The 55,810-nt window shown below is 69.8% G+C and carries 54 protein-coding genes, 4 tRNA genes and 2 pseudogenes (1 of these 60 cut by a window edge); 11 read left to right on the top strand and 49 right to left on the bottom strand.

What is annotated here, in order from left to right; all coding sequences use genetic code 11:
- From rplE to rpsJ, 14 genes are all read right to left on the bottom strand, one after another.
- Positions 1-485, bottom strand: partial view of a 50S ribosomal protein L5 gene (rplE, locus tag NQU55_RS26235; RefSeq protein WP_030368404.1) — the 5' portion only. Its footprint begins 76 nt before the window's first position; the window shows 485 of its 561 coding nt (coding positions 1-485); the start codon lies at positions 483-485; its stop codon lies beyond the left edge, outside the window.
- Entirely contained in the window at positions 485-808 is a 324-nt protein-coding gene (gene rplX, locus NQU55_RS26230; RefSeq protein ID WP_058046823.1) for a 50S ribosomal protein L24, read from the bottom strand. The genes rplE and rplX overlap by 1 nt, the downstream gene beginning before the upstream one ends.
- Positions 809-811: 3 nt before the next feature.
- Positions 812-1,180, bottom strand: a complete 369-nt coding sequence (rplN, locus tag NQU55_RS26225; protein ID WP_099199421.1) for a 50S ribosomal protein L14 — start codon at positions 1,178-1,180, stop codon at positions 812-814.
- A 95-nt stretch (positions 1,181-1,275) separates the two neighbouring features.
- Positions 1,276-1,557, bottom strand: a complete 282-nt coding sequence (gene rpsQ, locus NQU55_RS26220) for a 30S ribosomal protein S17 (protein ID WP_058046824.1) — start codon at positions 1,555-1,557, stop codon at positions 1,276-1,278.
- Entirely contained in the window at positions 1,557-1,781 is a 225-nt protein-coding gene (rpmC, locus tag NQU55_RS26215) for a 50S ribosomal protein L29 (protein WP_030368408.1), read from the bottom strand. The genes rpsQ and rpmC overlap by 1 nt, the downstream gene beginning before the upstream one ends.
- Entirely contained in the window at positions 1,781-2,200 is a 420-nt protein-coding gene (gene rplP, locus NQU55_RS26210) for a 50S ribosomal protein L16 (protein ID WP_106677952.1), read from the bottom strand. The genes rpmC and rplP overlap by 1 nt, the downstream gene beginning before the upstream one ends.
- A 5-nt stretch (positions 2,201-2,205) precedes the next feature.
- A complete protein-coding gene (gene rpsC / locus NQU55_RS26205; protein WP_058046825.1) occupies positions 2,206-3,033 on the bottom strand; it encodes a 30S ribosomal protein S3 in 828 nt (275 codons plus the stop codon).
- Positions 3,033-3,380, bottom strand: a complete 348-nt coding sequence (gene rplV, locus NQU55_RS26200) for a 50S ribosomal protein L22 (protein ID WP_031012097.1) — start codon at positions 3,378-3,380, stop codon at positions 3,033-3,035. Before rplV ends, rpsC begins: the two co-directional genes overlap by 1 nt.
- 41 nt (positions 3,381-3,421) lie before the next feature.
- Positions 3,422-3,703 carry a 30S ribosomal protein S19 gene (rpsS, locus tag NQU55_RS26195; protein WP_004950443.1) on the bottom strand — a complete coding sequence of 94 codons (282 nt, stop codon included), beginning with the start codon at positions 3,701-3,703 and terminating at the stop codon, positions 3,422-3,424.
- A gap of 12 nt (positions 3,704-3,715) precedes the next feature.
- On the bottom strand, positions 3,716-4,552 hold the full coding sequence (gene rplB / locus NQU55_RS26190) for a 50S ribosomal protein L2 (RefSeq protein WP_168092750.1): 837 nt from the start codon (positions 4,550-4,552) through the stop codon (positions 3,716-3,718).
- 40 nt (positions 4,553-4,592) lie between these two features.
- The gene (gene rplW, locus NQU55_RS26185) at positions 4,593-4,916 is read right to left on the bottom strand and encodes a 50S ribosomal protein L23 (RefSeq protein WP_030368414.1); all 324 of its coding nucleotides are present in this window, start codon (positions 4,914-4,916) and stop codon (positions 4,593-4,595) included.
- Positions 4,916-5,566 (bottom strand): 50S ribosomal protein L4, encoded by a 651-nt coding sequence (rplD, locus tag NQU55_RS26180; RefSeq protein WP_120756559.1) that lies wholly within the window; start codon positions 5,564-5,566, stop codon positions 4,916-4,918. The genes rplW and rplD overlap by 1 nt, the downstream gene beginning before the upstream one ends.
- A gap of 7 nt (positions 5,567-5,573) precedes the next feature.
- Positions 5,574-6,218, bottom strand: a complete 645-nt coding sequence (gene rplC / locus NQU55_RS26175; protein ID WP_030368416.1) for a 50S ribosomal protein L3 — start codon at positions 6,216-6,218, stop codon at positions 5,574-5,576.
- 13 nt (positions 6,219-6,231) lie between these two features.
- Entirely contained in the window at positions 6,232-6,540 is a 309-nt protein-coding gene (gene rpsJ / locus NQU55_RS26170) for a 30S ribosomal protein S10 (protein WP_003948644.1), read from the bottom strand.
- A gap of 636 nt (positions 6,541-7,176) precedes the next feature.
- On the opposite strand from rpsJ, the gene NQU55_RS26165 reads away from it, so the two are divergent.
- Positions 7,177-9,291, top strand: coding sequence for a PIG-L family deacetylase (locus tag NQU55_RS26165; RefSeq protein WP_240976420.1), 2,115 nt, complete (start codon positions 7,177-7,179; stop codon positions 9,289-9,291).
- Positions 9,292-9,431: 140 nt separating this feature from the next.
- On the opposite strand, the gene tuf is transcribed toward NQU55_RS26165, so the two are convergent.
- The 14 genes from tuf to NQU55_RS26095 form a co-directional block, all read right to left on the bottom strand.
- Positions 9,432-10,625 carry an elongation factor Tu gene (tuf, locus tag NQU55_RS26160; RefSeq protein WP_058046830.1) on the bottom strand — a complete coding sequence of 398 codons (1,194 nt, stop codon included), beginning with the start codon at positions 10,623-10,625 and terminating at the stop codon, positions 9,432-9,434.
- A gap of 165 nt (positions 10,626-10,790) precedes the next feature.
- On the bottom strand, positions 10,791-12,914 hold the full coding sequence (gene fusA, locus NQU55_RS26155) for an elongation factor G (protein WP_168093377.1): 2,124 nt from the start codon (positions 12,912-12,914) through the stop codon (positions 10,791-10,793).
- Positions 12,915-12,953: 39 nt separating this feature from the next.
- Complete coding sequence (gene rpsG, locus NQU55_RS26150) at positions 12,954-13,424, bottom strand: 30S ribosomal protein S7 (RefSeq protein ID WP_004950419.1); 471 nt, start codon at positions 13,422-13,424, stop codon at positions 12,954-12,956.
- A 2-nt stretch (positions 13,425-13,426) separates the two neighbouring features.
- Positions 13,427-13,798 carry a 30S ribosomal protein S12 gene (rpsL, locus tag NQU55_RS26145; RefSeq protein WP_003948652.1) on the bottom strand — a complete coding sequence of 124 codons (372 nt, stop codon included), beginning with the start codon at positions 13,796-13,798 and terminating at the stop codon, positions 13,427-13,429.
- 422 nt (positions 13,799-14,220) lie between these two features.
- On the bottom strand, positions 14,221-18,120 hold the full coding sequence (locus NQU55_RS26140; protein ID WP_168093378.1) for a DNA-directed RNA polymerase subunit beta': 3,900 nt from the start codon (positions 18,118-18,120) through the stop codon (positions 14,221-14,223).
- A 97-nt stretch (positions 18,121-18,217) separates the two neighbouring features.
- A complete protein-coding gene (gene rpoB / locus NQU55_RS26135; protein ID WP_168093379.1) occupies positions 18,218-21,700 on the bottom strand; it encodes a DNA-directed RNA polymerase subunit beta in 3,483 nt (1,160 codons plus the stop codon).
- A gap of 543 nt (positions 21,701-22,243) precedes the next feature.
- Positions 22,244-22,630: a 50S ribosomal protein L7/L12 gene (gene rplL / locus NQU55_RS26130; RefSeq protein ID WP_058046834.1), complete on the bottom strand. Its 387-nt coding sequence runs from the start codon at positions 22,628-22,630 to the stop codon at positions 22,244-22,246.
- A 107-nt stretch (positions 22,631-22,737) separates the two neighbouring features.
- Positions 22,738-23,268: a 50S ribosomal protein L10 gene (rplJ, locus tag NQU55_RS26125; protein ID WP_058046835.1), complete on the bottom strand. Its 531-nt coding sequence runs from the start codon at positions 23,266-23,268 to the stop codon at positions 22,738-22,740.
- Positions 23,269-23,561: 293 nt separating this feature from the next.
- Positions 23,562-24,533, bottom strand: a complete 972-nt coding sequence (locus NQU55_RS26120; RefSeq protein WP_168095257.1) for an SCO4651 family lipoprotein — start codon at positions 24,531-24,533, stop codon at positions 23,562-23,564.
- Positions 24,534-24,708: 175 nt separating this feature from the next.
- Positions 24,709-25,425: a 50S ribosomal protein L1 gene (gene rplA / locus NQU55_RS26115; RefSeq protein WP_168095256.1), complete on the bottom strand. Its 717-nt coding sequence runs from the start codon at positions 25,423-25,425 to the stop codon at positions 24,709-24,711.
- Positions 25,426-25,505: 80 nt separating this feature from the next.
- On the bottom strand, positions 25,506-25,940 hold the full coding sequence (gene rplK / locus NQU55_RS26110; RefSeq protein WP_058046838.1) for a 50S ribosomal protein L11: 435 nt from the start codon (positions 25,938-25,940) through the stop codon (positions 25,506-25,508).
- Positions 25,941-26,099: 159 nt separating this feature from the next.
- Entirely contained in the window at positions 26,100-26,990 is an 891-nt protein-coding gene (gene nusG / locus NQU55_RS26105; protein WP_168095255.1) for a transcription termination/antitermination protein NusG, read from the bottom strand.
- Positions 26,991-27,071: 81 nt separating this feature from the next.
- Positions 27,072-27,362 carry a preprotein translocase subunit SecE gene (gene secE / locus NQU55_RS26100; protein ID WP_030368429.1) on the bottom strand — a complete coding sequence of 97 codons (291 nt, stop codon included), beginning with the start codon at positions 27,360-27,362 and terminating at the stop codon, positions 27,072-27,074.
- A 109-nt stretch (positions 27,363-27,471) separates the two neighbouring features.
- A tRNA-Trp gene (locus tag NQU55_RS26095) sits at positions 27,472-27,544 on the bottom strand.
- Positions 27,545-27,833: 289 nt separating this feature from the next.
- Between NQU55_RS26095 and NQU55_RS26090 the strand changes: the two genes are divergently transcribed.
- Positions 27,834-29,081 (top strand): pyridoxal phosphate-dependent aminotransferase, encoded by a 1,248-nt coding sequence (locus tag NQU55_RS26090; RefSeq protein ID WP_168095254.1) that lies wholly within the window; start codon positions 27,834-27,836, stop codon positions 29,079-29,081.
- A 132-nt stretch (positions 29,082-29,213) separates the two neighbouring features.
- A complete protein-coding gene (locus NQU55_RS26085) occupies positions 29,214-30,233 on the top strand; it encodes an adenosine deaminase (protein ID WP_256791276.1) in 1,020 nt (339 codons plus the stop codon).
- Positions 30,234-30,270: 37 nt separating this feature from the next.
- Here the strand turns inward: NQU55_RS26085 and NQU55_RS26080 are convergent, their stop codons facing one another.
- The 8 genes and pseudogenes from NQU55_RS26080 to NQU55_RS26045 form a co-directional block, all read right to left on the bottom strand.
- The gene (locus NQU55_RS26080; RefSeq protein WP_168095725.1) at positions 30,271-31,326 is read right to left on the bottom strand and encodes a UDP-N-acetylmuramate dehydrogenase; all 1,056 of its coding nucleotides are present in this window, start codon (positions 31,324-31,326) and stop codon (positions 30,271-30,273) included.
- A gap of 617 nt (positions 31,327-31,943) precedes the next feature.
- A pseudogene (locus NQU55_RS26075) lies at positions 31,944-33,303 on the bottom strand (DHA2 family efflux MFS transporter permease subunit); the annotation flags it as partial.
- Between the two features lie 74 nt (positions 33,304-33,377).
- Positions 33,378-33,911 (bottom strand): TetR/AcrR family transcriptional regulator, encoded by a 534-nt coding sequence (locus NQU55_RS26070; protein ID WP_168095727.1) that lies wholly within the window; start codon positions 33,909-33,911, stop codon positions 33,378-33,380.
- Between the two features lie 74 nt (positions 33,912-33,985).
- Entirely contained in the window at positions 33,986-34,417 is a 432-nt protein-coding gene (locus tag NQU55_RS26065; protein ID WP_168095728.1) for a MaoC family dehydratase, read from the bottom strand.
- Entirely contained in the window at positions 34,417-34,869 is a 453-nt protein-coding gene (locus tag NQU55_RS26060; protein ID WP_168095729.1) for a MaoC family dehydratase N-terminal domain-containing protein, read from the bottom strand. Before NQU55_RS26060 ends, NQU55_RS26065 begins: the two co-directional genes overlap by 1 nt.
- A gap of 90 nt (positions 34,870-34,959) precedes the next feature.
- Positions 34,960-35,124, bottom strand: coding sequence for a 50S ribosomal protein L33 (gene rpmG / locus NQU55_RS26055; RefSeq protein ID WP_006604855.1), 165 nt, complete (start codon positions 35,122-35,124; stop codon positions 34,960-34,962).
- Positions 35,125-35,209: 85 nt separating this feature from the next.
- Positions 35,210-35,282 (bottom strand) — tRNA-Met (locus tag NQU55_RS26050).
- 49 nt (positions 35,283-35,331) lie between these two features.
- Positions 35,332-35,404, bottom strand: a tRNA-Thr gene (locus tag NQU55_RS26045).
- A gap of 194 nt (positions 35,405-35,598) precedes the next feature.
- Between NQU55_RS26045 and NQU55_RS26040 the strand changes: the two genes are divergently transcribed.
- Together NQU55_RS26040 and NQU55_RS26035 are read left to right on the top strand one after the other, a co-directional pair.
- Positions 35,599-36,873, top strand: coding sequence for an amidohydrolase family protein (locus NQU55_RS26040; RefSeq protein ID WP_168096634.1), 1,275 nt, complete (start codon positions 35,599-35,601; stop codon positions 36,871-36,873).
- 67 nt (positions 36,874-36,940) lie between these two features.
- Positions 36,941-37,603, top strand: a complete 663-nt coding sequence (locus NQU55_RS26035; protein WP_168096635.1) for an NAD(P)H-binding protein — start codon at positions 36,941-36,943, stop codon at positions 37,601-37,603.
- Between the two features lie 122 nt (positions 37,604-37,725).
- Here the strand turns inward: NQU55_RS26035 and NQU55_RS26030 are convergent.
- A tRNA-Tyr gene (locus tag NQU55_RS26030) sits at positions 37,726-37,807 on the bottom strand.
- A gap of 213 nt (positions 37,808-38,020) precedes the next feature.
- On the opposite strand from NQU55_RS26030, the gene NQU55_RS26025 reads away from it, so the two are divergent.
- Both NQU55_RS26025 and NQU55_RS26020 read left to right on the top strand, forming a co-directional pair.
- Entirely contained in the window at positions 38,021-38,509 is a 489-nt protein-coding gene (locus NQU55_RS26025) for a YajQ family cyclic di-GMP-binding protein (RefSeq protein WP_058046849.1), read from the top strand.
- Between the two features lie 172 nt (positions 38,510-38,681).
- On the top strand, positions 38,682-39,284 hold the full coding sequence (locus NQU55_RS26020; protein WP_168094356.1) for a nuclear transport factor 2 family protein: 603 nt from the start codon (positions 38,682-38,684) through the stop codon (positions 39,282-39,284).
- Positions 39,285-39,323: 39 nt separating this feature from the next.
- Here NQU55_RS26020 and NQU55_RS26015 read toward each other — a convergent pair whose 3' ends face one another.
- The 12 genes from NQU55_RS26015 to NQU55_RS25960 all read right to left on the bottom strand — a co-directional run bounded on the left by NQU55_RS26015 (position 39,324) and on the right by NQU55_RS25960 (position 51,395).
- Positions 39,324-39,719, bottom strand: a complete 396-nt coding sequence (locus NQU55_RS26015) for a YccF domain-containing protein (protein WP_168094355.1) — start codon at positions 39,717-39,719, stop codon at positions 39,324-39,326.
- 289 nt (positions 39,720-40,008) lie between these two features.
- Entirely contained in the window at positions 40,009-40,866 is an 858-nt protein-coding gene (gene htpX, locus NQU55_RS26010) for a zinc metalloprotease HtpX (protein WP_168094354.1), read from the bottom strand.
- A gap of 173 nt (positions 40,867-41,039) precedes the next feature.
- The gene (locus NQU55_RS26005) at positions 41,040-42,557 is read right to left on the bottom strand and encodes an NADH-quinone oxidoreductase subunit N (protein WP_168094353.1); all 1,518 of its coding nucleotides are present in this window, start codon (positions 42,555-42,557) and stop codon (positions 41,040-41,042) included.
- A complete protein-coding gene (locus NQU55_RS26000; protein WP_206329662.1) occupies positions 42,557-44,131 on the bottom strand; it encodes a complex I subunit 4 family protein in 1,575 nt (524 codons plus the stop codon). The genes NQU55_RS26005 and NQU55_RS26000 overlap by 1 nt, the downstream gene beginning before the upstream one ends.
- Positions 44,132-44,163: 32 nt before the next feature.
- Positions 44,164-46,155 (bottom strand): NADH-quinone oxidoreductase subunit 5 family protein, encoded by a 1,992-nt coding sequence (locus tag NQU55_RS25995; protein ID WP_168094351.1) that lies wholly within the window; start codon positions 46,153-46,155, stop codon positions 44,164-44,166.
- Positions 46,152-46,523, bottom strand: a complete 372-nt coding sequence (gene nuoK, locus NQU55_RS25990) for an NADH-quinone oxidoreductase subunit NuoK (protein ID WP_168094350.1) — start codon at positions 46,521-46,523, stop codon at positions 46,152-46,154. Before nuoK ends, NQU55_RS25995 begins: the two co-directional genes overlap by 4 nt.
- Positions 46,523-47,122 carry an NADH-quinone oxidoreductase subunit J family protein gene (locus NQU55_RS25985; RefSeq protein ID WP_372504809.1) on the bottom strand — a complete coding sequence of 200 codons (600 nt, stop codon included), beginning with the start codon at positions 47,120-47,122 and terminating at the stop codon, positions 46,523-46,525. Before NQU55_RS25985 ends, nuoK begins: the two co-directional genes overlap by 1 nt.
- The gene (locus tag NQU55_RS25980; protein ID WP_168094358.1) at positions 47,119-47,667 is read right to left on the bottom strand and encodes a NuoI/complex I 23 kDa subunit family protein; all 549 of its coding nucleotides are present in this window, start codon (positions 47,665-47,667) and stop codon (positions 47,119-47,121) included. Before NQU55_RS25980 ends, NQU55_RS25985 begins: the two co-directional genes overlap by 4 nt.
- 53 nt (positions 47,668-47,720) lie before the next feature.
- Positions 47,721-48,686, bottom strand: a complete 966-nt coding sequence (locus NQU55_RS25975) for a complex I subunit 1/NuoH family protein (RefSeq protein ID WP_168094349.1) — start codon at positions 48,684-48,686, stop codon at positions 47,721-47,723.
- The gene (locus NQU55_RS25970) at positions 48,683-50,374 is read right to left on the bottom strand and encodes an NADH-quinone oxidoreductase subunit C (RefSeq protein ID WP_256791270.1); all 1,692 of its coding nucleotides are present in this window, start codon (positions 50,372-50,374) and stop codon (positions 48,683-48,685) included. The genes NQU55_RS25975 and NQU55_RS25970 overlap by 4 nt, the downstream gene beginning before the upstream one ends.
- On the bottom strand, positions 50,371-50,979 hold the full coding sequence (locus NQU55_RS25965; RefSeq protein ID WP_446459051.1) for an NADH-quinone oxidoreductase subunit B: 609 nt from the start codon (positions 50,977-50,979) through the stop codon (positions 50,371-50,373). The genes NQU55_RS25970 and NQU55_RS25965 overlap by 4 nt, the downstream gene beginning before the upstream one ends.
- Positions 50,970-51,395, bottom strand: a complete 426-nt coding sequence (locus NQU55_RS25960) for an NADH-quinone oxidoreductase subunit A (RefSeq protein ID WP_058046858.1) — start codon at positions 51,393-51,395, stop codon at positions 50,970-50,972. Before NQU55_RS25960 ends, NQU55_RS25965 begins: the two co-directional genes overlap by 10 nt.
- 138 nt (positions 51,396-51,533) lie before the next feature.
- On the opposite strand from NQU55_RS25960, the gene NQU55_RS25955 reads away from it, so the two are divergent.
- The 4 genes and pseudogenes from NQU55_RS25955 to NQU55_RS25940 form a co-directional block, all read left to right on the top strand.
- On the top strand, positions 51,534-52,847 hold the full coding sequence (locus NQU55_RS25955; RefSeq protein WP_372504808.1) for a sensor histidine kinase: 1,314 nt from the start codon (positions 51,534-51,536) through the stop codon (positions 52,845-52,847).
- A 225-nt stretch (positions 52,848-53,072) separates the two neighbouring features.
- Positions 53,073-54,413 (top strand): sensor histidine kinase, encoded by a 1,341-nt coding sequence (locus NQU55_RS25950; RefSeq protein ID WP_256791268.1) that lies wholly within the window; start codon positions 53,073-53,075, stop codon positions 54,411-54,413.
- Between the two features lie 220 nt (positions 54,414-54,633).
- Positions 54,634-55,293 carry a response regulator transcription factor gene (locus NQU55_RS25945; RefSeq protein ID WP_079110894.1) on the top strand — a complete coding sequence of 220 codons (660 nt, stop codon included), beginning with the start codon at positions 54,634-54,636 and terminating at the stop codon, positions 55,291-55,293.
- Positions 55,294-55,576: 283 nt separating this feature from the next.
- Positions 55,577-55,810: pseudogene (locus NQU55_RS25940) on the top strand (2-oxoacid:acceptor oxidoreductase subunit alpha); the annotation flags it as partial.

The following is a 55,810-nucleotide window of genomic DNA, read 5'->3' as shown; positions in this document are numbered from 1 at the left end:
ACGGTGATGTCCATACCCCGGACGCGGTCGATCTTGTCCTGGTCGATCTCGTGGAACATGACCTGCTCCGTGAGACCGAAGGTGTAGTTGCCCCGACCATCGAACTGCTTCGGGGACAGACCACGGAAGTCGCGGATGCGCGGCAGCGCGAGCGACAGGGTGCGGTCCAGGAACTCCCACATGCGGTCACCACGGAGGGTGACGTGGGCGCCGATCGGCTGGCCCTCACGCAGCTTGAACTGCGCGATGGACTTGCGAGCCTTGGTGACGGCGGGCTTCTGGCCCGTGATCGTGGTGAGGTCGCGGATGGCGCCCTCGATCAGCTTGGAGTCGCGGGCGGCGTCGCCCACACCCATGTTGACCACGATCTTGGTGAGGCCGGGAACCTGCATGACGTTCTCGTACGAGAACTCCTCACGCAGCTTGCCGACGATCTCTTCGCGGTAGCGCAGCTTGAGACGCGGCGCGTTGGTGGTGGCAGTCATCAGATGTCCTCACCGGTGCGCTTGGCAACGCGGATCTTGTTGCCGTTGTCGTCGAAGCGGTAACCGACGCGGGTGACGACCTTCTTGCCGTCCTTCTCCACGATGAGCTGAACGTTGCTCACGTGGATCGGGGCCTCGGTCGTGACAATGCCACCGGTCTTGGAACCACGGGCGGTCTGGCCGGCCTTGGTGTGCTTCTTGACCCGGTTGACACCCTCGACGAGAACACGGTCCTCAGCCGGGAAGGCCTGAATGACCTTGCCCTGCTTGCCCTTGTCCTTACCGGTGATGACCTGGACCAGGTCGCCCTTCTTGATCTTCATCGGTTACAGCACCTCCGGCGCGAGCGAGACGATCTTCATGAACTTCTTCTCGCGCAGCTCTCGGCCCACGGGGCCGAAGATACGGGTGCCGCGGGGGTCACCGTCGTTCTTGAGAACGACAGCGGCGTTCTCGTCGAAACGGATGTACGAGCCATCCGGACGGCGGCGCTCCTTGACGGTGCGAACGATGACGGCCTTGACGACGTCACCCTTCTTCACGTTGCCACCGGGGATCGCGTCCTTGACGGTGGCGACGATGACGTCACCGATGCCCGCGTAGCGGCGACCCGAACCACCGAGAACACGGATGCAAAGGATCTCCTTGGCACCAGTGTTGTCGGCGACCCGAAGTCGCGACTCCTGCTGGATCACGTCTATCTCCTGATCGTCTGCCGGTTCCCGGCAGGGGCTCCGAGGAGCCCCTGCCGAGCCTGGCGGAACTTATCTGAGGGAAAACCCCTCAGAAATTACTTGGCCTTCTCGAGGATCTCGACGACGCGCCAGCGCTTCGAGGCGGACAGCGGACGCGTCTCCATCAGGAGGACGCGGTCGCCGACGCCGGCAGCGTTCTGCTCGTCGTGCGCCTTGAGCTTGTTCGTACGGCGGATGACCTTGCCGTACAGCGCGTGCTTGACGCGGTCCTCGACGGCGACGACGACGGTCTTGTCCATCTTGTCGCTGACGACGAGACCCTCACGGGTCTTGCGGAAACCGCGGTCGTTCGTCTCAGTCACATTCTTCTCGCTCATCAGGCGCTCTCCACCGTCTCGATGCCCAGCTCACGCTCGCGCATCAGGGTGTAGATCCGGGCGATGTCCTTACGGACGGACTTGAGCCGACCGTGGTTCTCAAGCTGCCCGGTCGCCGCCTGGAAGCGGAGGTTGAACAGCTCTTCCTTGGCCTCACGGAGCTTCGCGACGAGGTCCTCGTCGTTGAGCTCGCGCAGCTCGGTCGCCTTGATACCAGCGGCCATCACGACTCACCTGCCTCGCGCCGAACAATGCGGCACTTCATCGGAAGCTTGTGCGCGGCGCGGGTCAGCGCCTCACGAGCAACCTTTTCGTTCGGGAAGGACAGCTCGAACATCACCCGACCGGGCTTGACGTTCGCGATCCACCACTCCGGAGAACCCTTACCGGAACCCATGCGGGTCTCGGCCGGCTTCTTGGTCAGCGGACGGTCCGGGTAGATGTTGATCCACACCTTGCCGCCACGCTTGATGTGACGCGTCATGGCGATACGAGCGGACTCGATCTGACGGTTCGTCACGTAGGCCGGGGTCAGGGCCTGGATGCCGTACTCACCGAAGGCGAGCTCGGTGCCACCCTTGGCCATGCCGTTCCGCTTGGGGTGGTGCTGCTTGCGGTGCTTGACCCTGCGAGGGATCAGCATGTCGGTCAGGCCTCCGTTCCGGTGGACTCAGCCGGAGCAGCGGCAGCGGCCTCGGCCTTGGGGGCCTCGGCAGCGGCGTTCTGCTGCGGCTTGCGGCCGCGGCCGCCACGCTCGCCGCCACGGCCACCACGGGCCGGGCGCTCGCCGGCACCACGGGACGGGCGGTTGCCCGCACGCGCCGCGGCGTTCTCGGCGCGGACCTCGGCGATGTTCTTGACGTCGCCCTTGTAGATCCAGACCTTCACGCCGATGCGGCCGAAGGTGGTCTTGGCCTCGAAGAAGCCGTAGTCGACGTTCGCGCGGAGCGTGTGCAGGGGCACACGGCCCTCGCGGTAGAACTCCGAGCGGGACATCTCGGCGCCGCCGAGACGGCCACCGCACTGGATCTTGATGCCCTTGGCGCCGGCCTTCATCGTCGACTGCATGCTCTTACGCATGGCGCGACGGAAGGAGACGCGGGAGGACAGCTGCTCGGCGACGGCCTGGGCCACCAGCTGAGCGTCGACCTCGGGGTTCTTGACCTCGAGGATGTTCAGCTGGACCTGCTTGCCGGTCAGCTTCTCCAGCTCACCGCGGATGCGGTCGGCCTCGGCGCCGCGGCGGCCGATGACGATGCCCGGGCGAGCGGTGTGGATGTCAACGCGGACGCGGTCGCGGGTGCGCTCGATCTCAACCTTCGAGATACCGGCGCGCTCCATGCCCTTCGTCATCATGCGACGAATGGCAACGTCTTCCTTGACGTAGTCCTTGTACAGCTTGTCGGCGTACCAACGGGACTTGAAGTCCGTGGTGATGCCGAGCCGGAACCCGTGCGGGTTAACCTTCTGGCCCATTACCGGGTTCCTTCCTTGCTGCTGACGACCACGGTGATGTGGCTGGTCCGCTTGCGGATCCGGTAGGCACGGCCCTGGGCACGCGGACGGAACCGCTTCAGGGTCGGGCCCTCGTCCACGAACGCCTCGCTGATGTACAGCGACGAAGCGTCCGTGTGGTCGTAGTTGTGCGCGGCGTTGGCAATGGCGCTGTCCAGCACCTTGCCCACCGGCACGCTCGCGGCCTGCGGGGCGAAACGCAGGACCGCCTGAGCCTCCGTGGCGTCCATGCCACGGATGAGGTCCACCACGCGGCGGGCCTTCATGGGCGTGACGCGGATGTACCGCGCCTGGGCCCTGGCTTCCATGGTTGTCCCTTCGGTGTCAGTCATAGTCGTTCGCACCCCGCTTAGCGGCGCTTCGACTTGCGGTCGTCCTTGACGTGGCCGCGGAAGGTGCGGGTCGGCGAGAACTCGCCGAGCTTGTGGCCGACCATCGACTCGGTGACGAACACCGGGACGTGCGTCTTGCCGTTGTGCACCGCGAGCGTGTGGCCGAGCATGGCCGGCACGATCATGGAGCGACGGGACCAGGTCTTGATGACGTTCTTGGTACCAGCCTCGTTCTGAGCGTCCACCTTCTTGATGAGGTGTCCGTCGACGAAGGGTCCCTTCTTGAGACTACGCGGCATCTAAACCCGCTCCTAGCGCTTCTTGTTCGTCTTGCGGCGGCGGACGATGTACTTGTTGCTCGCCTTCTTGGGAGAACGAGTACGACCCTCCTTCTGACCCCACGGGGAGACCGGGTGGCGACCACCGGAGGTCTTGCCCTCACCACCACCGTGCGGGTGGTCAACCGGGTTCATCGCGACACCGCGGACGGTCGGGCGAACGCCCTTCCAGCGCATACGGCCGGCCTTGCCCCAGTTGATGTTCGACTGCTCGGCGTTGCCGACCTCGCCGACCGTGGCGCGGCAGCGGACGTCGACCAGGCGGACCTCGCCGGACGGCATACGCAGGTGGGCGTACTGGCCCTCCTTCGCCAGCAGCTGCACGGAGGAACCGGCAGAGCGGGCGAACTTGGCGCCACCACCGGGACGGAGCTCGATCGCGTGGATCGTGGTACCGACCGGGATGTTGCGGAGCGGGAGGTTGTTGCCCGGCTTGATGTCGGCGCCGGGGCCGTTCTCAATCCGGTCGCCCTGGTTCAGCTTGGCCGGGGCGATGATGTAGCGCTTCTCGCCGTCTGCGTAGTGCAGGAGCGCGATGCGCGCGGTGCGGTTCGGGTCGTACTCGATGTGAGCGACCTTGGCCGGCACGCCGTCCTTGTCGTGACGACGGAAGTCGATCACACGGTAGGCGCGCTTGTGGCCACCGCCCTGGTGACGGACGGTCACACGACCGGTGTTGTTACGGCCGCCCTTGCTGTGCAGGGGGCGGACCAGCGACTTCTCCGGCGTGGACCGCGTGATCTCGACAAAGTCGGCGACGCTGGAGCCACGACGGCCCGGGGTCGTCGGCTTGTACTTGCGGATACCCATTTCTCAGTCCTCGTCCGATTCCGGACGATCCAGACCGCCCTTAGGCGGTCGGACCGCCGAAGATGTCGATACGGTCGCCCTCGGCGAGGGTCACGATGGCGCGCTTGGTGTTGGCACGCTTGCCGAAACCGGTCTTGGTGCGCTTGCGCTTACCCTGACGGTTGATCGTGTTGACCCCGGTGACCTTGACCGAGAAGACCGCCTCGACGGCCTGCTTGATCTGGGTCTTGTTGGCGCGCGGGTCGACGATGAACGTGTACTTGTTCTCGTCCAGCAGCGCGTAGCTCTTCTCGGAGACGACCGGCTTGACCAGGAGGTCGCGCGGGTCCGAGAACGTCTTGCTGGTGACGACGGCCTCAGTCATCAGGCCTCGCTCCCTTCGGTCTCAACGGCCTTGGGGCCAGACACGAAGGACTCGAAGGCGGCCTGGGTGAAGACCACGTCGTCGGAGACGAGCACGTCGTACGTGTTCAGCTGGCCCGGCTCCAGGATGTGAACCTGGGGCAGGTTGCGGGCGGACAGCCACGCGGCCTCGTTGGCGCGCTCGACGACCAGGAGCAGGTTCTTCCGCTCGCTGATCTTGCCGAACAGGCTCTTCGCGGCCTTGGTGGACGCCGCACCCTCGACCACGTCGGAGACGACGTGGATGCGGGAGTGACGCGCGCGGTCCGAGAGGGCACCGCGCAGGGCGGCGGCCTTCATCTTCTTCGGGGTGCGCTGCGAGTAGTCACGCGGCACGGGACCGTGCACGACGCCACCACCGGCGAACTGCGGCGCGCGGGTCGAACCCTGACGGGCGCGACCGGTGCCCTTCTGGCGGTACGGCTTCTTGCCACCGCCGCGGACCTCGCCACGGGTCTTGGTCTTGTGCGTGCCCTGACGGGCAGCGGCCAGCTGCGCGACGACGACCTGGTGGATCAGCGGAACGCTGACCTTCGCGTCGAAGATCTCCGCGGGGAGCTCGACGGTCCCGGCCTTGTCGCCTGCCGGCGAAAGGATGTCAATGGTGCTCATCGTTACCTCAGGCCCCCTTGGCCGCGGTACGGACCAGGACGAGGCCGCCGTTCGGACCAGGAACCGCGCCCTTGATCAGGAGCAGGCCCTTCTCCGCGTCAACGGCGTGGACGGTCAGGTTCTGGGTGGTGACCCGCTCGTTGCCCATGCGGCCCGCCATGCGGAGGCCCTTGAACACACGGCCCGGGGTGGCGCAGCCACCGATGGAACCGGGGGAGCGGTGCTTGCGCTGGGTGCCGTGCCCGGCGCCGAGGCCACGGAAGTTGTGACGCTTCATGACACCGGCGAAGCCCTTGCCCTTGCTCTTGCCGGTGACGTCAACCTTGACGCCCGACTCGAACACGGCGGCGGTGATCTCCTGGCCGAGCGTGTACTCGCTGGCGTCAGCGGTACGCAGCTCCACCAGGTGGCGGCGCGGGGTGACGTCGGCCTTGGCGAAGTGACCCTTGAGGGGCTTGTTCACCTTGCGCGGGTCGATCTCGCCGAAGGCGATCTGGACCGACTCGTAGCCGTCGCTGTCGTTGGTGCGGACCTGGGTGACGACGCAGGGCCCGGCCTTGACGACGGTCACCGGGACAACCCGGTTGTTCTCGTCCCAGACCTGGGTCATGCCGAGCTTCTCGCCCAGGACGCCCTTAATGTTCTTAGCCATCTCGCGCGTCACCTCAGAGCTTGATCTCGATGTCGACGCCCGCCGGCAGGTCGAGACGCATCAGCGAGTCAACCGTCTTCGGCGTGGGGTCGAGGATGTCGATGAGGCGCTTGTGCGTGCGCATCTCGAAGTGCTCGCGCGAGTCCTTGTACTTGTGCGGCGACTTGATGACGCAGTACACGTTCTTCTCAGTGGGCAGCGGCACCGGGCCCGCGACCGACGCACCAGTGCGCGTCACCGTCTCGACGATCTTCTTCGCCGAGGAGTCGATGACCTCGTGGTCGTAGGCCTTGAGCCGGATGCGGATCTTCTGTCCCGCCATGGCTACTCAGTAGTCCTGTCTCTCGTAACGCTCTGGGACTCGGCCGGCTGCGCCCGGAATCGCTTCCGAACGCGGTCCTTCCCCGCTCCACCTCCGACCCACGCGGTCGGGCGTGTCGCGCCCCTTCCAGCAGATTTCCCTAAGGAAATTCCCTGATGAAGGGGGTTGTGGGGGAAAGACACCCACCGAGTGCCTGGCTGGGGCCCCGCTGACACTTCCCGGAAGATTCCCGTACTTCCGCCTCTACACCTTTCGATGTAAAGCATGAGGCGACGAGTACTGCGGGACTCGCTTCCAGTCCTCCCGGCGGGAGGCGCGCAGCATCGGCACTCAACCGAGCAACCTGAACAGTGTGCCATACGTGCCCGAAGAGGCGCCAATCCTGGCCGAAGACGGTACCCCGACCGGCTCAGTTGTCAAACCACCTCGCCGACATACGGGACACTATGGCTCTTACACCTCGACCGCCGCTCGGGTCCCCCGGGTCACCCGCCTCACGCCCGCCGGACGCTGGGAAATCCGCACTTTGCCGGGGTTTGCCGCGGCCCCGGGCAACCGCCGCGCTCCCCCCGTCGTCCCCTATCACGCCGGGGAAGCAGGGGACCGCGTGCCGCACAACGGGACGGAGTCATGTAGTTGAACATCTCACAGCACATGGTGATATCCCGCCGGACCGCGCTCGCCGGCCTGGCCGCCGCCACGGCGGCCGTCGCGGCGGGGTGCAGCGGAGGGGGCGGCAAGAAGCCCAAGGCCTCCCCCAGCCCCATAAGAGCTGTGGACCCCAGCGCCACCCAGTCCTTCACCAACACCGGAAACTCGCTGTTGCTGCAGGTCATGGCGCACCCCGACGACGACCTGTACTTCATGAGCCCCGACGCCGAGCACATCGTGCGGGCCGGGGTCCCCGTCGTCTCGGTCTACGTCACGGCCGGCGAGGCCGTCGGGCAGAACTGGATCGAGGGCATGCCCAAGACCAGGCCCGACAAGGCGGCCTACTCCTCCGCGCGCCACCAGGGCCTGCGCCAGGCGTACGCCGAGATGATCGGCCTGGACCGGTTCACGGCCTGGCGGAAGTCCGTCCTGGACCTGGGCGGCGGCGTCACGGCCGAGACGAACGAGCTCACCAACGGCCGGCGCAAGGCCCAGCTGATCTTCCTCAACATCGCCATGCTCTCGGCCGGCGAGATGCGGCTGCCCCTGCTGTGGGAGCGGCCCGAGGGCGAGATGCAGTCGCTCGTCGCCACCGGCTCGCCGTGCACCTCCTCCAGCACCTACCGGCACGGCACGCTGGTGGACGCCCTCGCCGCGATCATGGACCGGTTCCGGCCCACCGTGGTGCACACCATGGACCCGGACCCCGACTACCAGGTCCACGACGCCACCCACCCCAAGGACAACGACTACGGGGCCTGCTCCGACCACCGCGACCACACCCCGACCGCGCTCTTCACCTGGAAGGCGCTCTCCCAGTGGGTGGCCGACACCACCAAGCGCGAGGGCCACCCGCCCCGCTTCGTGACCACGTCCTTCCGCGGCTACTACAACCAGCGCTGGCCGCACAACCTGCCGCCCGAGGTCATAGAGCAGAAGCACCGCCTGGTCGAGGCGTACGGCGGCGACCCCGGGTGGGAGTGCGGCAACCCCGCCGGCTGCGGCGACTACGGCCAGGGCGGCGACCGCCCGATGACCAACCGCAAGGGCTGGATCCGCTCCACCCACTACCGCTACCAGGGCGCCGCCACCGCGCTGGGCACCGACCGGGCCGGCCGCCTGGAGGCCTTCGGCGTGCTGGGCACCCAGGCCGTGCGCTGGCAGGAGACCTCCCCCGGCAGCGGCCGCTGGAGCGAGCCGCAGAACCTCGGCGGCGGGCCCCTAGCGCCCGTCCTCGCGGCCGTGCAGGACTCCCAGGGGCGCCGGCTGCTGTTCGCCCTGCGGTTCTCCGCCCTCACCGGGCAGGGCCGCCCCGACACCCGCGAGATCGTCGTCCTGGAGCAGCGCTCCCCCGGCGGCCCCTTCAAGGCCTGGACCGGCCTCGGCAACCCCGAGCAGCGCCCCGACCGCGGCCGCCGCGTGGGCGTGCCGGCCGCCGTCGCCGCCCCCGACGGACGCGTCCACCTCTTCGTCCGCAACGCGGGCAAGGGCGTCTCCGGCCGGGTGCGGGAGGCCGACGGCACCTGGGGGAAGTGGCAGAGCCTGCACGGGCAGGAGATCCAGGATGGGCTCACCGCCGTCCTGGACGGGGAGCAGCGCGTCCACGTCTTCGGCACCGGCCGCGACACCGTCCACCACTGGACGCAGGACGAGCCCGGCAAGCCGGTCCGCTACGCGCCCCTGAAGGGCCTGCCGCAGCCGGGCGGGCTCCCCGGAGCGGCGCTGGGCCCCGAGGGCGCCCTGGCCCTGGTCTACCGCTCCCCCGCCGCCGTCGAGCCGGTGGTGCACACCTTCACGCCGGGCTCCGAGGAGATGCGCTCCGCCGAGCTGCAGAACTTCGCGGGCTACGGGCCGCTCTCCGCGCACACCCTGGCCGTCCGGGGCGGGCAGGACGCGGTGATGGTGCTCGGACGGGCGGTGAACGGCGAGATACAGCTCATCGACGGCTCCGGCGACTCCGAGCCCGTGCGCTCCGACGCCAGGCTCGTGCCCGTGGGGACCTCCGCGATGACCACGGACGCCGGCCACCAGCTGTGCGTGGCCGGGATGAGCCCGGACGCGCGGCCGTGGATCTGGCGCCCGGAGCTCCCGCACACCTGACGCGGCCGTACGGCGTTCACCCGTACAGCTGATTCCGACCGTTGATCGCGTCCGTCGATCGCGTCCGTACGGGCGTATGCGAGAAGGCCCCGCACATCCGAGGATGTGCGGGGCCTTCTCAGACCTTCAAGTAAGAGGACTTACTTGTTGATCTTGGTGACCTGGCCGGCGCCGACGGTGCGGCCGCCCTCACGGATGGTGAAGCGCAGGCCCTCCTCCATCGCGACGGGCTGGATCAGGGAGACGGACATCTCGGCGTTGTCGCCGGGCATGACCATCTCGGTGCCCTCGGCGAGGGTCACAACACCGGTCACGTCAGTCGTACGGAAGTAGAACTGCGGACGGTAGTTGTTGAAGAACGGGGTGTGACGGCCACCCTCGTCCTTCGACAGGATGTAGGCCGTGGCCTCGAACTCGGTGTGCGGGGTGACCGAACCCGGCTTGATGATGCACTGGCCGCGCTCGACGTCCTCGCGCTTGATGCCACGGAGGAGCAGACCGACGTTCTCACCGGCCTGGCCCTCGTCGAGCAGCTTGCGGAACATCTCGATGCCGGTGACCGTGGTGGTGGTCTTCTCGGTCTTGATGCCGATGATGTCGACGGTCTCGTTGACCTTGAGGACACCACGCTCGATACGACCGGTGACGACGGTGCCACGACCGGTGATCGTGAAGACGTCCTCGATCGGCATCAGGAACGGCTTGTCGACGTCACGCTCGGGCTGCGGGATGTTCTCGTCGACAGCCTTCATCAGGCCGAGGAGCTTCTCGCCCCACTCCTTGTCGCCCTCGAGCGCCTTGAGCGCCGAGACCTGGACGACCGGAGCGTTGTCGCCGTCGAACTCGTACTCGTTGAGGAGCTCACGGACCTCGAGCTCGACGAGCTCCAGGATCTCCTCGTCGTCCACCATGTCGGCCTTGTTCAGGGCGACAACGATGTACGGAACGCCGGACTGGCGGGCCAGGAGCACGTGCTCCTTGGTCTGCGGCATCGGACCGTCGGTCGCGGCGACCACGAGGATCGCGCCGTCCATCTGGGCGGCACCGGTGATCATGTTCTTGATGTAGTCCGCGTGACCCGGGCAGTCAACGTGGGCGTAGTGACGCGACTCGGTCTGGTACTCGACGTGCGCGATCGAGATGGTGATACCGCGCTGACGCTCCTCCGGGGCCTTGTCGATCTCGTCGAAAGGCGTGAAGGGGTTCAGGTCCGGGTACGCGTCGTGCAGCACCTTGGTGATCGCCGCGGTAAGAGTGGTCTTACCGTGGTCGACGTGACCGATGGTGCCGATGTTGACGTGCGGCTTAGTCCGCTCGAACTTCGCCTTCGCCACTGGGGTCCTCCTGGGGAGTGGTTCTGTACGCCTGGATTGGGTCGGCGCCAGGGATCTTTGCTGGGGTGCCGTCCGCCGGGGCACACCGCCATGGTTTGCGGTGGTATGCCCCGACAGTCGGTGTCAAGCCTAAAGCGTGAGCTTCGTCTGTGGAGACGGAGCTGATTACTCGCCCTTGGCCTTCGCGATGATCTCCTCGGCGACGTTCCGCGGAACCTCGGCGTAGGAGTCGAACTGCATCGAGTAGCTTGCGCGACCCGAAGTCTTGCTGCGGAGGTCTCCGACGTAGCCGAACATCTCCGACAGCGGAACCAGGCCCTTGACGAGCTTGGCGCCGTGACGGTCCTCCATGGCCTGGATCTGGCCACGACGGGAGTTGATGTCACCGATGACATCACCCATGTAGTCCTCGGGGGTGGTGACCTCGACGGACATCATCGGCTCGAGCAGAGCCGGGGACGCCTTGCGAGCACCCTCCTTGAACGCCATGGAACCGGCGATCTTGAACGCGAGCTCCGAGGAGTCGACGTCGTGGAAGGCACCGTCGAGCAGCGTCACCTTGACGCCGGTCAGCGGGTAGCCGGCCAGAACACCGAACTCCATGGCCTCCTGGCAACCGGCGTCCACGGACGGGATGTACTCCCGCGGGATGCGGCCACCGGTGACCTTGTTCTCGAACTCGTAGCCGTCGCCCTCGAGGGGCTCGATCGCCATCTGCACCTTGGCGAACTGGCCGGAACCACCAGTCTGCTTCTTGTGCGTGTAGTCGATGCGCTCGACGGCCTTGCGGATCGTCTCGCGGTACGCGACCTGCGGCTTGCCGACGTTGGCCTCGACCTTGAACTCACGGCGCATACGGTCGACCAGCACGTCGAGGTGCAGCTCGCCCATACCCGCGATGATGGTCTGGCCCGTCTCCTCGTCCGTGTGGACCTGGAAGGACGGGTCCTCCTCGGCGAGACGCTGGATCGCGACGCCGAGCTTCTCCTGGTCGCCCTTCGACTTGGGCTCGATGGCGACCTGGATGACCGGGGCCGGGAAGTCCATCGACTCCAGGATCACCGGGTTCGACGCGTCGCAGAGGGTCTCACCGGTGGTGGTCTGCTTCAGACCCATGACGGCGACGATGTCACCGGCACCCACCGACTCGATCTCCTCACGCTTGTTCGCGTGCATCCGGTAGATCTTGCCGATGCGCTCCTTCTTGCCCTTGACGGAGTTCTGCACCTGGGTGCCCGCCGTCATGCGGCCCGAGTAAACCCGGACGAAGGTGAGCTTGCCGAGGTGCGGGTCGCTCATGATCTTGAAGGCAAGGCCGGCGAACGGCTCGTCGTCGGACGGCTTGCGCTTCACGACCTCGTCGGCGTCGTTGACCGCGTGGCCCTCAACGGCCTCGATGTCGAGCGGCGACGGGAGGTAGCGGACCACGGCGTCGAGCAGGGGCTGAACGCCCTTGTTCTTGAACGCGGTACCACAGAACACCGGGGTGACGGTGACGGAGTCGCCGCCGCCCTTCGACGCGAGGGTGATGCGGCGGATGGCCGCCATCAGCTGCTCCTCGGTGGGCTCCTGGCCCTCGAGGAAGAGCTCCATCATCTCTTCGTCGTTCTCGGCAACGCCCTCGAGGAGCTTGCCGCGCCATTCCTCGGCAGCCTCGATGTGGGTGTCCGGGATGTCGACGACGTCGTACATCTCGCCCTTGGCGGCCTCGGCGGACCAGACCAGCGCCTTCATCTGGACGAGGTCGACCACGCCCTTGAAGTCGGCCTCGGTGCCGATCGGCAGCTGCATGACCAGCGGAACCGCGCCCAGGCGGTCGACGATCATGTCGACGCAGCGGTGGAACTCGGCACCCGTACGGTCCAGCTTGTTGACGAAGCAGATGCGCGGCACGCCGTAGCGGTCCGCCTGACGCCAAACGGTCTCGGACTGGGGCTCAACACCGGCAACGCCGTCGAACACCGTCACAGCACCGTCGAGCACGCGCAGGGAGCGCTCCACCTCGACGGTGAAGTCGACGTGACCCGGGGTGTCGATGATGTTGATGGTGTGGTCGACGTTGTCGAGCGGCCAGTGGCAGGTGGTGGCAGCAGACGTGATCGTGATGCCACGCTCCTGCTCCTGCTCCATCCAGTCCATCGTGGCAGCGCCGTCGTGGACCTCACCGATCTTGTACGAAACACCGGTGTAGAACAGGATCCGCTCGGTGGTGGTCGTCTTGCCCGCGTCGATGTGGGCCATGATCCCGATGTTGCGGACCTTGGCCAGGTCAAGCGAAGTGGTGGCCATATGGCTCAGTCTTCTCTCGGTTCTCGATGGGGGTAGCGACTACCAGCGGTAGTGCGCGAAGGCCTTGTTGGACTCGGCCATCTTGTGCGTGTCCTCACGCTTCTTGACCGAGGCGCCGAGACCGTTCGAGGCGTCCAGCAGCTCGTTCATGAGGCGCTCGGTCATGGTCTTCTCGCGACGGGCGCGGGAGTAACCGACCAGCCAGCGCAGCGCCAGGGTGGAGGCGCGGCCCGGACGGACCTCGACCGGCACCTGGTAGGTGGCGCCACCGACACGGCGGGACTTGACCTCGAGAGCCGGCTTGACGTTCTCGAGGGCGCGCTTGAGGGTGATGACCGGGTCGTTACCGGTCTTCTCGCGCAGACCCTCCATGGCGCCGTACACGATGCGCTCGGCGGTGGAGCGCTTGCCGTGCAGGAGGATCTTGTTGATCAGCGACGTCACCAGAGGGGAGCCGTAAACCGGGTCGATGATGACCGGGCGCTTCGGGGCGGGGCCCTTACGAGGCATTCTTACTTCTCCTTCTTGGCGCCGTAGCGGCTGCGAGCCTGCTTACGGTTCTTGACGCCCTGCGTGTCGAGGGAACCGCGGATGATCTTGTAGCGAACACCCGGCAGGTCCTTCACACGGCCACCGCGCACGAGCACGATGGAGTGCTCCTGCAGGTTGTGACCCTCACCCGGAATGTAAGCGGTGACCTCGATGCCGGAGGTCAGACGCACACGCGCGACCTTACGGAGCGCCGAGTTCGGCTTCTTCGGGGTGGTCGTGAAAACACGCGTGCAGACGCCGCGGCGCTGGGGCGAACCCTCGAGTGCGGGCGTCTTGTTCTTCTCGACCTTGTCCTGCCGGCCCTTTCGGACCAGCTGCTGGATCGTAGGCACCGTTTCTCCGGTTTCTGTGATCTCGATAAAACTAACCTGGCGACCCGCCGACCCACGCGGTCGGGCGTGTCGAAGGCTGCAGACCCCCGCCGATGATGGAAAGGGCGCAGAATTCGGTGTCTTCGACCGCTTCGGACCGAGAAGATCCGAGAGGTCCGGTCTCCCGCGCGGACTGTGGGCACGCACGAGAGCCCAGGGACACCCCAGGCACAAGGTCAGAGCCTACCTAGCGCATGGGCTGCGGTCAAAACAAATGCACACGCGGAGGACACCCCGATGTGCTGCATATGTCACGTTTTGCCGGGGCCGCGGGCGGTTGGTGTCGCGCGTATGGGTGAAATCACGCGGCCGGCCCTCCCCCGGGTACGCCGCAGGGCGGCCACCCCGTGGGGTGACCGCCCTGCGGACGTACCGCTTGCGACTTACTGGTTGTACGGACCGTAGTCGTAGTCCTCCAACGGGACCGCCTGGCCGGAGCCGGTGCCGAAGGGCGAGTAGTCGATGTCGTCGTAACCGACGGCCGAGTACATCGCGGCCTTGGCCTCCTCGGTGGGCTCCACCCGGATGTTGCGGTAGCGGGACAGGCCCGTACCGGCCGGGATGAGCTTACCGATGATGACGTTCTCCTTGAGGCCGATCAGGGAGTCCGACTTGGCGTTGATCGCCGCGTCGGTGAGCACCCGGGTCGTCTCCTGGAAGGACGCCGCCGACAGCCACGACTCGGTGGCGAGCGAGGCCTTGGTGATACCCATCAGCTGCGGACGGCCGGAGGCGGGGTGACCGCCCTCGGTGACCACACGACGGTTCTCGCCCTCGAAGCGCGAACGCTCCACGAGCTCGCCCGGCAGCAGCTCCGCGTCGCCGGACTCGATGATCGTCACGCGGCGCAGCATCTGCCGGATGATGATCTCGATGTGCTTGTCGTGGATCGACACGCCCTGCGAGTTGTAGACCTTCTGGACCTCGCCGACCAGGTGGACCTGGACGGCGCGCTGGCCCAGGATGCGCAGCACGTCGTGCGGGTTGGTGGCACCCACGGTGAGCTTCTGGCCCACCTCGACGTGCTCGCCCTCGCTGACCAGCAGACGGGCGCGCTTGGAGATCGGGAACGCCGTCTCCTCGCTGCCGTCGTCCGGAGTGACGACGATCTTCTTGGTCTTCTCGGTCTCCTCGATGCGGATGCGGCCGGCCGCCTCCGAGATCGGGGCGACACCCTTGGGCGTACGGGCTTCGAAGAGCTCGACGACACGGGGCAGACCCTGGGTGATGTCGTCACCGGCCACACCACCGGTGTGGAAGGTACGCATCGTCAGCTGGGTACCGGGCTCACCGATGGACTGGGCGGCGATGATGCCGACCGCCTCACCGATGTCCACCAGCTTGCCGGTCGCCAGCGAGCGGCCGTAGCAGAAGGCACAGGTGCCGACCGCGGACTCACAGGTGAGGACCGAACGGGTCTTGACCGTCTCGACGCCGTTGGCGACGAGCTGGTCGATGAGCACGTCACCGAGGTCGACGTTGGCCGGTGCGATGACCTTGCCGTCGATGACGACGTCCTCGGCCAGCATGCGGGCGTAGACGCTGGTCTCGACGTCCTCGGCCTTGCGCAGCACGCCGTCGGCGCCGCGGGAGGCGATCTGCAGCTTGAGGCCGCGCTCGGTGCCGCAGTCCTCCTCGCGGATGATGACGTCCTGCGAGACGTCCACGAGACGACGGGTCAGGTAACCCGAGTCGGCGGTACGGAGGGCGGTGTCCGCGAGACCCTTACGGGCACCGTGGGTGGAGATGAAGTACTCCAGCACGGAGAGACCCTCACGGAACGACGCCTTAATGGGTCGCGGGATGGTCTCGTTCTTCGCGTTGGACACCAGACCACGCATACCGGCGATCTGTCGCATCTGCATCATGTTTCCTCGGGCACCCGAGTCAACCATCATGAAGATGGGGTTCGTCTTGGGGAAGTTCGCGTTCATCGCCTCGGCAACCTCGTTGGTCGCCTTGGTCCAGATCGCGATGAGCTCCTGCGTGCGCTCGTCCTTGGTGATCAGACCGCGCTCGTACTGCTTCTGGACCTTCTCGTCCTGCGCCTCGTAGCCGCGGACGATCTCCTTCTTGGCCTCGGGGACCACGACGTCGGAGATGGCCACGGTGACGCCGGAACGGGTCGCCCAGTGGAAGCCGGCCGCCTTCAGGTTGTCGAGCGTCGCCGCCACGATGACCTTGGGGTAGCGCTCGGCCAGGTCGTTGACGATCTCGGAGAGCTGCTTCTTGCCCACCGAGTAGTCCACGAACGGGTAGTCCTCGGGCAGCAGCTCGTTGAAGAGCGCGCGGCCCAGGGTGGTGCGCAGGCGGAAGCTGTCGCCCTGCTGCCACTCCGGCTCGCCCTCCTCGGCGACCGGGGGAACCCAGCCGCGCGGGGGAACGGTGCCGATCGGGAAGCGGATGTCGACCTTCGCCTGGAGCGAGAGCTCACGGGCGTCGAACGCCATGATCGCCTCGGCGACCGAGCCGAAGGACCGGCCCTCGCCGATGACCTTGCGCTCTTCCTCGTCGGTGGTGAGGAAGAACAGACCGAGCACCATGTCCTGGGTCGGCATGGTGACCGGACGGCCGTCGGCCGGCTTGAGGATGTTGTTCGAGGACAGCATCAGGATGCGGGCCTCGGCCTGCGCCTCCGCGGAGAGCGGCAGGTGGACGGCCATCTGGTCACCGTCGAAGTCCGCGTTGAACGCGGTGCAGACGAGCGGGTGGATCTGGATGGCCTTGCCCTCGACCAGCTGCGGCTCGAAGGCCTGGATGCCGAGGCGGTGCAGGGTGGGCGCACGGTTCAGCAGCACCGGGTGCTCGGCGATGACCTCTTCGAGGACGTCGTACACCACGGTGCGGCCGCGCTCGACCATGCGCTTGGCCGACTTGATGTTCTGCGCGTGGTTCAGGTCGACCAGGCGCTTCATCACGAACGGCTTGAAGAGCTCCAGCGCCATGGCCTTGGGCAGACCGCACTGGTGCAGCTTCAGCTGCGGACCGACGACGATGACGGAACGGGCCGAGTAGTCGACTCGCTTACCGAGCAGGTTCTGACGGAATCGACCCTGCTTACCCTTCAGCATGTCGCTGAGGGACTTCAGCGGGCGGTTACCGGGACCGGTGACCGGGCGACCGCGGCGGCCGTTGTCGAACAGCGCGTCGACGGCCTCCTGCAGCATCCGCTTCTCGTTGTTCACGATGATCTCGGGGGCACCGAGGTCAAGGAGACGCTTGAGGCGGTTGTTGCGGTTGATCACACGGCGGTACAGGTCGTTCAGGTCGGAGGTCGCGAAGCGGCCACCGTCCAGCTGCACCATCGGACGCAGGTCCGGCGGGATCACGGGGATGCAGTCCAGCACCATGCCGCTGGGGCTGTTGCGGGTCTGCAGGAAGGCGGAGACGACCTTGAGGCGCTTGAGCGCACGGGTCTTCTTCTGGCCCTTGCCGGTCCGGATGATCTCGCGGAGGCGCTCGGCCTCCTCGTCGAGGTCGAAGGACTCCAGGCGCTTCTGCAGCGCGGCGGCGCCCATCGCACCCATGAAGTAGGTGCCGAAGCGGTCGCGCAGCTCGCGGTAGAGCAGCTCGTCGCCCTCGAGGTCCTGGACCTTGAGGTTCTTGAAGCGGTTCCAGACCTCGTCGAGACGGTCGATCTCGCGCTGCGCGCGGTCGCGCAGCTGCTTCATCTCACGCTCGGCGCCCTCGCGCACCTTGCGGCGCACGTCGGCCTTGGCACCCTCGGCCTCGAGCTCGGCCAGGTCGGACTCGAGCTTCTTGGCACGGGCCTCGAGGTCGGCGTCACGGCGCTGCTCGATCTGCTGGCGCTCGACGGAGACGTGGGCCTCCAGCGAGGGCAGGTCGCGCGTGCGGCGCTCCTCGTCCACCCACGTGATCATGTAGGCGGCGAAGTAGATGACCTTCTCGAGGTCCTTCGGGGCGAGGTCGAGCAGGTAGCCCAGACGCGACGGGACGCCCTTGAAGTACCAGATGTGGGTGACGGGAGCGGCCAGCTCGATGTGGCCCATCCGCTCACGGCGCACCTTGGCGCGGGTGACCTCGACGCCACAGCGCTCACAGATGATGCCCTTGAAGCGGACACGCTTGTACTTGCCGCAGTAGCACTCCCAGTCCCGGGTCGGACCGAAGATCTTCTCGCAGAAGAGTCCGTCCTTTTCGGGCTTCAGGGTGCGGTAGTTGATGGTCTCCGGCTTCTTGACCTCGCCGTGGGACCAGGTTCGGATGTCGTCCGCGGTCGCCAGGCCGATCCGCAGCTCGTCGAAGAAGTTGACGTCGAGCACTGTTCGTCAATCCCTCTTTCAGGGTCGTGTCTTCATCAGTGGTCTGAGGGGGTCCGGGGACGACGGGGGGCTCGTGGTGAGCCCCCCGTCAGACCCGTCAGACCTCTTCGACGCTGCTCGGCTCGCGCCGGGACAGGTCGATACCGAGCTCTTCCGCAGCGCGGAAGACGTCCTCGTCCGTGTCGCGCATCTCGATGGACATGCCGTCCGAGGACAGCACCTCCACGTTGAGGCACAGGGACTGCATTTCCTTGATGAGCACCTTGAAGGACTCGGGAATGCCGGGCTCGGGGATGTTCTCGCCCTTGACGATGGCCTCGTAGACCTTCACGCGGCCGGTCACGTCGTCGGACTTGATGGTCAGCAGCTCCTGGAGGGCGTAGGCGGCGCCGTAAGCCTCGAGCGCCCACACCTCCATCTCACCGAAGCGCTGGCCACCGAACTGAGCCTTACCACCCAGCGGCTGCTGGGTGATCATGGAGTACGGGCCGGTCGAACGCGCGTGCAGCTTGTCGTCGACCAGGTGGTGCAGCTTGAGGATGTACATGTACCCGACGGAGATCGGGTCCGGGAACGGCTCGCCGGAGCGGCCGTCGAACATCCGGGCCTTGCCCGAGGGCAGGACCAGGCGGTCACCGTCGCGGTTGGGGATCGTGGACTCGAAGAGACCGGCGATCTCGTCCTCGCGGGCGCCGTCGAAGACCGGGGTCGCGACGTTGGTGCCGGCCGCGACGTCGTCGGCGCCGATGGCCTGCAGGCGCTTCATCCACTCCTCGTCGCCCTCGACCTTCCAGCCGCGGCTGGCGAGCCAGCCGAGGTGGATCTCGAGGACCTGTCCCGGGTTCATTCGGGACGGGACACCGAGCGGGTTGAGGATGATGTCGACCGGGGTGCCGTCCTCGAGGAACGGCATGTCCTCGACCGGAAGGATCTTGGAGATGACACCCTTGTTGCCGTGACGGCCGGCGAGCTTGTCACCGTCGGTGATCTTGCGCTTCTGGGCGACGTAGACGCGGACCAGCTGGTTCACGCCCGGGGGAAGCTCGTCCCCCTCCTCGCGGTCGAAGACGCGGACGCCGATGACCTTGCCGATCTCGCCGTGCGGGACCTTCAGCGAGGTGTCACGGACCTCACGGGCCTTCTCACCGAAGATCGCGCGGAGCAGGCGCTCCTCCGGGGTCAGCTCGGTCTCGCCCTTCGGGGTGACCTTGCCGACCAGGATGTCGCCGGCGACGACCTCGGCACCGATGCGGATGATGCCGCGCTCGTCGAGGTCGGCGAGGACCTCCTCGGAGACGTTCGGGATGTCCCGGGTGATCTCCTCCGGGCCGAGCTTGGTGTCACGGGCGTCGACCTCGTGCTCCTCGATGTGGATCGAGGAGAGGACGTCGTCCTGGACGAGGCGCTGCGACAGGATGATCGCGTCCTCGTAGTTGTGACCCTCCCACGGCATGAACGCCACGAGCAGGTTCTTGCCGAGGGCCATCTCGCCCTCGTCCGTGGACGGACCGTCGGCGAGCACCTGGCCGGCGATGACGCGGGCGCCCTCGTCGACGACGACCTTCTGGTTGAAGGACGTGCCCTGGTTCGAGCGGGAGAACTTGGCGACGCGGTAGGTGTTGTACGTGCCGTCGTCGTTGGCCACCGTGACGTAGTCGGCGGAGACCTCCTGGACGACACCGTCCTTCTCGGCCTTGATGACGTCACCGGCGTCGACCGCGCAGCGGTACTCCATGCCGGTGCCGACCAGCGGCGCCTCGGCCTTGATCAGCGGAACGGCCTGGCGCATCATGTTCGATCCCATGAGCGCGCGGTTGGCGTCGTCGTGCTCGAGGAACGGGATCATGGCGGTCGCGACGGACACCATCTGGCGCGGGGAGACGTCCATGTAGTCGACGTCGTCGCCGGCGATGTAGTCGATCTCGCCGCCACGGCGGCGGACCAGCACGCGGGCCTCGGCGAAGCGCATGTCCTCGGTGAGGGCGGCGTTCGCCTGGGCGATGACGAAGCGGTCTTCCTCGTCGGCAGTCAGGTAGTCGACGTCGTCCGTGACGACGCCCTCGACGACCTTGCGGTACGGGGTCTCGACGAAACCGAACGCGTTGACGCGGCCGTAGGAGGCGAGCGAGCCGATCAGACCGATGTTCGGGCCTTCGGGGGTCTCGATCGGGCACATGCGGCCGTAGTGCGACGGGTGAACGTCTCGGACCTCGAAGCCGGCCCGCTCACGGGAGAGACCACCCGGGCCCAGCGCCGACAGACGGCGCTTGTGGGTCAGACCCGACAGCGGGTTGGTCTGGTCCATGAACTGGGACAGCTGGCTGGTGCCGAAGAACTCCTTGATGGAGGCGACGACCGGCCGGATGTTGATCAGGGTCTGCGGCGTGATCGCCTCGACGTCCTGGGTGGTCATGCGCTCGCGGACGACGCGCTCCATACGAGCCAGACCCGTGCGGACCTGGTTCTGGATGAGCTCGCCGACGTTGCGCAGACGACGGTTGCCGAAGTGGTCGATGTCGTCGGTCTCGACGACGATCGAGGTGCCGTTCTCGCCGACCGTCTCCAGCTCACCGGCGTGCAGCTTGACCAGGTACTTGATCGTCGCGATGACGTCGTCCGTGGTCAGCACACCGGCGTCGAGGGGGGCCTCCGCGCCGAGCTTCTTGTTCACCTTGTAGCGGCCGACCTTGGCGAGGTCGTAGCGCTTGGGGTTGAAGTAGAGGTTCTCGAGCAGCGTCTGCGCGGCCTCACGGGTCGGCGGCTCGCCCGGACGCAGCTTGCGGTAGATGTCGAGCAGCGCGTCGTCCTGGCCCTGGGTGTGGTCCTTCTCCAGGGTGGCGCGCATGGACTCGTACTCGCCGAACTCCTCGAGGATCTGCTCGGTGGTCCAGCCGAGAGCCTTCAGGAGGACGGTGACGGACTGCTTGCGCTTGCGGTCGATGCGGACACCGACCATGTCGCGCTTGTCGACCTCCATCTCCAGCCAGGCACCCCGGGACGGGATGATCTTGGCCGTGAAGATGTCCTTGTCGGACGTCTTGTCGATGGAGGAGTCGAAGTAGACGCCGGGCGAGCGGACCAGCTGCGAGACGACGACACGCTCGGTGCCGTTGATGCAGAAGGTGCCCTTGTTGGTCATGAGCGGGAAGTCGCCCATGAAGACCGTCTGAGACTTGATCTCACCGGTCTCGTTGTTCGTGAACTCGGCGGTGACGAAGAGCGGGGCCGCGTACGTGAAGTCGCGCTCCTTGCACTCGTCGATCGAGTTCTTCGGGGGCTCGAAACGGTGGTCGCGGAAGGTCAGCGACATCGACCCGGAGAAGTCCTCGATCGGGGAGATCTCCTCGAAGATCTCCTCCAGACCGGACTTCGTGGGGACGTCCTGACCAGACTCCAGCGCAGCCTCGACGCGAGCCTTCCAGGCGGCATTGCCGAGCAGCCAGTCGAAGCTCTCGGTCTGCAGCGCAAGGAGGTTCGGAACCTCGAGGGGCTCCTTGATCTTCGCAAAAGAGATGCGCAGCGGGGCGGTGCTGGCGCCGTTGTTCGTATTGGCAGTCGAGGCGTTGCGCGAGGCGGCCAAGAGGGGGTCCTTCCGAGGGCTCGGACTCACTACGCGCGTACCGGCCCCACACCGTGCATCGATAAGAAATCCCAGGTCAGCGGGTTTCCATCAGCAGTGCTCGATAGTGGGCATGCCCCTGGTGACGGGCAGGGAGCAGCTAACAGGCAGCGCAAAGGGTCAGTGTAGCCACTTGGCCCACTGATGTCCAGAGCGGATGTGCGGAGACCGGTGCGATACCAATCTCTCCCTCCGGGATCCTGTTGTCCCTCGCTGTGCGGCGGACGCCTGCAGGCATCGCCTGACGCAAGACTTCCCAGTTCGCCTTCGATCCATGCCTCGGACGGTGGACCGATGTGGCGACGCGTCCTGAGAATTGCGCGCCCCGTCGCGTTCGTCAAGGCCCACGACCCCTCCGGGAGGGCAACGAAGATCACCATACTCGCCCCCGGGACGTGCTCCGCGCAGCCGTCCGGGGAAACGCCGAAGGGCGACCACCCGCATGGGTGATCGCCCTTCGACTACCGGCTACCGCCGGCGGGAAGAGTCAGACGACTCGCGAGGTCACTTGACCTCGACGGAGGCGCCGGCGCCCTTGAGGGCCTCGGCGGCCTTCTCCGCGGCGTCCTTGGCGACCTTCTCGAGGACCGGCTTCGGGGTGCCGTCGACGAGGTCCTTGGCCTCCTTCAGGCCCAGGGAGGTCAGCTCACGGACGACCTTGATGACCTGGATCTTCTTGTCGCCGGCGGCGGTGAGGATGACGTCGAACTCGTCCTTCTCCTCGACCTCGGCGGCAGCGGCGCCACCAGCGGCACCGGCAACCATGACCGGCGCGGCAGCGGCGGCGGTGACGTCGAACTTCTCCTCGAACGCGGACACGAAGGCCGCGAGCTCGATGAGGGTCATCTCCTCGAACTGCGCGAGCAGCTCGTCCTGGGTCAGCTTCGCCATGATGGCGGTCCTTCCACTAAATCGGCAGGTGCCGGGATGTACATGTCGGCGGGCGTACGGCCCGCTGCGACCGGTGCCGGGTGGCACCGATCAATGCGCGAGCCGAATTACTCGGCACCGCCCTGCTCGGCGAGCTTGGCGCGCAGCGCGTCCGCAGTGCGGACGAGCTTCGTCGGCAGCGCCTGGAAGAGCGAGGCAGCCTGGGACTGCTTGCCCTTCATGGCACCGGCCAGCTTGCTGAGCAGAACCTCGCGGGACTCGAGGTCCGCAAGCTTCTTGATCTCATCAGCGGAGAGCGCCTTACCGTCAAGGACACCGCCCTTGATGATGAGGTTCGGGTTCTCCTTGGCGAAGTCACGGAGACCCTTCGCCGACTCCACCGGGTCACCGGTGACGAAGGCAACGGCCGTCGGGCCAGCGAAGAGCTGGTCCTCCAGCGTGATCCCGGCCTCACGGGCCGCGATCTGGGTCAGCGTGTTCTTCACCACGGCGTACTGGGCGTTCTCACCGAGCGAACGACGCAGCGTCTTGAGCTGCGCCACGGTGAGACCGCGGTACTCGGTCAGCACAGCGGCGTTCGAGCTACGGAACTTGTCCGTCAGCTCGGCAACCGCAGCAGCCTTGGCGGACGTCGCCATGAGCCTCGGCCTCCTTCCGGGTGATTCGGGACCGCTACGCGAAGGGACCTGGGCAAAACGAAACGCCCCGGCACAGGTGCTCGGGGCGTAACTCGACCGCTTCGACCCGAAGTCGTCGCGGGAGTGCTTCCTCAAATCACCTGCGCAGGTCGCCCGCAGCTAGCGGATCCTTCGGCCACCACACCTCTTTGCAGAGGCACAGCAACGACCAGCGGTCTTTGGCTTCTGCAAGAAGGTACGCGAACGGGGTGCCCGGAGGCAAATCGGCCCCCGGGCGGTGGTTTCCCCGCAGGTCAGGAGGACAGCGACGGGGTGTCGCCGGTCGACGGCGACGGGATGTCGCCGCTCTCCTTCATCTTCTTGAGCTTCTCCAGCAGGTCGACGGTCTGCTCCGCCGGCGGCGCCTGGACGTCGGCCTTGGCGCCGAAGTCGGAGAGGTTCTGGGTGATCTCCATCCGGCCCTTGGCGGTGTCCATCTTCATGACCAGCTTCACGGGGAGGTCGTCGGAGTTCACCCAGACGTCCATGTCGTACTGCGTGATGCCGGCCTGCTTGATGGAGTCCAGCAGCTGCTGCCGGTCCTTCTCGTCGAGGCCTTCCAGGCTCTTGTTGGACTTCACGGCCTCGTCCGCGGTGAGCGTGCCCTTGTAGTGCCGGGCCTGCGTCCCGCCGACGGTCTCCTCGCCGACCAGCTTCACGTTCGGCGACTCCTTGAGGAGCGCCATCTGCTTGGCCGGGTCCTGGCTCTGGCCCTGCCCGCCGCCCATGAGCTGCTGGAGGGCCTTCGAGTCGCCGCCGGACTCCTTGGCCAGCTCCGCGACGTCGATCTTGAGCCAGCGCTTGCCGTCGTTCTTGGCGGCGGCCTCCGGGCCCACGTCCGTGTACGTGACGCTGCCGATCGTGATGGACCGGGCCTCGGCGGGGGCGCCGTCCTTGGCGGGCAGCCCGGCGCCGGTCGTGCGCTGGTCCACGACGCTGGGGTCCCAGCCCATGACGCCCGAGGACTCCAGGGTCAGCGGCTGGTCGCCGAGGCCCGGCATCTTCATGGTCATCTTGAACTTGGCCGACTTCACCGACTGCGTCTTCTTGAAGGCCGCGTTGACGGCCTCGGTCGCCACCCCGCCCGCCGTCGGCTTCTCCGCCTTGGTGGAGGCCCCTGAGGCGCCCCTGTCGTCCTTCTTGTCGCCCCCGCAGGCCGTGACCCCGGCCAGCAGGGCCACGGCCGTCACGGACAGGCCCAGGCGCTTCCAGGTGGACTCGTGCATGTCTTTGCCCCCCTCTGCTCAAAAGCGATCAATGTGAACGTTAGTTCACCTCACCGGCGGATACCCCGGTCAACCGCATCGAAGACGTTAAAAACGCGAGCAGGCCCCGCATCTCACAGGAGATGCGGGGCCTGCTCGTTCGCTTACGCGCAGAGGCGCCGTGATCCGGTCAGGATCAGACGGTCTCGTCCTCGACGAGGAGGTTGCGGGTGCGGTTCGGGTCCAGCGGGATGCCGGCGCCCATGGTGGTGGTCAGGGTCGCCTTCTTGATGTAGCGGCCCTTCGCGGCGGACGGCTTGAGGCGGGTGATCTCCTCGAGCGCCGCGGCGTAGTTCTCCACCAGCTTGGCCTCGTCGAAGGAGACCTTGCCGATGATGAAGTGCAGGTTCGAGTGCTTGTCGACGCGGAACTCGATCTTGCCGCCCTTGATGTCCGTGACAGCCTTCGCCACGTCCGGGGTGACCGTGCCGGTCTTCGGGTTCGGCATCAGACCACGCGGACCGAGCACGCGGCCGAGGCGGCCGACCTTGCCCATGAGGTCCGGGGTGGCGACGACGGCGTCGAAGTCCAGACGGCCCTTCGCGACCTCGTCGATGAGCTCGTCGGCGCCGACGATGTCGGCGCCCGCGGCACGCGCGGCCTCGGCACGGTCGCCGGTCGCGAAGACCAGGACCCGGGCGGTCTTACCGGTGCCGTGCGGAAGGTTCACGGTGCCGCGGACCATCTGGTCGGCCTTGCGCGGGTCGACGCCCAGACGCATGGCAACCTCGACGGTCGCGTCGAACTTGGTGGCGGAGGTGTCCTTCGCCAGGCGGACGGCCTCGAGCGGGGCGTACAGACGCTCCCGGTCGATCTTCGCGTCCACGTTGCGAAGAGTCTTGCTGCGCTTCACTGAAACTCCTCAGTGGTGATTGGAGTCGTGGTGCGGGCCAGCGCTGGCCCTTCCACGGGGTGCTGCCAGGGGGGTGGAGGTCAGCCCTCGACCGTGATGCCCATGGAACGGGCGGTGCCGGCGATGATCTTCGACGCGGCGTCCAGGTCGTTGGCGTTCAGGTCGGGCATCTTGGTCGTGGCGATCTCACGGACCTGCGCCTCGGTGATCTTGGCGACCTTGGTCTTGTGCGGCTCGCCCGAGCCCTTGTCCACGCCCGCGGCCTTGAGGATCAGCTTCGCGGCCGGCGGAGTCTTGGTCACGAAGGTGAAGGAACGGTCCTCGTAGACCGTGATCTCCACCGGCACGACCATGCCACGCTGCGACTCGGTCGCGGCGTTGTAGGCCTTGCAGAACTCCATGATGTTGACGCCGTGCTGGCCCAGCGCGGGGCCGACCGGCGGAGCCGGGTTCGCGGCACCGGCGCTGATCTGGAGCTTGATAAGCCCCGTGACCTTCTTCTTCTTGGGAGGCATTGCTCTCTCCGGGTCCTAGTGAGAGTTTTTTGCCCGCGCACAGTGCGCGCAGGCATACCGCACCACGATAACGGGTAACATGCTGCGGCCAAAAACCGAGCAGGTCAGACCGGCTTTATCAGCTGGTCTGACCTGTTCGGAAGCGTTTGATCAGAAGTGTCAGTTCTTCTGGATCTGGTCGAAGCTCAGCTCGACCGGGGTCTCGCGACCGAAGATCTCGACGAGGCCCTTGACCTTCTTCGAGTCGGCGTTGATCTCGTTGATCGTGGCCTGCAGGGTCGCGAACGGACCGTCGGTGACGGTGACCGAGTCGCCCACCTCGAAGTCCAGCACCTGGACCTCGACCTTGCGCTGCGGCGCCGGCTTGCCCTCGGCCTCGGCGGCCTCGCGGGCGGCCTTCTCCTCGGCCTCCGGGGCGAGCATCTTGACGATCTCGTCCAGCGTCAGCGGGTAGGGGTCGTAGGCGTTGCCGACGAAGCCGGTGACACCCGGGGTGTTGCGGACGACGCCCCAGGACTCGTTCGTCAGGTCCATGCGCACCAGGACGTAGCCCGGGAGCTTGTTCTGGCGGACGGTGCGGCGGTCGCCGTTCTTGATCTGGACGACCTCTTCCTGCGGCACCTCGGCCTGGAAGATGTAGTCCTCGACGTTCAGCGAGACGGCGCGCTGCTCGAGGTTGGTCTTCACGCGGTTCTCGTAACCGGCGTAGGTGTGGATGACGTACCACTCGCCGGGCAGGCCGCGGAGCTCTTCGCGCAGGGCGGTGATGGGGTCGACGGCGGGCTCTTCCTCGGCGGCCTCTTCGGCCTCTTCCTCGGTGTCGTCCTCGTCGGCCTCGGCGTCATCGTCGGACTCGACGTGGAGGGCGGCCTCTTCGGCCGGCTCGCCCGCAGCGGCTTCCTCGGCGTCGAGCTCGTCGGCGGCGTCGGCGCCCTCGACGATCTCCTGCGCGGTGTCGTCGCCCTCGACCTCGGCCGAGGCGGCGGCATCCACGTCGGCCTCTGCCGCCTCGACGGGCTCGACGGCGTCGTTCAGGTTCGGGTCAGACACGTGGCTGCTTCTTCCTGGCTACAAGGGGTGGAACGTGCGAAAGGGGCGGCCCGCCTCACGGCAGCCGCCCTACCCGCGGATTCAGCCGAAGACGTACTTGACGGCGTTGGTGAACCCATAGTCAATCACGGTGACCAGGCCAATGACGATGACGACAAAGACGATCACCACAGTGGTGTACGTCGACAGCTGACCCCGGGTGGGCCAGACGACCTTGCGGAGCTCGGCGACGATCTGGCGGTAGAACAGCGCGAGGCGGCCGAAGGGGCCCTTCTTCCCGCGCTTCCCGCCACGGCGGCCCTTCTTGGCGGCCACCTCGTCCTCGGGACGACCGCTCTCAGGCGTCGCGGTGGAGCCAAGGGCTTCCGTCACTACGTCCTCACCTGAATCCGGGTCGTGAGCCGTGCCGCGCCCGGTTGAGCCGCACGGCGGTGCATTTCAGTACGTACGCACGCACGCACCCTGGTGACGATGCGTGTAGCAGGGCCGAAGGGACTTGAACCCCCAACCGCTGGTTTTGGAGACCAGTGCTCTACCAATTGAGCTACGACCCTTTGTGGTTCCCCCAACGTACCGCATCCGAGCGTTCGCACGGTGTGTGCGGACCCTGGTTGCGGCCGGTGAGGGCCAACGACGGTTGAGTGTACGTGTTCCTGGGGCGTGCGTCGAACAGCTTCTGCCGCGACGTGTGCCGCGAGGGGTCGGCAGGGGGTCGCGGAGCCCTTCCGGAATGGATTCCTCCGGGGGGTGCGGGGCGTACGCGGAGCCTTGCGCCGGGCCTTTCGCCAGGCCTTCTACGAGACGTGGGCGCCCGCTTCGTCCCCCGTCTGCAACGATGCCCCCATGACCGCTGCGACTCCTTCCGAGCCCTCCCTCCAGTCCCCCACCGAGCGCCGGGTGTCGACCCGCATCGGGTCGATCTCCGAGTCCGCGACGCTCGCCGTCGACGCCAAGGCCAAGGCCCTCAAGGCCGCCGGCCGCCCGGTGATCGGCTTCGGCGCCGGCGAGCCCGACTTCCCGACCCCCGGCTACATCGTCGAGGCCGCGGTGGAGGCCTGCCGCGACCCGAAGAACCACCGCTACACGCCCGCCGGCGGCCTGCCCGAGCTGAAGGCCGCCATCGCCGCCAAGACGCTGCGGGACTCCGGCTACCAGGTCGAGGCCTCGCAGGTACTGGTCACCAACGGCGGCAAGCAGGCCATCTACGAGGCCTTCGCCGCGATTCTCGACCCGGGCGACGAGGTCATCGTCCCGGCGCCGTACTGGACCACCTACCCCGAGTCCATCCGGCTGGCCGGAGGCGTCCCGGTCGACGTCGTGGCCGACGAGACCACCGGCTACCGCGTCTCGGTGGAGCAGCTGGAGGCCGCCCGCACCGAGCGCACGAAGGTGCTGCTCTTCGTCTCCCCGTCGAACCCGACCGGCGCCGTCTACTCGCGCGAGCAGGTCGAGGCCGTCGGCCGCTGGGCCGCGGAGCACGGGCTGTGGGTGCTGACGGACGAGATCTACGAGCACCTGGTCTACGGCGACGCCGAGTTCTCGTCGCTGCCGGTCGTGGTGCCGGAGCTCCGCGACAAGTGCATCGTCGTCAACGGCGTCGCCAAGACGTACGCCATGACCGGCTGGCGGGTCGGGTGGGTCATCGCCCCGCAGGACGTGATCAAGGCCGCGACGAACCTGCAGTCGCACGCCACGTCGAATGTGTCCAACGTCGCACAGCGCGCCGCCATCGCCGCGGTCGCGGGCGACCTGTCCGCCGTCGACGAGATGAAGGTCGCCTTCGACCGGCGCCGCCGCACGATCGTGCGCATGCTCAACGAGATCGAGGGCGTCTACTGCCCGGAGCCGGAGGGCGCGTTCTACGCCTACCCGTCGGTGAAGGCCCTGCTCGGCAAGGAGATCCGCGGCAAGCGCCCCGCCACGTCCGTGGAGCTCGCCGCGCTGATCCTGGAAGAGGTCGAGGTCGCGGTGGTGCCGGGCGAGGCCTTCGGCACGCCGGGGTACCTGCGGCTGTCCTACGCGCTGGGCGACGAGGACCTCGTCGAGGGCGTCTCGCGGATTCAGAAGCTGCTGGCGGAGGCCAAGGCGTAGTCCTCGCCTCCGTGCGTACGGGCTCCCGGCTTGTGCCGGGGGCCCGTATTCGTTTTCGGGGCAGCGCCCGTTATGGGGCCCGTCAGGGCAAACTCCCTTCCGGTTGGCCGGTGCATGGGGCAGGATCTGCGAATGGAGAGTGTTCGCGACGTCCGATTGCTGCCGAAAGCCCATCTGCACCTGCACTTCACCGGGTCGATGCGGTCCGACACCCTGCTGGAACTGGCCGACAAGTACGGGGTGCACCTCCCGGAAGCGCTGAGCAGCGGCGAGCCCCCGAAACTGCGGGCGACGGACGAGCGCGGCTGGTTCCGGTTCCAGCGGCTGTACGACATCGCGCGCTCGTGCCTCCGGGCGCCGGAGGACATCCAGCGGCTCGTGCGGGAGGCCGCGGAGGAGGACGTCCGCGACGGGTCCGGGTGGCTGGAGATCCAGGTCGATCCCACGTCCTACGCGCCGCGGCTGGGCGGGCTCATTCCCGCCCTGGAGATCATCCTCGACGCGGTCGAGACGGCCTCCAAGGAGACCGGCCTGGGGATGCGGGTCCTCGTCGCCGCCAACCGCATGAAGCACCCGCTGGACGCGCGGACGCTCGCCCGGCTCGCCGTGCGGTACGCCGACCGGGGCGTGGTCGGATTCGGGCTCTCCAACGACGAGCGGCGCGGCCTCGCGCGCGACTTCGACCGCGCCTTCGACATCGCCCGTGAGGGCGGCCTGCTGGCCGCGCCGCACGGCGGCGAGCTCTCGGGCCCGAGCAGCGTGCGGGACTGCCTGGACGACCTGCACGCCTCCCGCGTGGGGCACGGCGTCCGGGCCGCCGAGGACCCCCGCCTGATGCGGAAGCTCGCGGAGCGGGGGGTGACGTGCGAGGTGTGCCCCTCGTCCAACGTCGCCCTCGGCGTCTACGAGAAGCCGGGCGACGTGCCGCTGCGCACCCTGTGGGACGCCGGCGTCCCGATAGCTCTCGGCGCGGACGACCCCCTGCTCTTCGGCTCGCGGCTCGCCGCCCAGTACGAGCTGGTGCGGGAGCACCACGGCTTCACCGACACGGAGCTGGCGGAGCTGGCGCGGCAGTCGGTACGGGGGTCGGCTGCGCCGGAGGGTGTACGGGGGGAGCTGCTGCGGGGGATCGACGACTGGCTCGCCGGCTGACCGGCTGACCGGCTGACCGGCTGACCGGCTGACCGCTCTACAGTGCGACGCCGACCGTGACCGGCTCGTTCACCAGGGTCACCCCGAACGCCTCGTGGACCCCCGCACGGACCTCGCGGGCGAGGGCGAGGAGATCCTCCGTCGTGGCCTCGCCACGGTTCGTGAGCGCCAGCGTGTGCTTCGTGCTGATGCGCGCCGCGCCCGACCCGTACCCCTTCGTGAAGCCCGCCTTGTCGATCAGCCAGGCCGCCGAGGTCTTCATGAAGCCCTCCCCCGCCGGGTACGCCGGAGGCGCCACGTCCGGGCCGAGCCGGTCCGCGACGCGGGTCAGGAACGCCGCGTGCTCCGCCTCGGTGAGGATCGGGTTGCAGAAGAACGACCCGGCCGACCACGTGTCGTGGTCCTCGGGGTCGAGCACCATGCCCTTGCCCGCGCGCAGCTTGAGGACCGTCTCGCGGGCCTGGTCCGCGGGGACGCGGTCGCCGGCCTCGACGCCGAGGGCGCGGGCGGTCTCCGGGTAGCGGATGGGGGCGGACATGCCGTCCGCGTCCTCCAGCTCGAAGCGGACGCGGAGGACGACGTAGCGGGCGGGGTCCTGCTTGAAGCGGCTGTGGCGGTAGGAGAAGGCGCACTCGGCGTTGGTGAGGGTCACCGTCTCGCCGGTGCGGCGGTCGTAGGCGACGACCTCGGTGATCGTCTGGGCGACGTCCTGGCCGTAGGCGCCGACGTTCTGGATGGGGGTGGCGCCGGCGGAGCCGGGGATTCCGGCGAGGCATTCGATGCCGGCGAGGCCGGCTTCGACGGTGCGGGCGACGGCGTCGGACCAGTTCTCGCCGGCGGCCAGTTCGAGGCCGGTGCCGGTGAGGGCGAAGCCGGTGGTCGCGATGCGCAGGGCGGTGCCCTCGAAGCCCTTGTCGGAGATGACGAGGTTGCTGCCGCCGCCGATGATCAGCAGCGGGGTGGCGGTCTCGTCGGCCTCGCGGACGGCGGCGATCACCTCGGCGTCGGTGGTGGCCGTGATCAGGCGGGTGGCCGGGCCGCCGAGCCTGAAGGTGGTCAGGGGGGCGAGGGGGGCGTCGTGTCGTTCCTGCACCAGACCAGGGTACGGGTGGGTCGGGCGCGGTGGTCCGGGGCCGGGGGCCGGGGGCTCCGGGGGTGTTTCGGAATCGGATATTTACGGGCGGAACCGTCCGCCCCACCGGTCACCCCGCGCGCCGCCCACAAATATCCGGCAGCATTCCGAAACACCCCCTGCGCCCCCGTCCCCCTCCCGTCGGCAGTCGCCCGGCCCCTTCTGCAGGGGTGGCTGCTGCCTTTCCCGTTCCTCTTCCGGCAGACGGTGGCCGCTGCCTTCCAGCTCCCTGCCTGGGGGTGGCGCCGGTCCGCCCCTCTTCCGGCAGACGGTGGCCGCTGCCTTCCCGCTCCCTTGCCTGGGGGTGGCGCCGGTCCGCCCCTCTTCCGGCAGACGGTGGCCGCTGCCTTCCCGCTCCCTTGCCTGGGGGTGGCGCTGGTCCGCCCGTCTCCCGCCGGTGGCGGCCGCGCTCTTCCCTGCCCCCCGGCAGGCGGTGGCCGCCGTCCTCCCCTCTTCCCGGTGCAGCACCCTGCAATTTCCTAACGGGTGGGTGGGTGGGAGTGCCCGCGCAGCGGCGGGGGCGTGCGTCAGGGCGCGCCGGCCGGGGCGGTGGGCAGGGGCCCCGGACCGGTGCGGCGTGCCGCGGTGCGCGGGGATCAGGGCCGCCGCCAGCGCCCCGAGCGCCACCGCCGCCGCGCCGGCCCAGAGCGCGGGGATCAGGCCGTCCAGGAAGCGCCGGGGCGACCCGTAACCGCCCTGGGCGGAGAAGAGCGAGGCGAGGACGGCGACGCCCAGCGCCCCGCCCACCTCCCGCAGAGCGTTGTTCGCCCCGGAGGCCATCCCCTGCTCCGCCGGCCGGACGCTGGACATGACGAGCTTCGCGGCGGGGGCGAAGAACAGGCCCATGCCGATGCCGCTGACGATCAGTCCGGGGAGCTGGGCCGCGTAGGAGACGTCCGGGCTCATGACCAGGGCGAAGTGGGCGAGGCCGAGGGCCTGGAGGGCGAGGGCGGTGACGACGACGGGGCGGCTGCCGATGCGGTCGGCGAGGTGGCCGGAGAGCGGCGCCGCGATCATGGGCATGCCGGTCCAGGGGAGCATGCGCAGCCCGGCCTCGGTGGGCGAGTAGCCGAGCGCGTTCTGGAGGAACTGGCTGAGCAGGAAGATGGAGCCGAACATGCCCAGGAACATGAAGACGCTCGCGGCGTTCACGCCCGCGAAGGCGCGGTTCTTGAAGAGGCGCATGGGGAGCATGGGCCGCTCGGCGCGGAAGCCGTGGCGGACGAAGGCCGCGAGGAGGGTGCCGCCCGCGATGAGCGCGGTCAGGACCCCGGGGCTCGTCCAGCCGTGCGCGTGGGCGTTGATCAGGCCGTAGACGACGCCGAAGAGGCCGCCGCTGACGAGGAGCGTGCCGGGGAGGTCCAGGCGGGCGTTCTCGGCGCGCGACTCGTCCAGGCGGAGGCGGGCCAGCGGGATGAGGGCCAGGCCCAGCGGGACGTTGAGCCAGAAGATCCACTGCCAGGAGACGTGCTCGGTGAGCGTGCCGCCGATGAGCGGGCCGCCGACGACGGCCAGGCCGTCCACCGCCCCCTTGATGCCGTACGCCAGGCCCCGGCGGTCGGCGGGGACGGCCGCGGTGAGGAGGGTGAGCGTCAGCGGCATGGTGATGGCGGCGCCCACGCCCTGGACGGCCCGGGCGGCGATCAGGGCCTCGATGCCGGGCGCGAGGGCCGCCGCGGCGGAGGCGGCCGTGAAGATCACCAGGCCGGTGACGAAGAGCTTGCGGCGGCCGAAGCGGTCGCCCAGGGCCGCGCCGGACATCAGCAGGACCGCGAAGGTCAGCGTGTAGGCGTTGACGGTCCATTCGAGGTCTTCCATCGCCCCGCCGAGGTCCTTGCGGATCGACGGGAGGGCCGTGGTGACGACCAGGTTGTCCAGGGCCGCCATGAAGCCGGCCGCCCCGGTGATGATCAAGGCCCAGATCGCTTTGGGTTGCATGCTCTCCCCCGTGCTGCTTAGTAATCAGTCACTAACTTTGGTGGACGTGCGGAGGCGGCGGTCTCCCGCGTTTCCTAGAAACCGCTCCACACCCGGTGGTCCGGCGGGAATCCCAGGGACACCAGCGTGTTGATCAGCATCCCCTTGGCCAGGAACCGCGTCGTCTCCTTCGGGTCCCCGCCGAGCGCCAGGTGCGCCCCGTCCCACAGCTCCAGCCACGCCGCCCGGATCGCGCTCCCGAACTCGTGGTCCCCCGCCGCCTCGGCCGAGGCCACCGCGACGTAGATCTGCATCTGCATCTGCAGCTTCTCGGGGTCCTCGGCGATGAGGTGGTCGTAGGCGGCGGCCATGGCCTGCGGCACCCCGCGGGGCGGCGCGCCCTCGACCGCCTTCCGGAAGACCTCCCCGGTCTCCTCCAGGCACCGGTGGGCCGCCGCCAGGAAGATCGCCTCCTTGGTCGGGAAGAGCCGGAAGAGGTACGGCTGCGAGACGCCCACGCGGCGCGCGATCGCCTCCGTGGACGTGCCCTTGTAACCGGCGCGCGCGAACTCCGTGATTGCGGCGCGGATCACACTCTCGCGGCGCTCCTCCGCGCTCATCCTGACCATGGGCCGTAAGTTAGTGGTCACTTACTTTGCATGTCAAAAGGGGAGGGCGCCGCTCGTGCGCGGCGCCCCCGGCGTCAGGCGAGGCGTACGACCGCTCGCGACATCCCCAGGACCTTCTTGCCCTCGCTCATGACCACCAGGTCCACCCGGACCGTCCGGTGCTCGTCGTCCTTGGCCGCGACCTTGGCCGTGACCTCGATCACCGCGCCCTTGTCGTCGTTCGGCACGACGACCGGGCGGGTGAAGCGCACGCCGTACTCAGCGACGGCGCCCGGGTCGCCCGCCCAGTCGGTGACGACGCGGCCCGCCTCGGCCATGGTGAACATGCCGTGCGCGATCACGTCCGGCAGGCCCACCTCCTTGGCGAACCTCTCGTTCCAGTGGATCGGGTTGAAGTCGCCCGAGGCGCCCGCGTAGCGGACCAGGTCCGCGCGCGTCACCGGGAAGGAGCGGGCCGGCAGCTCGGTGCCGATCTCGACCTCGTCGTAGGAGATAAGGGCAGCCATCACGCCTCCTCGGCCGCGCGGGCCACCAGCGTCGTGTGCGCGGTCACGACGTGCTCGCCGTGCTCGTCCGTGACGTCGCCGCGGACCGACAGGACGTCGTTGCCCGCCAGGGACTTGATCGACTCGATCGTGGAGACGACCGAGAGGCGGTCACCGGCCCGCACGGGGCGGGCGTAGGCGAACTTCTGGTCGCCGTGCACGACGCGCGAGTAGTCCAGGCCCAGCTGCGGGTCGTTCACGACCGCGCCGGCGGCCCGGTACGTGATGGAGAAGACGAAGGTCGGCGGGGCGATCACATCCGGGTGCCCCAGCGCCTTGGCGGCCTCGGGGTCGGTGTACACCGGATTGGCGTCGCCGATGGCCTCGGCGAATTCGCGGATCTTCTCCCGGCCGACCTCGTACGGTTCGGTGGCCGGATAGGTCCGCCCTACGAAGGACTGGTCGAGCGCCATGGGCTCGGCACCTCCTGGGTGGTTACGGTGGCGGATACGCCACGAGGCCGCCCCCAAGGAATGGGGACGGCCTCATGAACGAGCCTGTTGTTATCGCGTCTCGCGGTGCGCGGTGTGCGAGTTGCAACGGGGGCAGTGCTTCTTCATCTCAAGACGGTCCGGGTCGTTACGCCGGTTCTTCTTGGTGATGTAGTTCCGCTCCTTGCACTCCACGCAGGCCAGCGTGATCTTCGGGCGGACGTCGGTGGCAGCCACGTGAGTGCTCCTTGACGGAATGGACGGATTAACGCAGACAAGAGTAGCCGACCGGAGGACCGACCCCACAATCGGCTACTACGTGTAGCGGTGACCGGACTTGAACCGGTGACACAGCGATTATGAGCCGCTTGCTCTACCGACTGAGCTACACCGCTTTGATGTGGGAGGGATCCCCGCCCGAAGGCGGGGAACCTCTCACACCAGAGCCCCAAAACGGAATCGAACCGTTGACCTTCTCCTTACCATGGAGACGCTCTGCCGACTGAGCTATTGGGGCGAGCGAGGAAGACATTACACGGTTGGCCGCCGAAGGTGAAATCCGTATCCGGCCGGGGCCCGCGACGGCGCCACGGAAGCCTTCCCGCACCACACCAGTACGACTATTCGTCGCTTGCTCGAAGCCGTTCCTGACGCGCCCTACGCTCGGACGTGCTGCGTGATCATGCACGCCCCGGCCCCCGGAGGAGCGCGATGCCCGACAGCCAGCCGCAGCCCCCGGCGAACCCCGGCGGCGATGCCACCCCTCCCGCCGTCGTGCCCGGCGACGGGGCCCTCGTCCTCTGCGGCGCCCGGCTCGCCGACGGCCGCACCGTGGACGTGCGGCTGAGCGGCGGGCACATCGAGGCGGTGGGCACCGCCGGCAGCCTGGCGCCCGGCCCGCGCGTGGACCTCGGCGGCTACCTGCTGCTGCCCGCGCCCGCCGAGCCGCACGGGCACGGCGCCACCGCCCTCACCGCCGAGGCCGACGGCCCCGTCTCGTACGCCGCCGAGGACGTCCAGCGCCGCGCCACCGAGGCCGCGCTGCTCCAGCTGGGGCACGGGGCGACCGCCCTGCGCTGCCACGTGCGGATCGGCGACGTGCAGGGGCTGCGCTCGCTGGAGGCCGTCCTGCAGGCGCGGCGGGCCCTGCGCGGGCTGACCGACCTCACCGCCGTCGCCGTGCCCCGGCTGCTGACCGGGGCCGCGGGGGCCGACGGGCTGGCCCTGCTGCGGGACGCCGTGAAGATGGGCGCCGCCGTGGGCGGCTGCCCCGACCTCGACCCCGACCCCACCGGCTTCGCCGAGACCGCCCTCGACCTCGCCGCCGAGTACGGCTGCCCGGTCGACCTGCACACCGACGGCTCCGACCCGGCCCGGCTCGCCCGGCTGGCCGCCATGGCCGGCGGCCTGCGCCCCGGCGTCACCCTCGGCCCCTGCGGCGGCCTCGCCCGGCTCCCCCGCGACCTGGCCGTCCGGGCGGCCGGGCAGCTCGCCGCCGCCGGGGTCACCGTCGTCTGCCTGCCGCAGGGCGACTGCGGGACGCTGGAGCAGCGCGGCGCCCGCGTCTCGCGCTGCGCCCCGGTGCGGCTCCTGCGGGCGGCGGGCGTGCGGGTCGCGGCCGGCAGCGGCGCCCTGCGCGACGCGGCCAATCCGGTCGGGCGCGGCGATCCCCTGGAGGCCGCGTTCCTGCTGGCCTCGCACGGCGAGCTACGGCCCGAGGAGGCGTACGAGGCGGTCAGCGGGTGGGCGCGGGCGGCCATGGGGCTGCCGCGGGTGCGGGTGGAGGCGGGCTTCCCGGCCGAGCTGCTGGCCGTGCGCGGCGAGCGCGTCGAGGGCGTGCTCTCGATGGCGTACAGCCGCCTCGTGGTGCACAAGGGCCGCGTGGTGGCCCGTACGAGCGCGGTGCGGGAGTACTGCGACGGGTCGGCCGCCGCGGCCCTGGAGCTGCCCCGGCAGTCCTCTCGCGGCGGCGGGGAGCCGTCCTGACCCGGGGGCCCGGGCGGGTCCGGCGAGGCCCTCTGTCGGATTCCGGTGATCGGCGTACGGTCGGATCATGCGCATTGTCATCGCTGGTGGACATGGTCAGATCGCGCTGCGGCTGGAAAGGCTGCTCCACGCGCGCGGGGACGAGATCGCGGGCATCATCCGCAGGCCCGAGCAGGCCGGCGCCCTCCTGGCGGCCGGTGCCGAACCGGTCGTGTGCGACCTGGAGTCGGCCTCCGTGGGAGACCTGGTGCGGCACCTGGAGTCCGCCGACGCCGCCGTCTTCGCGGCGGGCGCGGGGCCGGGCAGCGGCATCGAACGCAAGGACTCCGTGGACCGCGGGGCAGCCGCCCTCTTCGCGGACGCGGCCGAGGCGGCGGGTGTCCGCCGCCTCCTCGTGGTCTCCTCCATGGGCGCCGACCGCGAGCCCCCGGAGGGCACCGATCCGGTCTTCGCCGCGTACCTGCGCGCCAAGGGCGCGGCGGACGCGGACGTACGGGCCAGAGCCGCCCTGGACTGGACGATCCTGCGGCCCGGACGGCTCACGAACGACGCCGGCACGGGGCTGGTGACGCTCGGGGAGTCCACGGGCCGGGCCGAGGTGACCCGGGACGACGTCGCGGCGGTCCTCGCCGCGCTGCTGGACGAGCCGGGCACGGCGGGGCGGACGCTGGAGCTGATCGGCGGCGACACGCCGGTGGCGGATGCGGTGAAGGCGGCGGCGGGCGGCTGACGGCGGGGCCGGGCGGACCGCTGGAGGCCGGGGCGGGCCGCTGAAGGCCGGGGCGGGCCGCCGGAAACCGGCCCGGAAACGAAAGAAGCCCCTGACCTTTTCAGGTCAGGGGCCCCGTTCCGTGGCGGCGCCAGGATTCGAACCTGGGTAGGCTAAGCCGACGGATTTACAGTCCGCTCCCATTGGCCACTCGGGCACACCGCCATGGGCTGTCACCTCGGGCGCTCTTTCGATTCGCTCCGGGGCAACGACGTAAACCATACCCGATGACCTGGGGTGGTCCGCCACTCGGTTCATCGCCCGTGCGAACGGGCCCGGGGTGGCTAGGCTGACGGGGCGCTCCTCCACCGGCCCCCGGGCCGGCGGAGCACCGAGCCGCACCCCCCGATGAATCTACGTACGAGGAGCCAACTCAATATGGCCGACTCCAGTTTCGACATCGTCTCGAAGGTCGAGCGGCAGGAGGTCGACAACGCCCTCAACCAGGCCGCCAAGGAGATCTCCCAGCGTTACGACTTCAAGGGCGTCGGCGCCTCGATCGCATGGTCCGGCGACAAGATCGAGATGCGCGCCAATGCCGAGGAGCGGGTCAAGGCCGTCCTCGACATCTTCGAGACCAAGCTGGTCAAGCGCGGGATCTCGCTGAAGTCGCTCGACGCGGGCGAGCCGCAGGCCTCCGGCAAGGAGTACAAGATCTTCGCCTCGATCGAGGAGGGGATCTCGCAGGAGAACGCGAAGAAGGTCGCCAAGATCATTCGCGACGAGGGCCCGAAGGGCGTCAAGGCGCAGGTCCAGGGCGACGAGCTGCGCGTCAGCTCCAAGAGCCGTGACGACCTCCAGGCCGTCCAGGCCCTCCTCAAGGGCAAGGACCTGGACTTCGCGATCCAGTTCGTCAACTACCGGTGATCCGGCGGTAGTCGGCGGCAGCCGCATCCGAAGGCGCGCCGGAGGGATTCCCCTCCGGCGCGCCTTCGGCGTTCCCGGCCTTGACCTCAAGTTATGTCGAGCTTCTAGGTTTTCGGTGCAGGGTCGCTCCACCGGGGAGCGGGTCCGTCACCGACCTACGGAGCGCAGCGCCATGACCGTCAGCACGCAGGACACGCAGGGCACGCGGGGTACGCGGGAGACCGCCGGCGCCCCGGAAACGGTCGGCGCCCGGGAATTCGCCGCCCTTCAGGCCCGCGTCGGCGTCCTCGCCGACCGCGCCGACATCACCGGGCTCATCGACCGCTACCTGCTCGGCCTCGACACCGTGCCCGCCGACGGCGGGCGGTTCGACGACGCCTGGGCCCGGAGCCTGTTCACCCCGGACGTGCGCATCGTCTCGCCCGTCGGGGTGCACGAGGGCATCGACGGGCTGGCCGAGTCCGAGCAGGCCACCCTGGCGAAGTTCGAGCGCACGCAGCACATGGGCGCCAACTACATGATCGGCCTCGACGGCGACCGCGCCACGGTGCGCTGGAACGCCCTGATGACGCATGTGCACTTGGCCTCCACCCACGAGGCCCGCGGCACCGGCCCCGGGGACCACTTCACCGTGGGCGGCACCTTCACCGGCGAGGCCGTGCGCACCCCCGAGGGGTGGCGCTTCCGGCACCTGGACATCCGCGCGGTGTGGGTGAACGGACAGGGCCCCCTCGTCCTGACCCCGAAGGCCGAGGAGACCCTGCGGTCGCTGTGAGGCGGCCCCCGGCCCGCGGCGGCGGCCGGCTGCTGCTGCTTACCAGCGGCCGGCGAACGCCTGGTCCGTCGGGACGATCTCGCGGCCCAGGGGCATCAGCGAGACCGGGATCAGCTTGAAGTTCGCGATGCCCAGCGGGATCCCGATGATGGTGATGCACAGGGCGATGCCCGTGACGATGTGGCCGAGCGCCAGCCACCATCCGGCGAAGACGATCCAGATGACGTTGCCCAGCAGCGACCCCGCACCGGCGTCCCGCCGCTCCACGGTCGTCCGGCCGAACGGCCACAGAGCGTAGTTGGCGATGCGGAAGGACGCGATGCCGAAGGGGATCGTGACGATCAGGACGCAGCAGATGAGACCCGCGACGACGTAGCCGATCGCCATCCAGAAACCGCAGAGCACCAACCAGATGATGTTCAGGATGAACTTCATGAAACACAGCCTCCCACTCGCACTGCTCTCCAGCGAATGGGACGCCGCGGCGGCTACCGACGGTTGCCACGCCCGGTGGATCGGCGACCCAAGGTGACGGTGGTGACCGGCGCCGGCCGCCGAGCCGATCGGTCAGCACCTGTCCGTGGACGTGGAGAGCGTCGGCTTTCCGGCCGCCGGGAGGTCTCCGGCTAAATCAAGGCAGGCCTAACTCGCTTACGCAAAGCGACCGTTGAGCGCTCCCCCTCGGGAGGCGGAGGGGTCGGCTGCCGCAGGCCGGGCCGGGCCGTCAGCGGCCCGCCATCTGTTCCAGGCGGGCGATGCGCTCCCCCATCGGCGGGTGGGTGGAGAACAGCTTGGTCATGCCGCCGCCCGCGCGGAACGGGTTCGCGATCATCATGTGGCTGGCCGTCTCGATGCGGGGCTCGGGCGGCAGGGGCAGCCGCTGCGTGCCCGCTTCGAGCTTGCGGAGGGCGGAGGCCAGGGCGAGGGGGTCGCCGGTGAGGCGGGCGCCGGAGGCGTCGGCCTCGTACTCGCGGGAGCGGCTGACGGCGAGCTGGATGAGGGACGCCGCGACCGGGCCCAGCAGCATGATCATGATCATGCCGACGATGCCGGGGCCCTCGTCGTCGTCCGATCTGCCGAAGGGGATCAGCCAGGCGAAGTTCACCAGGAACATCACCACCGAGGCGAGCGCGCCCGCGACCGAGGAGATGAGGATGTCGCGGTTGTAGACGTGGCTGAGCTCGTGGCCGATGACGCCGCGCAGCTCGCGCTCGTCGAGCAGGCGGAGGATGCCGTCCGTGCAGCAGACGGCCGCGTTGCGGGGGTTGCGGCCGGTCGCGAAGGCGTTGGGGGCCTCGGTCGGCGAGATGTACAGCCGGGGCATGGGCTGGCGCGCGGCCGTGGAGAGCTCGCGGACCATGCGGTAGAGCTGCGGCGCCTCGAATTCGCTGACCGGGCGGGCGCGCATGGCCCGCAGGGCCAGCTTGTCGCTGTTCCAGTAGGCGTAGGCGTTGGTGCCGAGCGCCACCAGGACGGCGACGATCAGGCCCGTACGCCCGAAGAGGCTGCCGATGACGATGATGAGTGCGGACAGCCCCCCGAGAAGGACTGCGGTCCTGAGCCCGTTGTGCCGGCGGTGCACGGTACGCCCTCCAAGTGGTGCGGCAGGGGAACCCTTCGCGCTGTCGTGCTTCCACTCGCGGTGGAATCTCCAGTGGAACCTTCCTGACCGGTCAACGCCAGGCGAAGGCCGCTGGTTCCCTTGTGCACGTGGGCGGCGCCGGTCCGTACGGGTGACACCGGCGCCCCGCGGTCCTACAGGAGCGCCCCCGAGGCGAAGCGCAGGACGAGCTGCGGGGCGCCCGACAGGGCGATGCCGGCCACGGCGGTGAGGGCGATGGCCGCCCCCAGGGGCAGCGGGATCCGTACGGGCGCCGCCTCCGCGGCTCCCTCCGCGGCCTCCGCCGGCCGGAAGAGCACCGCCGTCCACTGCAGGTAGTAGTACAGGGCGATCACGACGTTGAGGGCCATGACGACCGCCAGCCAGCCCAGGCCCGCGTCGACGGCCGCGGTGAAGACCGTGACCTTGGCGAAGAGGCCGATGACGCCCGGCGGCAGGCCCGCCAGGCAGAGCAGGAAGAAGCCCAGGGCGAGCGCCGCGAGCGGGCGGCGGGCGTAGAGGCCCCGGTAGTCGGTGATCCGGTTCCGCGGGCTCGTACGGGCCACCAGGGCGGCGACGGCGAAGGCGCCGAGGTTCACGGCGGCGTACATCAGGGCGTACGCGACGGTGGAGCCGATGGCGTGCGCGGGGTCGTCGGCGTAGCCGGCGGCGGCGATGGGCACGAGCAGGTAGCCCGCCTGGCCCACGGAGGACCAGGCCAGGAGGCGGACGGCGCTGTGGGCGCGCTCCGGGCGCTGGCGCAGCGCGGCGACGTTGCCGGCGGTCATGGTGACGGCGGCGAGCACGGCGAGGGCCGGGCCCCAGACGCCGGAGTACGCGGGGAAGGCGACGACGGCGACGAGGATCAGGCCGGTGAAGCCGACGGCCTTGCCGATGACCGACAGGTAGGCGGCGACGGGCAGCGGCGCGCCCACGTAGGTGTCGGGCACCCAGAAGTGGAAGGGGGCGGCCGCGGTCTTGAAGGCGAAGCCGACGAGGGTGAGGGCGACGCCGGTCTGCGCGAGGGTGTCGAGGCGCGGGTCGACGTGGCCGAGCTTCGCGGCGATCTCGGTGAGGTGCAGGGTGCCGGTGGCCGCGTAGACGAAGCTGACGCCCAGGAGGGTGACGGCGGTCGCGGTGACCGAGGAGAGGAAGAACTTCAGGGCCGCCTCGGAGGAGCGGCGGTCGCCGCGGCGCAGGCCGACGAGGGCGAAGGCCGGCAGGGATGCCACTTCGAGGGCCACGACGAGGGTCGCGAGGTCCCGGGAGGCGGGCAGCAGGGCGGCGCCCGCGGCGGAGGACAGCAGCAGGAACCAGAACTCCCCTTCGGGGAGTTCCTCGTCGCGGACGGCGCTCATGGACAGCAGGGCCGTCAGGAGGGCGCCGCCGAGCACCAGGAGCTGGATGACGAGCGTGAAGTCGTCGGCGGTGTAGCTGCAGGCGTTACGGCCGGCGGAGGTGCCGGTCAGGCAGAAGGTGGAGCGGTCGCCGTCGAGGAGCGGCAGCAGGGAGACGCCCGCGAGCAGCAGTCCGGCGACGGAGAACCAGCCGAGGAGCGGCTTGCGGGCCTTGGGGAGGAAGAGGTCGGCGACCAGGACGGCCAGCGCCACCACGGCGGCGACGGTGGGCGGTGCGATGGCGAGCCAGTCGACGGACTGGATCAGGGAGCCCATCAGTTGCCTCCTCGGAGGAGCTGCTGAACGGCCGGGTCGGTGAGGCCGAGGAGGGCCGCGGGCCAGAGTCCGGCGAGGACGGTGAGGGCGACGAGGGGGGTCCAGGCGGCGAACTCGTAGGACCGAACGTCGGCGGGTGCGTCCTCCGCGGTGCCGGCGGTCTGCGGCCGGGTGCTGCCGCCGTCGCCGCCCATGCACACGCGGCGGACGACGACGAGCATGTAGGCGGCCGTCAGGAGCGTGCCGAAGCCGGCCAGGGCCATGAACGTCAGGAACGCCGGGCGGCTGAGCCCCTCCGCCGGGCGGAAGGCGCCGAACATCGCGAGCATCTCGCCCCAGAAGCCGGCGAGGCCGGGCAGGCCGAGGGAGGCGATCGCGGCGAAGGCGAGGAGCCCGCCGAGACGGGGTGCCTTGCCGTAGAGGGCGGCGCCGGTGCGGCCGGAGAGGGCGTCGAGGTCGCTGGTGCCGTAGCGGTCCTTGACCGCGCCGACCAGGAAGAAGAGGAGGCCGGTGATGAGGCCGTGGGCGATGTTGGCGAACAGGGCGCCGTTCACGCCCGTGGGGGTGAGCGTGGCGATGCCGAGCAGGACGAAGCCCATGTGGCCGACGGAGGAGTACGCGACGAGGCGCTTGAGGTCGCCCTTCGCGCCCGAGCGGGCCAGCGCCAGGCAGACCAGCGAGCCGTAGATGATGCCGACGGCCGCGAAGGCGGCGAGGTACGGCGCGAAGGTGTGCGCGCCGTCGGGGGCGATCGGCAGGACGATGCGGACGAAGCCGTACGTGCCCATCTTCAGCAGCACGCCCGCGAGCAGGACCGAGCCGACGGTCGGTGCGGCGGTGTGGGCGTCGGGCAGCCAGCTGTGCAGGGGCCACATGGGGGCCTTGACCGCGAGCCCGGTGCCGATGGCCAGGACGGCGATGAGCTGCGTGGTGTGGCCGAGCGAGGACCCGTTGTCAGTGGCGAGTGCCACCATGTCGAACGTGCCGCCCTTGATCCCGACCAGGAGGAGGCCGAGCAGCATCACGACGGAGCCGAGCAGCGTGTAGAGGATGAAGCGCCAGGCGGCGCGCTCCCTGCCCTCGCCGCCCCAGCGGGCGATGAGGAAGTACATCGGGATGAGCACCATCTCGAAGGCCAGGAAGAACAGCATCAGGTCGAGGACGGCGAAGGTCGCGAGGGTGCCGGACTCGAGGACGAGGAGCAGCGCGACGAATGCCCTGGGAGACGGGCCCGCGGGCATTTTGAAGTAGCTGTACAGCGCGCAGAGGAAGGTCAGCAGCGCCGTCAGGACGAGGAGGGGGAGCGAGACGCCGTCCACGCCCAGGTGGATCCGGATGTTCAGGGCCGGGATCCAGCTGATGTCGGTGGTCGCCTGCATGCGGGCCGGGCTGTCGTGGTCGAAGCCGGCGGCGAGGGCGACGGTCAGCGCGAGGACGGCGCCGGTGACGGTGACGCCGTGGCGGAGCACGGCCTGCTCGGGGCTCCTGCCCTTGAGGCCGGGCGGGGCCGGCAGCAGGGAGGCGGCGGCGCCGACGAGGGGGAGGACGACGATCGCAGCGAGGAGGTACTGCATGACGGTGCCAGTCTGAGAAATTGCAGTCATGGTCAGGCTCCGGTGGCTACGAGCACGGCGGCGACGGCCAGGACGACGGAGCCGGCGAGCAGGGCGCTGAGGTAGGTCTGCACGTTGCCGGTCTGGGCGCGGCGGACGGCCTCGCCGAGCAGGCGGGGTGCCGTGCCCGCTCCGCGGACGTAGGCGTCGACGACCTCGCGGTCGAGGAACTGGGCGAGGCGGGCGGCCGCGCGCGTGGGCCGGACGAACAGCGCCGAGTACACGGCGTCCAGGTGGAAGCCGGATGCGGCGTGGCGGTGCAGGGGGCCGAGGAGGGCCCGGCCGGGGTCGGCCGGGTCGGGTGCCGCCGCGATGTCGCCGTAGGCGGCCTCGTGGGTGGCGATGGTCTCCTCCTCGGAGACGTAGGGGGCCGCGTCCGGGTCGGCGGCGACGGCGCCGAGGGGGGTGCGGGCGGCGAGGACGACGGTGCGGCGCCAGGCCGCGTACATCACGATCCCGCCGGCGAGGGCGCAGCCGGTGGACAGGACGGAGGTGGTGAGCGTCGGGGTGAGCGATCCGCCGTCGAACCAGTCGGGGAGCTTCCCGGCGGCGAGGCCGAGCCCGAGGGTGGGGAGGAACAGGATCCACAGGACGGTGTTCATGGCGGCGGGTTGCCTGCCGTGGTCCGGGGCCTCGGCGCCCTTGCCGCGGAAGGCCATCAGCCACAGCCGGCACGCGTAGGCGGCGGTGAGGAGCGCCGTGAGGAGCCCGGCGGTGAGGACGAGCCAGCCGGCCGCGCCCGGGATGCCCGTGGCGTCGCCTTCGGCGGCGTGCTCGGCGGCGCCGAGGACGGCCTCCTTGGAGAAGAAGCCGCTGAACGGGGGGATCGCGGCGAGCGCGAGGAGGGCGACGGTCATCGTCCAGTACGCGTCGGGGATGCGTTTGGCGAGACCGCCCATGCGGGCCATGGCGGCCAGCGAGTTCGTGCCGGCGGCGTGGATGATCACGCCGACGCCGAGGAACAGGAGCGCCTTGAACGCGCCGTGCGAGATCAGGTGGAAGACGGCCGCGCTCCGGTTGCCGACGGCGAGGGCCCCGGTCATGTAGCCGAGCTGGCCCACGGTCGAGTAGGCGAGGACGCGCTTGATGTCGTCCTGGGCGAGGGCGGCGAGCGCCGAGCCGACCATCGTGACGGCGGCCATCACGGCGAGCACGACGAGCGCGGCCGCGGAGGCCGTGAAGAGCGGGAGGAGGCGGGCGACGAAGTAGACGCCGGCCGCGACCATCGTCGCGGCGTGGATCAGCGCGGAGACCGGCGTGGGGCCGGCCATCGCGTCGGGCAGCCACGTGTGCAGCGGGAACTGCGCGGACTTGCCCGCGACGCCGGCGAGGAGCAGCAGCGCGATCAGCGTGGGGTGGTCGATGCCCCCGGAGGCGACGGCGGTGAGGATGCCGTTGATCCGGAACGTCCCGGCGTCGGCGGCCAGCGCGAGGATGCCGATCAGGAAGGGGACGTCGCCGAGCTTGGTGACCAGGAACGCCTTGAGGGAGGCCGTGCGGGCGGCCTCGGTCTCCCAGTAGTGCCCGACCAGGAAGTACGAGCAGATGCCCATGATCTCCCAGCCGACCAGCAGCACCATGAGGTCGCCGGAGTAGACGACGAGCAGCATGGCCGCGGTGAACAGGGAGACGAGGGCGGCGTAGGAGGGGTAGCGGGGGTCGTCGCGCAGGTAGGCCGTCGAGTAGGCCTGGACGCAGGTGGCGACGATGCCGACCAGGACCGCGACGAGGACGGCGAAGCCGTCGAGGTGCAGGGCGAGGTCGATCGGCACGGAGCCGGTCGGGGTGAGGCGGGTGGCGGCGTCGAGCGCCTCACCACCGCCCTGCCGCCAGGCGACGACGACGGCCAGGACCGCGGCGGCCGCGGTCGGCAGGACGGCCAGGGGGCGGACGAAGCCGGGCGCGCGGCGGCCCGTCAGCAGGCCCGCGAGGGCGCCGAGGAAGGGCAGCAGGGGGACGAGAACGGCGGTGGTCGTGGTGCTCACGCGGCGGCCTCGGCCTTCTCCTCGCGGTCTGCGCGATCGGTGTCGGGTCCGGTGTCGGGGGCGTCGTCGCGCAGGTCGCGCAGCCGGTCGACGTCGGAGGTGCCGCGGTTGCGGTGGACCTGCAGCACGATCGCCAGGCCGATGCCGATCTCCGCGGCGGCGATGGCGATGGTGAAGAGGGTCAGCGCCTGGCCGGCGTGCAGCTCGTCGCGCAGCCACACGTCGAACGCGACGAGGTTGAGGTTGACGGCGTTGAGCATCAGCTCGACGGACATCAGGACGAGGATCGCGTTGCGCCGGGCGAGGACGCCGTACAGGCCGGTGCAGAAGAGGAGGGCGGCCAGGACGGCCGGGTAGACGAGGTGCATCAGCGCTGCGCCCCTTCCCGGCCGGACCGGTCTTCCCGGGTCTTCCTGCGGGAGAGGACCACCGCGCCGACGAGCGCGGCCAGCAGCAGGACGGACAGGGCCTCGAAGGGCAGCACCCAGTGCCGGAAGAGGATCTCGCCCGAGACCTTCGTCGTGCCCTGGGGGGCGTCGCCGTCCAGGCCGATCCAGGTCGTGCGGAAGGCGTCGGCGACCACCCAGACGAGGGCGGCGGCCGCGGCCACGGCGACCCCGAGGGCCACCCAGCGGTTGCCGGAGTCCGCGTCCGGGGAGCGGCCGATCGGCGCCTTGGTGAGCATCAGGCCGAACAGGAGGAGGACGACCACCGAGCCGACGTAGATCAGGACCTGTACCCAGGCGATGAACTCCGCCGTCAGCAGCAGGTACTCCACGGCCAGCCCGCCGAGGGCGACGACCAGCCACAGCGCGGCGTGCACGAGCTGCTTGGTGGTGACGGTGACGACGGCCGCGCCGAGGGTGACGAGGCCGACGAGGAGGAAGACGATCTCGACGCCGGTCGGGGAGAGGAAGCCGTGCGCGCCCGTAGCCGCGGCGAGTGTCATCGCGCCGGTCCCGGTCATGCGTCTCCCTCCTTCTCCTGCTGCTCCTGCGCCTGGTTCTCCTGCGCCCGCTTCTCCTGGTCCTGCCGTTCCTGCTCCGCCTGCGCGGCCAGCTTCTCCGCCGTCTTGCGGGCCGCCGCGATCTCCTTCGGCTCCTCGGCCGCCGGGTCCAGCGCGGGCGGCTCCGGCACGGTCCACATCCACTCGCGGAGCTTGTCGCGCTCGTGGACGAGGTCCTGGATGTCGGTCTCGGCGTACTCGAACTCCGGCGACCAGAACAGCGCGTCGAAAGGACACACCTCGATGCAGATGCCGCAGTACATGCACAGCGAGAAGTCGATCGCGAAGCGGTCGAGGACGTTGCGGCTGCGCTCGCGGCCGCCCGGGGCGGCCGGCGGCACCGTCTCCTTGTGGGAGTCGATGTAGATGCACCAGTCCGGGCACTCCCGGGCGCACAGCATGCAGACCGTGCAGTTCTCCTCGAACAGCCCGATCACGCCGCGGGTGCGCGGCGGGAGCTCGGGCTGCACGTCCGGGTACTGCGCGGTGTGCGCGCGGCGCGTCATCGTGCGGAGCGTGACGGCCAGGCCCTTGGCGAGGCCGGAACCGGGAAGGCCCACTACTGGGTCACCACCTTGACGACGCCCGTCAGCGCGATCTGCGCCAGGGCGAGGGGGATGAGGACGGTCCAGGCCAGCTTCTGCAGCTGGTCCTCGCGCAGGCGCGGATAGGTCACCCGCAGCCAGATCACGACGAAGGCCAGGACGGCCGTCTTGAGCAGCGTCCAGACCCAGCCCATGCCGTCGGCGCCGAAGGGGCCGTGCCAGCCGCCGAGGAACAGGACCGTGGTCAGGCCGCACAGGACGACGATGCCCGCGTACTCCGACAGCAGGAACAGTGCGAAGCGCAGGCCCGTGTACTCGGTGTACGCGCCGAAGATGATCTCGGAGTCGGCCACCGGCATGTCGAACGGCGGACGCTGCAGCTCGGCCAGGCCCGCCACGAAGAAGACCACCGCGCCGACGATCTGCCACGGCACCCACCACCACTGGAAGGCGTCCACGATCCCGGACAGCGAGACCGTGCCCGCCGCCATGGCGACGCTCGCCGCGGTCAGCAGCATCGGCAGCTCGTACGCCATCAGCTGGCCCGCGGTGCGCAGGCCGCCCAGCAGCGAGAACTTGTTCGCGGACGCCCAGCCCGCCATCAGCGAACCGAGGACGCCGACGCCCATCACGGCCAGGACGAAGAAGATGCCCGCGTCCACCGACTGGCCCACGGCGTTGCCCGGTCCGACCGGGATCGCCAGCAGCACCAGGAGGTACGGCAGGAGGGCGACGGCCGGCGCCAGCTGGAAGATCCGCCGGTCCGCGCCCGCGGGGACGATGTCCTCCTTCTGCGCGAACTTCACGCCGTCCGCGACGAGCTGGGCCCAGCCGTGGAAACCACCGGCGTACATCGGGCCGAGGCGGCCCTGCATGTGCGCCATCACCTTGTGCTCGGTCTGGCCGACGACCAGGGGCAGCACGAGGAAGGCGACGAAAACGGCGAGGAGGCGCAGGACGACGTCGAGGGTGTCGCTCATGCGGGGTCGCCTCCGGCGGGGTTCGTGTCGTTCTCGGGCTCGCCGTCTCGGCCGCCTCCGGCGCTTCCGGCTGCGCCGGGCTCGGGGGGCTCGGCGGTCCCGGCTGCGCCGGGGGCTTCCTCGCCGGCGGGGGCTTCCTCACCCGCGGGGCTGCTCGGCACCGCCGGGTCCCGGTGCTTCGGCTGGGCGCCGTCGCGGCGGGAGGGGGTGCGCGGCTCGCCGCCGGGTTCGGGAGCGCCCGGGGCCTCTCCGGCTGCGCCGGGGGCTTCCTCGCCCGCGGGGCTGCTCGGCACCGCCGGGTCCCGGTGCTTCGGCTGGGCGCCGTCGCGGCGGGAGGGGGTGCCGGGCTCGGCCTCGCGTTCAGGGGTGCCCGGGGGCTCCTCGGCTGCGCCGGGGGTCGCCTCGTCGGCAGGTGAGCTCGGCACCGCCGGGTCCCGTCGCTCGGGCTGGGCGCCGTCGCGGCGGGAGGGAGTGCCGAGCTCGGCCTCGGGGGATTCGGTTGCTGCCGGGGGCTCGGCGGGCTCGGGCTTCTGGGGTTCGTCGAAGGCCGGGCGGGCGTGGTGCCAGGGGGCGTCGGAGGAGCGGGGGCGTGGCTTCTCCGCCGGCTCGGCGGGGCGGCCGGCTTCCTGCTGGCTCGCCGAGCCGTCGGATGCGCTGCGCGCGCGCCGCGGGGCTGCAGGCTCCGTCTGGCTCGCCGAGCCGTCCGCCGCGCTGCGGGTACGACGCGGGGCGGGCTCTGCGCCCTGCTGGCTTGCGGAGCCGTCCGCCGCGGTGCGGGCGCGGCGGGGCGCGGCCGGGGCCTCCGGCTGGCTCGCCGAGCCGTCGGCGGCGCTGCGGGTACGGCGCGGTGCCGGCGCGGTCTCCGCCTGGCTCGCCGAGCCCTCCGCCGCGGTGCGGGCGCGCCGCGGGGTGGCCGCGGCCGTGGTCTCCGGCTGGGTCGCCGAGCCCTCCGCCGTGGTGCGGGTGCGGCGGACCGGGCGGTCGCCCGCGGCGCGGGGGGTGCGGGCCGGGCGGGCGGGGGCCGGGGGGAGCTGGCCCTTGAGGGGGCCCCACTCGTTGGGGTCGGGGACGCCCGGGGGGAGCATCTGGCGCCGCTTGGGGCCGCCTTCCGCCCCCTCCCCCGGCTCCTTGGCGCCGGGCCAGGCCTTGACCACGCGCGCGGCCAGGACGAAGTCCTTGCGCAGGGGGTGGCCCTCGAAGGCCTCCGGGAGGAGGAGCGGGGCGAGGTGCGGGTGGCCCGGGAAGTCGATGCCGAACATCTCGTGGGTTTCGCGCTCGTGCCACGCCGCGCCCGCGTAGACGCCGACGGCCGTGGCCAGCGCGGGCGCCTCGTGCGGCACGGTGGTGCGCAGGAGCAGGCGGCGCACGCCGCCGCCCCCGCCCGGCAGGGCACCCGGCAGCGCGGCCAGGTGCGCGCAGACGCGGAAGCCCGTACCGGGCTCGTCCACGGCGCTCAGCCAGTCGAAGAAGGTGCAGCCCAGCCGGTCCCGGGCCGTTTCGAGGGCGGTGATCCACCGCTCGGCCGGGACGTCGACCGTGAGCAGCTCGTAGGTCTCCTCGGCCGTCGCGCCCTCGCCGAAGAGGGAGATCACGCCGGCCGGCAGCCAGCCGACAGCGGTGTCGGGCACGGGCTCGGAAGCAGGCGCGGGTGCGGCCTCCGGCACGGGCTCGGGCGTCGGCTCGGTCATCGGTCCGTCTCCTCCGGCGTGGCCGCCGGCGCCGGCGGCGGCGTCACCAGCCCGCTGCGCAGCGCGGCGGCGGACGCCCCCGCACCCCCGGCGGAGCCGTACCGCTCGCCGAGCGACTCCCGCGCGATCTTCTCCTGCAGCTTCAGGATCCCCTGCAGCAGCGCTTCGGGCCGCGGCGGGCAGCCGGGCACGTAGACGTCGACGGGGATGATCTGGTCGACGCCCTTGGTGACCGAGTACGAGTCCCAGTAGGGGCCGCCGCAGTTCGAGCAGGCGCCGAAGGAGATCACGTACTTGGGCTCGGGCATCTGCTCGTAGAGCCGCTTGACGGCGGGCGCCATCTTGTCCGTCACCGTGCCGGAGACGATCATCAGGTCGGCCTGGCGCGGGCCGGGCGCGAAGGGGATCACGCCGAGCCGGATGAAGTCGTGCCGCGCCATGGACGCGGCGATGAACTCGATCGCGCAGCAGGCGAGCCCGAAGTTGAAGACCCACAGGCTGTAGCGGCGTCCCCAGTTCAGGACGACCTTCATCGGCTCCGGGGCCAGCCTGGCCAGCGGGCCGAGCCGACGGGGCTCGGGAAGGTCCACCGGTGTCACGTCCACTCCAGGACGCCCTTCTTCCATGCGTACAACAAGCCCACGGCGAGGAAGCCGAGGAAGATGAACATCTCCACGAGCGTGGCTCCGCCGAAGCCCGGCGCGGCGAACACCGTCGCCCAGGGGAACAGGAAGATCGAGTCCACCGCGAAGATCACGTACAGGAAGGCGTAGACGTAGTAGCGGATCTGGGTGTGGGCCCAGCCCTCGCCGACGGGGTCGACGCCGCACTCGTACGTCAGCAGCTTCTCGGGCGTCGGCACGACGGGCCGCAGCAGCCGCCCGGCCCCGAAGGCCACGGCGACGAAGAGCACCCCGACGACCGCGAGCAGCCCCACGACGGAATAGCTCTGGAAGTAGTCCGCGGCCAGGGGGACAGCGGCATGGGCATCGGCAGTACTGCGCACGGTCGCCTCCGGCACGTCCGCCCCTCGCTCCCTGTCCTGCGTGTTCGACGTTCTGTACGCACGGGAGTCTAGGCCCTGGTGGGGTTATCCCCACCCTTCCCCACCCACGGCCCCCATGGCGGAGGCCGCCGTAGGCCGTGCAGGCTTGGGCTTATGACCGCCAGCAGTGCCGCGAGAAGCCCGTCGGACAGCACCTCGAACAGTACGCCGAACAGCCTGTCGGGCGCATCGCATACTTCGCACACATCGCACACATCGCGCACCTCGCAAACATCACATATCACCGGAAGCATCACTTCCAAGGACGAGGACGGCTGCGGTGACCGGCTTCCCCCCGCCCGCTTCGCCTTCGACGCCCGGACGTGGAAGGAGGTCGCGCACCTGCTGCTCAACCTGCCGGAGGCGCTCACCGGCTTCGTCTACGTGTCCCTGTGGCTCTACGCGGGCGTCCTGACGTCCCTCACGGTGATCGGCCTGCCCCTGCTCGCGGTGGGCCTGATGGGCGCGCGGGCGCTCGGCGGGCTGGAGCGCGGACGGGCGCGGAAGCTGCTGGGGGTGCGGATCGAGGAGCCGAGCCGGCTCTCCCGGCAGCAGCGGGGCCGGGGCTTCTTCCCCTGGCTGTGGACGACGCTGAAGGACCCGGTCGCCTGGCGCACCACCCTCTACGGCTTCATCCGGCTGCCCTGGGGCATCCTCACCTTCGTCGCGACGCTGTGCCTGCTTTTCGTCGGCTGGCCGGTCCTCGGTTACGCCGTGCGCGGCATGACGAACCTGGACCGCGCCATGGTGCGCGGCCTGCTCAGCCCCTCCAGCGAGCTGGAGCGGCGGATCGCCGAGCTGGAGCAGGACCGCGGCGTGGTCGTGGACACCGCGGCCGCCGACCTGCGCCGCATCGAGCGCGACCTGCACGACGGCGCCCAGGCCCGTCTCGTCGCCCTCGCCATGGGGCTGGGCCTGGCCAAGGAGAAGGTGCTGGAGGACCCGGAGGCGGCGGCGCGGATGGTCGACGAGGCGCACGGCGAGGTCAAGCTCGCCCTGCAGGAGCTGCGCGACCTGGCCCGCGGCATCCACCCGGCCGTCCTCACGGACCGCGGCCTCGACGCGGCCCTGTCGTCGGTGGCGGCGCGCTGCACCGTGCCGGTGTCCGTCTCCGTCGACCTGACCGAGCGGCCCGCACCGGCCATCGAGGGCATCGCGTACTTCACGGTCTCCGAGCTCCTGCAGAACGTCAGCAAGCACAGCCGGGCGCGGACGGCCGAGGTCGAGCTGTGGCGCAAGGGCCGGCGGCTGCTGATCCAGGTGCGCGACGACGGCCGCGGCGGCGCCTCGACGGACTCGGGCAGCGGGCTGGCCGGGCTCGCGGAGCGGCTGGGGTCGGTCGACGGCCTGTTCGAGGTGGACTCGCCGGAGGGCGGGCCGACCGTCGTCACGGCGGAGCTGCCGTGGCGCGAGCGCACGGCGGGCTGAGCGCGCGTCCCTCCGGGCCGGCGCCGTCCTTCCCCATGGGCCGACGCCGTCCTCCCCACGGCCCGACGCCGTCCTCCCCACGGCCCGGCGCCCCCTTCCCCCAGGTCCGGGGGTAGGGACATCCCCACCCCCGGAACACCTACTCGCTCCATGGTCCGGAGCCCCGTCCTCCGCGAGCCTTGAGGTACGGAGCAATCACCGCGACCCAGGAGATCGGACGACGACATGGCCATGGACTACGGGGACTACGGCCGGGCGGAGGCCCGCCGGGCCCACCACCGGGTGCCCGCCGTACTGCGCGCGCCCCTGGAGGGCCGCACGTGGCGCGAGTTCCTCTACCTCCTGCTCAGCCTGCCGATGGCGGTCCTCACCTTCTCGTTCGCGGTGACGATGACGACGGCGGGCATCGCCCTGCTGATCACCTTCGTGGGCGTGCCGGTGCTGGCCGCCGCGCTCGTCGGCGTACGGGCGCTGGGCGCCGTCGAGCGGGCCCGCGCCCGGGTCCTGCTGAAGCTGGAGATCAGCGAGCCCGAGCCGGTGCGGCCGCGGAACGGCCGCACCGGCCTCATGTCCTGGGTCGGTGCGCTCCTCAAGAGCGGCGTGTCCTGGCGGCACGTGCTCTACGCGGTGCTGCACCTGCCGTGGGCCATCGGGGCGTTCACCGTGTCGGTCGTGATGTGGTCGGTCGGCTGGGCGCTGTTCCTCTATCCGGCGTACTGGTGGATGTACCCGGAGTGGTGGGGCCAGCCCGGCATGCAGTTCGGCGGCGACTCCGAGCACGACGCGGGCCTCTTCGTCGACAACCCCTTCGAGATCGGCGTGACCTGCGTCGCTGGCCTGCTCGTGGTCCTGGCCACCCCCTGGGTGATCCGCGGCCTCGCCTCCGTCGACCGGCTGCTGGTGAGCGGCCTGCTCGGCCCGTCGCGGCTCGCGGAGCGGATGTGGGAGCTGGAGGAGGACCGCGGCGTGGTCGTCGACACCGCCGCAGCCGACCTGCGCCGCATCGAGCGCGACCTGCACGACGGCGCCCAGGCCCGTCTCGTCGCCCTCGCCATGGACCTGGGCCTGGCCAAGGAGAAGCTGGAGGAGGACCCGGAGGCGGCCGCCCGGATGGTCGACGAGGCGCACGGCGAGGTCAAGCTCGCCCTGCAGGAGCTGCGCGACCTGGCCCGCGGCATCCACCCGGCGATCCTCACCGACCGGGGCCTCGGCCCGGCCCTGTCCGCGCTGGCGGCCCGCTGCACGGTGCCGGTGCAGGCCGAGGTGGACCTGCCGGCGCGGCCCGCGGCGGCCATCGAGGGCATCGCGTACTTCACGGTCTCCGAGCTCCTGCAGAACGTCAGCAAGCACAGCGGCGCGCGCAGCGCCCGCGTGGACGTGTGGCACTCGGCGGACCGCCTGATGCTCCAGGTGTGGGACGACGGCCGCGGCGGGGCGTCCACGACCGGGGGCAGCGGACTGGCCGGGCTCGCGGAGCGGCTGGGCTCGGTGGACGGCCTGCTGGTGGTCGACTCGCCGGAGGGCGGGCCGACGACGGTCACCGCGGAGCTGCCCTGGCGCGGCTGAACCGCCGGCCCCCGGCCCCCTGGCCCCCGGCGGCCGGCCCCGCCGCCCGATCGCCGTCCGATCCCCGTCCCGCCCGCCGTCCGCCCCCGTCCGCCCCCGTTCGGCTCTCGTTCGGCCCCCGACGGCCCCGTCGTGCAGCGGCGGGGCCTGCTCCCTGCGTGACATGCTTAGCGCGTCAGATGCTGCCGGCGCGGGGGGACCACAGGTCGTGGAGGACAGGGTGCGAGTCGTCATCGCCGAGGATTCGGTGCTCCTCCGGGAGGGCCTGACCCGGCTGCTGACCGACCGGGGCCACGACGTCGTCGCGGGCGTCGGCGACGGCGAGGCGCTGATCAAGGCCATCAGGGAGCTCGCGGACGAGGGCGCCCTGCCGGACGTGGTCGTGGCGGACGTACGGATGCCGCCCACCCATACGGACGAAGGCGTGCGCGCCGCGGTGCAGCTGCGCAAGGAGCACCCGGGCCTGGGCGTGCTGGTCCTGTCGCAGTACGTCGAGGAGCAGTACGCGACGGAGCTGCTGGCGGGCAGCAGCACGGGCGTGGGCTACCTGCTCAAGGACCGGGTGGCCGAGGTCCGCGAGTTCGTCGACGCGGTGGTGCGGGTGGCGCGCGGCGGCACCGCGCTGGACCCCGAGGTCGTCGCCCAGCTGCTGGGCCGCAGCCGGAAGCAGGACGTGCTCGCGGGGCTCACTCCGCGCGAGCGCGAGGTCCTCGGCCTGATGGCGGAGGGGCGTACGAATTCGGCCGTCGCCAAGCAGTTGGTGGTGAGCGACGGAGCCGTCGAGAAGCACGTCAGCAACATCTTTCTGAAGCTTGGGCTTTCCCCTAGTGATGGGGATCACCGGCGCGTGCTGGCCGTGCTGACCTACCTCCGCTCCTGATCATCTGACACCCCGTCAGCGCGGGAAGCCGCCCTGGTGAGAGGGGGCGGCGGCGCGAGGACCTAGCACCAAAGACCTAGAAGGCGGACGCGGAGCGGGCACGGGGCGGACGGCGCTCAAGGGGCGACCAAACCACCCCGTACCCGGACAAGCGGAAGCTGTATGCCCCGCTTCTTCTTGTGATCCATCCCAGGTAGGCAGCCCTTACCCACGTACGATGGCCGTGGGAAAGCCGGTCGGGCACCACCATGTGCGCGCCGCCGCCAGAGGGAGGTCCGAAGCAGTGACCAGCCAGGTCAGCAGCCCGGCCGAACAGGCCGAACCAGCCGAGCAGCCGGGCGGGGCAGCCGCCCCGCCGAGCGCGGGACAGGCGCCGCCGCCCCTCACCGCGCAGCGCGACCCCGCCGAAGGGGCCGCCTCCTCCAAGGAGGTGCGCCGGCTGGACAGGGTGATCATCCGTTTCGCGGGTGACTCCGGGGACGGCATGCAGCTGACAGGTGACCGTTTCACCTCCGAA

The organism is Streptomyces telluris (genome assembly GCF_024519335.1).
GTDB classification, from domain to species: Bacteria; Actinomycetota; Actinomycetes; order Streptomycetales; family Streptomycetaceae; genus Streptomyces; species Streptomyces telluris.
The sequence above is the reverse complement of the archived record's forward strand: the minus strand, read 5'-3'. Positions and strand labels throughout refer to the sequence as shown.

Bases quoted from the DNA above. Each gene is read 5' to 3' on its own strand.
- rplX (WP_058046823.1), bottom strand. From the start codon at position 808: ATGAAGATCAAGAAGGGCGACCTGGTCCAGGTCATCACCGGTAAGGAC.
- rpsQ (WP_058046824.1), bottom strand. From the start codon at position 1,557: ATGAGCGAGAAGAATGTGACTGAGACGAACGACCGCGGTTTCCGCAAG.
- rpmC (WP_030368408.1), bottom strand. From the start codon at position 1,781: ATGGCCGCTGGTATCAAGGCGACCGAGCTGCGCGAGCTCAACGACGAG.
- rplP (WP_106677952.1), bottom strand. From the start codon at position 2,200: ATGCTGATCCCTCGCAGGGTCAAGCACCGCAAGCAGCACCACCCCAAG.
- rpsC (WP_058046825.1), bottom strand. From the start codon at position 3,033: ATGGGCCAGAAGGTTAACCCGCACGGGTTCCGGCTCGGCATCACCACG.
- rplV (WP_031012097.1), bottom strand. From the start codon at position 3,380: ATGGAAGCCAGGGCCCAGGCGCGGTACATCCGCGTCACGCCCATGAAG.
- rpsS (WP_004950443.1), bottom strand. From the start codon at position 3,703: ATGCCGCGTAGTCTCAAGAAGGGACCCTTCGTCGACGGACACCTCATC.
- rplB (WP_168092750.1), bottom strand. From the start codon at position 4,552: ATGGGTATCCGCAAGTACAAGCCGACGACCCCGGGCCGTCGTGGCTCC.
- rplW (WP_030368414.1), bottom strand. From the start codon at position 4,916: ATGACTGAGGCCGTCGTCACCAGCAAGACGTTCTCGGACCCGCGCGAC.
- rplD (WP_120756559.1), bottom strand. From the start codon at position 5,566: ATGAGCACCATTGACATCCTTTCGCCGGCAGGCGACAAGGCCGGGACC.
- rplC (WP_030368416.1), bottom strand. From the start codon at position 6,218: ATGGCTAAGAACATTAAGGGCGTCCTGGGCGAGAAGCTCGGCATGACC.
- rpsJ (WP_003948644.1), bottom strand. From the start codon at position 6,540: ATGGCGGGACAGAAGATCCGCATCCGGCTCAAGGCCTACGACCACGAG.
- fusA (WP_168093377.1), bottom strand. From the start codon at position 12,914: ATGGCCACCACTTCGCTTGACCTGGCCAAGGTCCGCAACATCGGGATC.
- rpsG (WP_004950419.1), bottom strand. From the start codon at position 13,424: ATGCCTCGTAAGGGCCCCGCCCCGAAGCGCCCGGTCATCATCGACCCG.
- rplL (WP_058046834.1), bottom strand. From the start codon at position 22,630: ATGGCGAAGCTGACCCAGGACGAGCTGCTCGCGCAGTTCGAGGAGATG.
- rplJ (WP_058046835.1), bottom strand. From the start codon at position 23,268: ATGGCGACGTCCGCCAAGGCTGCTGCGGTTGCCGAGCTGACGGACAAG.
- NQU55_RS26120 (WP_168095257.1), bottom strand. From the start codon at position 24,533: ATGCACGAGTCCACCTGGAAGCGCCTGGGCCTGTCCGTGACGGCCGTG.
- rplK (WP_058046838.1), bottom strand. From the start codon at position 25,940: ATGCCTCCCAAGAAGAAGAAGGTCACGGGGCTTATCAAGCTCCAGATC.
- NQU55_RS26090 (WP_168095254.1), top strand. From the start codon at position 27,834: ATGACCGCTGCGACTCCTTCCGAGCCCTCCCTCCAGTCCCCCACCGAG.
- NQU55_RS26085 (WP_256791276.1), top strand. From the start codon at position 29,214: ATGGAGAGTGTTCGCGACGTCCGATTGCTGCCGAAAGCCCATCTGCAC.
- NQU55_RS26070 (WP_168095727.1), bottom strand. From the start codon at position 33,911: ATGGTCAGGATGAGCGCGGAGGAGCGCCGCGAGAGTGTGATCCGCGCC.
- NQU55_RS26065 (WP_168095728.1), bottom strand. From the start codon at position 34,417: ATGGCTGCCCTTATCTCCTACGACGAGGTCGAGATCGGCACCGAGCTG.
- NQU55_RS26060 (WP_168095729.1), bottom strand. From the start codon at position 34,869: ATGGCGCTCGACCAGTCCTTCGTAGGGCGGACCTATCCGGCCACCGAA.
- NQU55_RS26040 (WP_168096634.1), top strand. From the start codon at position 35,599: ATGCCCGACAGCCAGCCGCAGCCCCCGGCGAACCCCGGCGGCGATGCC.
- NQU55_RS26035 (WP_168096635.1), top strand. From the start codon at position 36,941: ATGCGCATTGTCATCGCTGGTGGACATGGTCAGATCGCGCTGCGGCTG.
- NQU55_RS26025 (WP_058046849.1), top strand. From the start codon at position 38,021: ATGGCCGACTCCAGTTTCGACATCGTCTCGAAGGTCGAGCGGCAGGAG.
- NQU55_RS26020 (WP_168094356.1), top strand. From the start codon at position 38,682: ATGACCGTCAGCACGCAGGACACGCAGGGCACGCGGGGTACGCGGGAG.
- NQU55_RS26015 (WP_168094355.1), bottom strand. From the start codon at position 39,719: ATGAAGTTCATCCTGAACATCATCTGGTTGGTGCTCTGCGGTTTCTGG.
- NQU55_RS26005 (WP_168094353.1), bottom strand. From the start codon at position 42,557: ATGGGCTCCCTGATCCAGTCCGTCGACTGGCTCGCCATCGCACCGCCC.
- NQU55_RS26000 (WP_206329662.1), bottom strand. From the start codon at position 44,131: ATGCAGTACCTCCTCGCTGCGATCGTCGTCCTCCCCCTCGTCGGCGCC.
- nuoK (WP_168094350.1), bottom strand. From the start codon at position 46,523: ATGCACCTCGTCTACCCGGCCGTCCTGGCCGCCCTCCTCTTCTGCACC.
- NQU55_RS25985 (WP_372504809.1), bottom strand. From the start codon at position 47,122: ATGACCGGGACCGGCGCGATGACACTCGCCGCGGCTACGGGCGCGCAC.
- NQU55_RS25980 (WP_168094358.1), bottom strand. From the start codon at position 47,667: ATGACGCGCCGCGCGCACACCGCGCAGTACCCGGACGTGCAGCCCGAG.
- NQU55_RS25975 (WP_168094349.1), bottom strand. From the start codon at position 48,686: ATGAGCGACACCCTCGACGTCGTCCTGCGCCTCCTCGCCGTTTTCGTC.
- NQU55_RS25970 (WP_256791270.1), bottom strand. From the start codon at position 50,374: ATGACCGAGCCGACGCCCGAGCCCGTGCCGGAGGCCGCACCCGCGCCT.
- NQU55_RS25955 (WP_372504808.1), top strand. From the start codon at position 51,534: ATGACCGCCAGCAGTGCCGCGAGAAGCCCGTCGGACAGCACCTCGAAC.
- NQU55_RS25950 (WP_256791268.1), top strand. From the start codon at position 53,073: ATGGCCATGGACTACGGGGACTACGGCCGGGCGGAGGCCCGCCGGGCC.